The organism is Pseudomonas sp. TTU2014-080ASC, from assembly GCF_001446935.1.
Classification (GTDB): Bacteria; Pseudomonadota; Gammaproteobacteria; order Pseudomonadales; family Pseudomonadaceae; genus Aquipseudomonas.
Genome location: NZ_LKKK01000013.1, coordinates 1 through 57,671, shown reverse-complemented (window position 1 = coordinate 57,671; position 57,671 = coordinate 1). Strand labels below are relative to the sequence as shown.

Genomic DNA, 57,671 nt, shown 5'->3' with positions numbered 1-57,671 from the left:
CCACGGCCTTAACCGCCTCAGTAACAGCTTTGACGCAGTGCTGGCAGGTCATGCCTTCAACCTGAAAGGTGTGAACGGTTGCTGCTGACATGGGGAACTCCTAATGAGTAAACATAAGACGGCATGCAGTCTGCACCTTGCCATATGGTTAAGGTCAAGCCATTAATGGGCCTTGACCTTAACCTCGTGACAAGGTTGATCCTATCGATCACCTCACCAGGAGACGTGCCATGACCAGCCTCAGCACCTTCACCCTACCCGTCACCGGCATGACCTGCGCCAGCTGCGCCGGACGCGTGGAGCGCGCGCTCAATAAGCTGGCCGATGTCAGCCAGGTCAGCGTTAACCTGGCCAATGAACAGGCCCACATACAGGCCCCGCCCGGCAGCTTGCCAGCACTGGTCGAAACCATCAGCAAGGCTGGCTACAGCGTACCGACCGAAACACTCGAGTTACACATACAGGGCATGACCTGCTCCAGCTGTTCCGGGCGCGTTGAACGCGCCCTGAGCAAGCACCCGGCGGTACTGGAGGCCAGCGTCAATCTCGCCAGCGAGCACGCCTCCATCCGCCTGCTGGCGGGCACGGACAGCAACGAGCTGATCGCTGCCGTCAAAAAGGCCGGCTACGAAGCGAGCCTGATCAACCCTGCACAACCGGCACAACCTAGCGCAGAACGCAGCTTGCGCCGGGAACGCTGGATGCTCTTGCTGGCTATAGTGCTGACCGCGCCGCTGGTTGTGCCGATGCTGCTTGAGCCCTTCGGCCTGCACTGGATGCTGCCCGCATGGGCTCAGTTCGCGCTGGCCACTCCGGTGCAATTCATCTTCGGTGCACGCTTTTACCGCGCGGCCTGGAGCGCGCTGCGCAACGGTGCTGGCAACATGGACCAGTTGGTCGCCATCGGCACCAGCTCGGCTTATGGCCTGAGTTTGTATCAATGGGCCAATACCGCTCACGGTGACATGCCCCATCTGTATTTCGAAGCCTCGGCAGTGATTATCAGCCTGATCCTGCTCGGCAAATACCTCGAAAGCCGCGCCAAACGCCAGACCACCAGCGCCATTCGCGCCCTACAGGCGCTGCGGCCAGAGCGGGCGCTGCGCTTACACAATGGCATTGAGCGATGGGTCGCACTGAGCGAACTGAAGCTGGGTGACCAGTTGGTGGTTAAACCCGGTGAACGCTTCCCGGTGGACGGGCGTGTGCTCGACGGGCAAAGCCATGCGGATGAATCCCTGATCAGCGGCGAAAGCCTGCCCATCGCCAAACAGGCAGGTGACAGCATCACCGCAGGCGCGATTAACGGCGAGGGGCGCCTGATTATCGAAACCACTGCGCTGGGTGCTGAGACTGTGTTGTCGCGCATCATCCGTCTGGTTGAGGACGCTCAGGCGAAAAAGGCTCCGATCCAGAAACTGGTGGACAAAGTCAGCCAGATTTTCGTGCCCGCCGTGCTGCTGATCGCCCTGATCACACTGGCCACCTGGTTACTGCTTGGCGCAGGTCTTGAAACTTCGCTGCTCAACGCCATCGCCGTGCTGGTGATTGCCTGCCCGTGCGCATTGGGCCTGGCCACACCGACGGCGATCATGGCGGGCACCGGCGTGGCCGCCCGCCACGGCATTCTGATCAAGGATGCCGAAGCGCTGGAGGTGGCGCATTCAGTGACCGTGGTCGCCTTCGACAAAACCGGCACACTCACCTCCGGCGCGCCACGTATTGCCCACATGCGGGGGGTGGACGCTGATGATGAGCAACTGCTGAGACTGGCCGGTGCCTTGCAGCGCGGCAGCGAACATCCATTGGCCAAAGCGGTGTTGCAAGCCTGCACTGAGCGCGGACTGGCCCTACCTGAGCTGAGTAACAGCCAGATCCTGCCGGGGCGCGGCATCCGTGGCGAAGTCGACAAGCGCCAACTCGCTCTGGGCAACCGCCGTCTGCTGGATGAACTGGGGCTGACGCAGGCCGAACTGGCGGCTGACGCTCAGGCTTGGGAACGCGAAGGCCGAACCCTGTCCTGGCTGTTGCAGCTGGCTCCCACGGCACAGGTCATCGGCCTGTTCGCCTTTGGTGACACCCTCAAGGAAGGCGCAACTGAAGGCATCGCCGCACTGACTGCACAAGGCATCGCCAGCCATCTGATCAGCGGAGATAACCCGGGTAGTGTCAACGCCGTTTCCAGCGCACTGGGCATCAGCCACGCCCACGCCGAAGTCTTGCCTGCGAATAAAGCCGAGATCATTGGCAGCCTGCGCCAGTCCGGTGTGGTTGCCATGGTCGGCGACGGCATCAACGATGCTCCGGCACTGGCCGCCGCAGACGTGGGCATTGCCATGGGCAGCGGCACCGATGTAGCCATGCACGCTGCCGGGATCACCCTGATGCGCGGCGATCCACGTCTGGTGGCCGATGCTCTGGACATCAGTCGCCGTACCTACAGCAAAATCCGCCAGAACCTATTTTGGGCGTTTGTTTACAACATGGTCGGCATTCCGCTGGCTGCCGCCGGGCTACTCAACCCGATGCTGGCCGGAGCGGCTATGGCACTGAGCAGTGTCAGCGTGGTCAGTAATGCGCTGCTGCTGAAACTGTGGAAACCCCGGCATCACCAAGGGCAGAGGACCGCGCCATGAACATCGGCCAAGCCGCCAGGCGCTCAGGCCTGAGCGCCAAGATGATCCGCTATTACGAAAGCATCGACCTGCTGCCTGCCGCCCGCCGGACCGACAGCGGCTATCGGCTCTACACCGAGCAGGATTTGCATCGTCTGGCTTTTATCAAACGCTCGCGGGACCTGGGCTTCTCACTGGCGGATGTCGGCCAGCTGCTGGCGTTATGGGAAGACCGCCAACGCGCCAGTGCCGATGTGAAGGCGCTGGCGCAAGGGCATATTGACGAGCTGGAGCGCAAAATCAACGAACTCAGCAGCCTGCGAGATACGCTGAAAGATTTGATTCAGCACTGTCAGGGCAACGACCGCCCGGACTGCCCGATTCTCAAGGATTTGGAATCAGGCGGCTGTTGTCACTGAGGCTCACAGCGCCCGCTGCAGCGCCGCGCAATCCAATGCAAAGTGATCGGTCAGCTCCGGCCATGGGTTTTCCGCCAAATTTACCAGCACGCTGCGCGCCCCAGCCGCTCGCGCGCATTCCAGATCAAAGCGGTAATCCCCAACCATCACCAGCTCCGCGGGGCTGACTTGCCAGGCCGCTGCCAGCAGCAGCAACCCAGCCGGATCGGGCTTGGGCGCGGCTTCATCGCGACCAATCACATCCGCTTGCTCAAAGCAGTCAGCGACGCCAATGGCTTCAAGCGTCACCCAAGCCAGTTCGTAGGCGTTGCGCGTCAGAATCCCTAAACGGCAGCCCCGTGCATGCAGGCTGCGCACCAACTCAACCGCCCCCGGCGCAGCCACCGCGTTAACTGCCAGCTCACGCTCGTGCTCCATCAGCCAAGCATGTTTGGCAGCAGCCACATCTGCCGGTAAGGCAGCGAGGTGGCCGAGGATGTCTTCATTGAGAGGAATCTCCAGCGCCCGCTTGATGGCATCAAAATCATGCACGGCACGGGTCAGTGTGCCGTCCATATCGAATACCCAGTGGCGGGCAGCCGCGAGACTCACTTCCAGTCCTCACGCACGCGGGTCAGACCTTCCTGTGCAACCGAGGCCACCAGCTCGCCCTTGCGGTTGAAGATGCTGCCCCGGGAGAAACCACGGGCGTTGCCGGACCACGGGCTGTCCATGCTGTAGAGCAGCCAGTCATCCAGACGCAGGTTGCTGTGGAACCACAGGGAGTGATCCAGGCTCGCCACCTGCATAAATTTCTGGAACACCGACACGCCATGCGGCTGCATGGAGGTGGTCAGCAGGTTGAAGTCACTGGCGTAGGCCAACAGCAGCTTGTGCAGGTGCGGATTGTCCGGCAGATCACCGGCCGCCTTGAACCACACATGCTTGACCGGCTCGCACGGCTTGGGCGCAAAGGGGTTGATAAAGGTCGCCGGGCGGATTTCGATGGGCTTGTCGCTGATCGCCCGCTCGCGCATGCGCTCCGGAATCAGCTGCTGCACCATACGCGCCAGCTCGGTCTCCGACTTCAATTCTTCCGGACCGGGGACATCGGGCATGGTGTTTTGGTGGTGGAAGCCTTCCTCATCAATCTGAAACGAAGCGCTGCAGGTGAAGATCGGCTGGCCCTTCTGAATTGCCGTCACCCGGCGCGTACTGAAGGTACCGCCATCACGCACGCGATCCACCTGATACACCACCGGCAAGGTGGCATCCCCCGGACGCAGAAAGTAACCATGCATGGAGTGCACATGACGCTCAGGGGTGACAGTCTGGCTGGCTGCTGACACACACTGGCCCAACACCTGCCCACCGAACAGCTGGCGGAAGCCGAGGTCCTGGCTCACACCGCGAAAGAGGTTTTCTTCAATGGTTTCCAGAGTCAATAACGCGACCAACTCATCCAACACCTGACTCATGCATGCTCTCCGGTAACACTATTGAAGGAAGCGCAAATGTTAATGACTAAAGTCACACTTGTCGGCCATTACCGACGATTAAAGCAGACAATCTCCAAGCCATTACAGCCATCCCATGGCCGAATAATCCTCAGCACCAGTATCGAACCACCTGATACCCTGTTCACCCTCTGACAACCACCCGCCACGAGTCAGCTTGCATGGGATTACCGCTGGTCTATCACGACGACTACAGCCCGCCGTTTCCGGCCGGGCATCGTTTCCCCATGGAAAAATTCCGCCTGTTGCGTGATCACCTTGTCGGCAGCGGCCTGTGTAAAGACGAAGACCTGCATCGACCGCAGCCCTGCCCTGACGATGTTCTGGCCCTTGCTCACTGCCCGGATTACATCCAGCGCTACAACAGCGGCGCGCTGAGCCATGAAGAACAGCGCCGCCTCGGCCTGCCCTGGACACCTGAACTGGCCCTACGAACCGTGCGCGCCGTCGGCGGCTCATTGCTGGCCACCGAGCTGGCACTAAAGCACGGTCTGGCCTGTCACCTGGCAGGCGGAACTCACCATGCTCATTACGACCAGCCCGCCGGATTCTGCATCTTCAATGACTTGGCGGTGATCAGTCAGTACCTGCTGCAAAGTGGCAAAGCGCAACGGGTGCTGATCTACGACTGCGATGTCCATCAGGGGGATGGCACCGCACGGCTGTTGGAACACACTCCGGATGCGGTGACGGTGTCCCTGCACTGCGCCACCAACTACCCGGCGCGCAAAGCCAACAGTGACTGGGACATTGCCCTGCCCAAAGGCACGGGAGACGAACATTATCTGGGTGTGGTCAACGATAGCCTAAGCTATCTGCTGGCCCTGTATCAGCCGGATATCGTGCTGTATGACGCAGGCGTCGACGTTCATCAGAATGATGCCCTCGGTTATCTCAACCTGAGCGATGCGGGGATCGCCGCCCGCGACTACGCCGTTATGAGTCACTGTCTGGATCGGGACATTCCGGTGGTTGGCGTGATCGGCGGTGGCTATGACAAAGATCGCCACGCTCTGGCCCGCCGCCACGGCATTCTCCACCACAGCGCCGCGCGCATCTGGCAGGAGCGCGGACTGCGCTGACCACTTAACCAGGAAGCGCCAGCTCGACCGTCCGACCTTCAAGACAACTCGTACAACCGGCCTCGATCAGTTGCATCACCTGCAATGCCTGTTGAGCCGGCACCGGATTATCGCCGCCATGGCGAATTGCATCGAAGATGGCGCTGTAATAGCTGCGATAATTTCCCACCTCACCGGGAAGCAGACACTCATGCACAGTGTCGCCATCCCATAACGTCAGGCGTCCCTGCTGCGGATCGCGGCCCCAGTCGGTGTCCTCAGGACCGAGCCCCGCCCGAAGCGCGTCCTCCTGCACATCCAGACCAAATTTAATGAAGCTGCCATGAGTGCCGTGCACGGAAAATCGTGGTGCCGGACTGGCCGCCAAGGCACTGGCGTGCAGCACCACCCGCAACTGTGCATAACCCAACACAGCGTGAAACCAATCATCGGTCACCGCACCGTCCCGCAGTTTCTCCTGATCCAGCCAGATCGACTGCGGCAGGCCAAACAACTGCACGGCCTGATCCAGCAGATGCGGCCCGAGGTCGTACCACAAGCCACCACCGGCCACCGCCGTCTCACGCCAGCGCGAACGAACCTGCGGACGGAAGCGGTCAAAGCGCGATTCAACGTGCACCACACGCCCCAGCTCACCGCTGTCGAGTAGCGTTTTCAAGGTCACAAAGTCCGCATCCCAGCGCCGGTTATGGAACACTGAGAGCAAGCGCTGATACTGGTCCGCCAGACTGATCAGCTCTTTCGCCTCCGCCACTGTCACGGTGAATGGCTTATCCACCACCACATGCTTACCCGCTGTAAGCGCCTGTGCGGCAAGATCAAAATGCGTGTCGTTAGGCGTTGCAATCACAATCAGCTCAAGGTCATCCCTGGCGAGTAACGCAGCCGCTGAAGGCTCCGTAGAGACCTCCGAAAAATCCTCCCTAACCCTGGCCTCATTGCTGGAGGCAATAGCGGTGAGCTCAAGATCAGCCACCATGCTGATCAGCGGAGCATGAAAGGTTTTACCGGCGTAACCATAACCAATCAGACCCGTTTTCATCCTTGAGAACATGCGACACCCTCCATGGGGGCTAAACAAATGAATATGCCATCGCCACAAGGCCAAGTGGAGTCATAGACCGCAGGCTTACCCAGCCTTTTAAACCACTGAATCCTTATTACCGCTCCCAGTTTCAGACGGACGACACTCAGAGCAGGAGACTGGCCAGACAGGCCTGCCCACCCGAAAGAGCAGAGCGCAAATTTAAATCGGCCACTTTCGAATTAAGGCCAGCAACAAAACTATTAAACCGAACATTAAGTAAAACTTATAAAACAATAAGTACAAACTATTAATACAAAGACACCTTATTACTAAAAACCCACCAACAATTGAGAATTTTAATATTGACTAATTACGATTCACACTTAAAACCATGGCAAACATAGGAGTTTTCTGAACCCATTGCCAAAATTCGCCCTTATAATTGGCCGCACTTTCAACCAATACTAATTGCGCCAACCACGCTTATCGCAGCAACTTAGTCAAGTAATTACCTCCTTAGGATTCCGTCGGCCTGCACCTGTCTGGAGAGTTATTGTTCTGAACTGAGCACACCAGCGTCTCTGGTGCCTGCTTCCAGCAAGCCGACAACAACCAACCTCAAAACACACAATGTTCAGGAGTGAAACCTCTCCTAAGCCTTGGCGCTATTTCTACTCAGTCCCTTAAATTAAAAGACCCCGATATGGTTACACGACTAATCCAGCTTTTGCTTGCCTTGAGCATTTCCCTGACCTACGCAAACTGCGCGCTGGCCAATCATGCTCTCTCGCTATACAGCAACGCCCATATCGGTTACCAAGACATGCAGATAAGCATTGATGACTGGATTTGGCTGCGGCAAAAGCGCTCTCTCTACCTCGGAATCACCCGCGACGAGCAAGCTCCGCTTCACGTTCAATACGACAACGAGAACTACGAAGGCATATCCTCGGATGTGACCGGGATGATCTCGCAACTGCTTGGCGTGCAGATTGAAATTCAAGAATTTGCCACTCGCAAAGAGGCATACCAGGCACTGGAAGATGGCCAGATTGACCTGATCACCGGCCATAGCAGCGAGACAAAAAACAAGAACGTCCTGGTCAGTCAGCCCTACCTAAAAGAACGCCTTGTCATCTTCAAACGTGACGTTCAGACCCAACCCATTCCGGCTGATCTGAACGGACTCAATGCAGCGGTTGTGAAAGAGCACGCCAAGAGCTTAAAGCCCTTCTTCCCCAACACCACGTTCACCACCTACGACTCACACGACAGCGCCATCGCTGCCGTTTCGTTCGGCCACGCGGACGTGTATATCGACGACGTGGTCAACGCTTACTTCCGCATCAACCGCTCCTACTACAGCCTCGTCAAATACGAACGCCCGCTGGATGAAATCCCTGCTGGGGAATACACCTACATATTCCGCCATGACAACCAACACCTGCAGCTCCTGATCAACAGGGCACTGGACTCCATCGGCCATGAACGCCTGCACCGTGTCAGCAAGCGTTGGGTCGGAAGCGGCCTGATCCCCAACAATGAACCAGTTGCGCTGACCGCCAGTGAAGCGCACTGGATTTCACGCAAACCTACCGTACGTCTGGTCATCAACGATGGCCTGGCACCAGTGGCCTTCTTCACATCAGACGGGGTGTTCTCAGGCATCGCGGCCGACCTGTTTGACCTGATATCGCAACGCACCGGGCTGAAATTTGAAGTCACCTCACACATGGGCGGCTTCCCGGAAAAAGTATCCGCCCTGGAAAAAAACAAAGCCGACCTGGCCATCCTGATTTCTGATCAGGGTATTGGCGATCAGTTACGCCTGTCCCGGCCTATTCTCGCCAGCCCATATGTACTGGTGACGCGCCCTGATGAAGCGATTGGATCGCTTACACCTGAGCAGCTGGCAGGCGCAAAACTGGCAATTGCCGCCAACCATATTGATCCGACCAAGGTGCACCTCGCCTATCCGCAATCAACAGTGATAATGGCAACCACCGCGCTGGATGCCATGCACATGGTTCAGGAAGGCGAAGTCCGCGCCGCCATCATGAGCCTGCCCACTGCCCGCTATTACACGGCCCGCTGGTTTCACAACCAACTGGCGATTACCGACACTCTGCCTTTTGGCCTGAACACCACCCGTTTCGCCATCCGCACCAGCGACAGCGAACTGGAATCAATCATCAACAAAGTGCTGAGCGAAATACCGCCTGATGAGATGAATGCCATCGCCAGCCGCTGGCGCACACTCCCCAGCATGAGTGATCAAAGCTGGCGCAACTATGAGCAAATGATCCTCGAGATTGTCATTGCCGCCTCGCTGCTACTGATGATGAGTTTGATCTGGGTGTTCTACCTGAGACGGCAAATCCGCGCCCGTGAATCCGCAGAGAAAGCCCTCAAAGATCAACTGCAGTTTGTCGAAACCCTCACCGACAGCATGCCACCGCCGCTTTATGTCAGGGACGTTGAAGGCCGCATGCTGTCTTGCAACCGCAGCTACCTGGAGTGCTTCGGAGTCGAAGTAGAAGATGTCGTCAACAAAACTCTGATTGAGCTGCCCATTGACCACATAGAACGCAAGCCAGAGTTCCATCAGAGCTACATGGAGGCCATTCGTACCGAGCAGACCATAAAAGAGGTAATCAACGTTAACGTACGCGGTAAGAAACTGTGGATTGATCACTGGATTCGCCCTTTCAAAGACTCTACCGGCAAAGTCAAAGGCGTGATCTGTGGCTGGATGGACATTACCGAACACCAAAATCTGATCAGCCAGTTGGAAGTAGCGAAGAATCTTGCCGACGAAGCCAGCCGTGCCAAAACAACCTTCCTGGCCACTATGAGCCACGAAATTCGCACTCCGATGAACGCCGTCATCGGCATACTCGAACTGGTGCTAAAACGTACCGAACTGACCAGTTCAGACCGTACCAGCATTGAGATCGCCCACACTTCAGCCAAAAGTCTGCTGGACCTAATCGGAGACATCCTCGACATCGCCCGCATTGAGTCTGGCCGCCTTAGCCTGTCGCTAAAACGTGCCAACCTACGCGAGCTGGTTGAATCAGTTGCAAGAATTTTCGAAGGGCTGGCCCGGCAAAAGCACCTCACGCTGAACGTTGACATTGATACCAGCGTCAACTGTGACGTACTGATCGATGCCATGCGCTTCAAACAAATCCTCTCCAACCTAACCAGTAACGCGATCAAGTTCACCGAATCGGGCTCGGTGTGCATCCGCATCAGCGGCGACAAAATCGACGCCACCTGTATGCAGATTGCCCTGAGCGTGACCGATACCGGCATTGGTATTTCCAGCGAAGATTTAGAGCATTTGTTCCACCCTTTCTCACAGGTAAAACACAGCACCAACGTACGTGAAGGCGCTGGACTGGGCCTGGTGATCTGCCGTTCGCTGTGCAAGATGATGGGGGGCGCCATGGACATGACCAGTGAGCCCGGCCGTGGCACCCGTGTCGACGTCCGGCTGTGCCTACAAACCCTCACCCCGGTTGAGGTCGATGAACCCCAACCACTCACCCGCAACCACTCAGCCCGGTGCCTGCAAGTGCTGGTAGTGGACGACCATGCAGTTAACCGGGAAATACTGCACCAGCAATTGCTCTATCTGGGACATGAGGTTGTACAAGCCGAGAACGGTATTGAAGCGCTCAAAGAATGGCGGGCGCAGCCATTTGATGTGGTCATCACGGACTGCCGCATGCCCGGCATGGACGGCCATGACCTGACCCAAGCCATACGCGAGGAAGAAGCCGGAAAGAACGAGGAAAGCACCATCATTCTGGGCCTGACTGCAGATGCCCAACCCGATGAAATCCAACGCTGCATACAAGCAGGCATGGATGACTGCCTGATCAAACCTATTGGCCTGGACGTGCTGGAGAAGTTGCTCCATAAGGTCAACATCACAGATCACAGACCTGCCCAAACTGCCTCCAGCGGACTGAATGAGAAAGAACTCTTCGTCAGTTCGCTGAAGTCACTCTCGAGCAACAAGCCTCAGGTATTTGAGCGTCTCATCTACGAGCTGATCAAAAGCAACCGCGGGGACATGGAAGATATTCAAGCCAAATTCTCAGCGCAGGACTTCAAGGGTATTCAGGAAGTCGCTCACCGAATCAAAGGGGCCGCACAAGTGGTCGGCGCACAGACTATTTCTGCGACTTGCGAAAGCCTGGAGAGCGTCTGCCTCAAGGACCACGTCTCAGCAGAAGAAGTCGAGGCCTGCATAGAACATCTGCAAGTGGCGATTCAAAGCCAGAAGGAGATGCTACTGGATATTCTTGCCGAAAACATAGCAAACACTAAAAACCCTGCATAAATGTACAGACATACAACTAAAATATAAGTACCAATTAAATACTCACAAACTAATACCAATTCACTAATCGAAAGAAAATCACATATATATCAAGACACCAGTCCCAATAAAACAGGTGCATTTCGTACATTAACTAAAGACAATTCCCGAATCAGCGAATAACATTACCCATCTACTTTCTTACACCAAAGCCAATAGATAAAGGGTAAGCATTACCATGCCCAAAGTTCTGATTGTCGATGATCATCCGGCAATTCGCTTGGCTGTCCGGTCGCTGCTGGAAGATCATAATTCCGTAGTTATGGCCGAAGCCGATAACAGTGTAGATGCCCTCCGGCTGGCACAACTTTACAAACCCGAAATCGTTATCGTAGAGCCTGCGATCCCTAGACTTGACGTTTCAGCGCTGATTTCACGTTTTACAAATCTTGGACTCAATTGCAATACCATCATCCTAACCTCGCAACCCGCTGCAACTTACTGCAATCGCTATATAGAGTCCGGCGCTAATGCGTTTATTACCAAAGATGAAGACCTGACCCCACTGCTGAATGCGATTGATGCGGTCATGAATGGCTACTCGCTATTCCCCTGTGAGCCGTTACGCGGGCAGGGTCAGGTAATGCCCGAGCTTAGAAACGATCACCACCTGATTAATTCGCTCACTGATCGCGAACTGACAATCCTTAAACATTTGTCCCAGGGCTACTCCAACAAACAGATCGGTGAAATGCTGTTCCTCAGCAATAAGACTGTCAGCACTTACAAAACCCGGATTTATCAAAAGCTGGGACTTAAATCTGTTGTTGAAATGGCGAGTTTCTCCAAACGCAATCTGTTAATCCACTGACAACTGTGTCCAACGGATAGCGAGTACTCGCCCTCCTAGCTCCCCGCACCAGGCAACCCACACAAAGCCTTGAGTTCTCTTCTAAGCTGAAGGTTGCCAACACAAAACTGTGCAGGGAGCAGGCACGTATGATCCAACCCACGCGTTTTTTTCAGCACTACTGCAGAGCCGACCGAATCATGCTGGGCATCATCTGGCTGATGTTCGTGTTTTCTCTCGGACTCGCCTTTTGGTTTGACACATTCGTGCAGGCCATTGTGGTTGGGGGCAGCACAAGCCTCGTTCTGACGTTGCTTTACCGCCTGATTGGCGGGACACGCCTGATGCGTTGCCTACTTGGCGTTGGGCTGATGGTTATGGCAGCCCTGCATATCAACCAAGCCCATGGACTTATCGAAGTGCACTTCGGCATTTTCGCTTTGCTCGCGGTGCTGACGTTCTACCGTGACTGGCTGCCGATTCTGGTCGCGGCGCTCACCATTGCCGTGCATCACGTGGTTTTCCACTACCTGCAACACAAGGGCTTTCCGGTTTATGTCATGGGCCATCACGGCGGCTGGAACATGGTTTTTGTGCATGCTTTTTATGTGGTGATGGAAACACTCGTCCTGCTCTACCTTTCCCATCACAGCAACAAAGATGCAGTTGAATCACAGAACATGCTGGAAAAAATGCTCAGCGCCACATCACGTCTGACAGGTGAGCAGCATGGTGACGCAGGAACACACCGGCCGATCACCCTAACGGAGCGTTTTGATCAGTTTTTGACACAAATAACCCGCTTAATTGACGGCGTAGTCAGGGACGCCAACGGCCTCGGGGAACTGGGCCAGGAACTCTCCGCCACCAGCCAGACGCTTGAGGTCGGTGCGCAACGCCAACTTACCGAAATTGAGTTGATGACAGACTCCGTTCAGCATCTGGGAGCCGCGATTCACCAGATTGCCGATCAAGTCGATCGTGCAGTTGAGCATGCAGGTCTGGCCAGCTCCAGAGTTATCGATGTACAGAGCCGGGTTAATCGGGCTCAGACAGAAATTTTGCAGCTCTCAGAGCGGATTTCAGACACCAACGAAACCATCAACACCCTGGCAACTCAGGCCGAAAAAATCGGCAGCGTGCTTGAGGTGATCACCAGCATTGCAGAACAAACCAACCTCCTCGCACTGAACGCAGCCATTGAAGCTGCCAGGGCGGGTGAACAAGGACGCGGATTTGCTGTGGTGGCTGACGAAGTTCGCAGTCTGGCCCAGCGCACAGCGGTCTCAACCAAAGAAATCGGGGCAATCATCACCACCCTGCAGCAAGACAGCCGCAAAGCAGTTGAATCCATGCAACAAAGCCGCTCGGGTGTTGAACGCTGCGTGGAGGACAGCCAGCAGGCAGCTCAAATGCTGCAAACAGTCGGCAACGATATCGCCGAGATTGATGCCCTGAACAACTGCATCGCCACCACCACACGCGAGCAGTCGAACGCCAGCCAAGACATCGTCGAGCACCTGCAATCCGTGCAGGGAGTAGCCCAGCACACAGTTGCCGATGTCGAAACCCTGGGGCTCAGCAGTCAGCGCTTACTACCGATCGCGACTCGGCTGGACGCCCTGGGCCACACTTTTCATCAATAGAAGGCTTACCAACACGCCAGGTGCCATCCCCCACCGCCTACAAACAGGCGGTGGGTCAGGTTCAGTCGGCTGAGGAAGACATCGTCATGAGAAATAACCAACAGGGTACCCTGATAAGCACGCAGCATCTCTTCAAGCGCCTGCAGTGAAGGCAGATCAAGGTGATTGCTCGGCTCATCCAACAGAAGCAGTTGCGCAGGTGAGTCGGAATAAAAGGCGCATGCCAGTGCAGCCTTCAAACGCTCTCCACCGCTGAGCAAACGGCAAGCAACACCGACCTTCTGTGCATCCAAACCAAGCTGAGCCAACCGCATTCGCAACTCACCCTCTGTGGGCGTGTGATTAACTGAGCGCAATTGCTCTAATACCGAAACGTCTGCCTTCAAGGTAGCGAGATGCTGGTCCAGATAAGCACTTTCTACCTTCACATCGCAGTGGCCTGAGGCCAACTCCAGACGCCCCGCCAAGACATTCAACAACGTCGTTTTTCCGCAACCATTGCGACCGATAACGCCCACTCGCTGCCGGCCTGTCAGGGTCAGATCAATAGTGGCCGATTCGCCTGCGACATATGGCAAGCGCCCTTCAACCCGTGCGACTTGCCTGCTCACCGCTTGTTGCGACAACGACACGCCATGCACGATTACAGGTGCCTCTTCGTCCACTTGCTGCCTTGCCGTATTGATCTCCTGATCCCGTTGCTGCTTCTGCACGACCTGCTGTTGCTGTAAGCGTCCGCTTGAACGCTCACTTTGCCCTTTCTTTTGCCCTAGCAGGATTTTGGCCTGGTTCGACTCCTTCCCTTGGCGGCAACCTCGTGCATTGCGCCGCTCCTGCCGCTCCAGTTGCTTGCGCAGGCTCTGTTCTTCCCGCTTACGCTCATGCTTGAGATGCTCAAGCCGCTCGATTGCAGAGTGTTGTTGCTGCGCCTTGCTCTGGATGTAGAGGTCATAATTTCCGCCGTAACTACTCAAGCCCTGCACAGACAAATCAACAACCCGCTCAACGCTTCTTAGCAATTCACGGTCATGACTGACGACCAGCATTCCCCGTGGCCAGGCTATTAGTTGGTCGATTAAGCGCTTGCGATTGGGCCGATCGAGATGATTACTCGGCTCATCAAGGATCAAATAATCAGCCCCGGAAAGCTCCGCCCCAATCAACGCCACGCGCATAGCCTCCCCACCGCTGATCTTACTGGTGGGCATATCCAACTCCAGATGCGCCAGTCCATGTTGCACAAATGCCTGCTTCAACTGGGCGCGAATATCCCAACACTCGCCTACCGTATCGAAATCCGACGCCAAGACGCTGCCCGCCTCAATTCTCTGAAGTGCCGCCAAAATGTGCTGTTGGCCCGTAAGTGCGGCAACCGTAATACCGCCTCCCTGGCCTATTTCTTGCGACAGGTAATGGACGCTGCCGGCTCGCGTGCACCGCCCGAAAGACGGTTGAAGCAAGCCAGCAAGAATGCGGGCGAGAATGCTTTTGCCAATGCCATTGCGCCCAACCAGCCCGGTCAGGCGCTGGTCAAATTGAGCATTGAGATCAGTAAACAGCGTTCTGCCAGTCGGCAAAACATAAGACACGCTTTCCAGCGTCAGATACGTATAGGTCATGGTGCGTTCCACAGATGCCAAAGACTCCCCCAGCCTGGGGGTAGAAGGAGACTGGCCGTCAGTTAGACGGCGGCATCAATGACGCATCGGACCAATACCTCAAGAAAGTTGAAGAGTGCCCATCATAGTCAGTCAGGCGATAGCTGCAAGTCAGTGGCTTTTAGCGATCAACCACTCAGCCATCTGCCGAGCCGCCTGAATGGTTACATCTGCGGCTCCTCTAACCTGACTGGCCACAATCAGCCCTTCACCAAGCAGAAACAGCTGCTGAGCGACCTCTTGGGGGGAGTTCAGCTGTGCACGCTCGCAAATCTTCAGCAAATAGCTGATCACCCGCTCCTTGTGCTCTTTGGCCAGTACGTGGGGGGCATCCTGCTCTGCGCTGTATTCAGCAGCTGCGTTGATAAACAGGCAACCATGGAAGTCAGGTTCCCGCACCCAGTCTGCAATAAAGTCGATGTAAGCCGCAGGTCTGTCTTCAATCGCAACCGCCTCAGTCGCAGCCACCAGGCGCGCCATAAATTGCTCGTCACGCAGCTGGATTGAAGCGTCCACCAGATGCTCCTTACTGGGGAAATGCCGGTACAGCGTCTTTTTAGTGACGCCGGCCTCCTGACTCAACTGCTCCACGCCCGACGCATGGAAACCCTGCCGATAGAACAGCGCCAGCGCGGATTCGGTGATGGTACGGGATGTGCTCATACGCTCACTCCGGGATGAACAGGACGAAGGTATACCGATCGGTTTACACAAGGGAAACCGATCGGTATCCTCGATATCTTCCAAGCCTTTACGGAGCAATGCAATGCCAGTCAGCAAACTATTGCGATCCAGCGCGCCACCCGCACCGTCGCTGCAGTTCACTTTGATCTCATTTGTTGGCACCTTGCTGGCCATTGGCGCAACCGGCTGGCTCAGCCACGTGTCCGCAACGCCCTGGCTGATGGCCTCTTTCGGGGCAAGCTGCGTGCTGGCATTCGGCGTACCAGACTCTCCACTGGCGCAACCACGCAGCATTATTGGCGGACACCTGATATCCACAGCGGTGGGATTACTGATTCTGCATTCGCTGGGTAACGCCTGGTGGACCGGAGCCATTGCGGTCGGTCTGGCGCTAGCGGTAATGCAACAGACACGCACCCTGCACGCGCCTGCCGGAGCAAATCCACTGGTGGTCATCAGCGCAGGCGCATCGTTCAGCTTTTTACTGACACCGGTGTTGATTGGATCGCTGGTGATTGTGGCGACTGCGTGGGCAGTCAATAACGCCCGTACCCGCAATAGTTACCCAAAGTACTGGCTGTAGGACTCCGCTGAATGCCCGAGCATGGTGGGTAACCTGCTACGCAGGCTTACCACACCCTACAAAAGCCCAGCCCCCAACCAAACCGTAGCCTGGATTAGCCACGAACGTGGCGTAATCCGGGTTTCGCAACAGAGGATGGTTGCAAAACCCGGCGAGACAGGAAACGCTTCGGTTAACCCGCTAGCACCTTATCGAGCGCCTGCTCCAGGATGCCAACCGTGCGGTCGATATTGCCGAGCTTGTCTAAGCCAAACAGGCCGAGGCGGAAGGTCTGGAAGTCCGCTGGCTCGTCACATTGCAGCGGTACACCCGCAGCGATTTGCAGACCAAGCGGGATGAACTTGCTGCCGGTCTTGATGCCTTCGTCGGTGGTGTAACACACCACCACGCCCGGTGCTTCGAAGCCCTGCGCAGCCACACTCTTAAATCCTTTCTGCGCCAGCATCGCCCGCACGCGACTGCCTAACTCGACCTGCTGATTGCGTACAGTGCTGAAGCCTTTGGCTTTCGCCTCCAACATCGCATCGCGGAAACGCGCCAGCGCATCGCTCGGCATGGTGGCGTGATAGGCATGACCGCCTTGCTCATAGGCCTGCATGATTTGCAGCCACTTCTTCAGATCGCAGGCAAAGCTGGTGCTTTGGGTTGCTTCAACACGGGCCTTGCCCGCTTCGCTGAGCATCACCAGCGCGCAGCAAGGCGACGCACTCCAGCCCTTTTGTGGCGCACTGATTAGTACGTCGATGCCGCACGCCTGCATATCCACCCACAACGTGCCGGAAGCGATGCAGTCCAGTACAAACAGACCGCCCACCGCATGCACAGCATCAGCCACTGCGCGCAGATAACCATCTGGCAACACCATGCCGGATGAGGTTTCCACGTGCGGCGCGAACACCACCTGCGGTTTCTCCGCTGCGATGGTTTCCAGCACATCAGTGAGGGCTGGCGGGCTGAAGGGTGCCTGCGGTTCAGTGCTGACCGGACGCGCCTTAAGCACCAGCGCCTCGGAAGGGATCTGGCCCATTTCGAAGATCTGCGTCCAGCGATAGCTGAACCAACCGTTGCGGATCACCAGAGCCTTTTGCCCTGTTGCCAACTGACGCGCCACCGCCTCCATGCCATAGGTTCCGCTACCCGGCACAATCGCCACTGCATGGGCGTTGTAGACGTCCTTGAGGGTGCTGGAAATATCCCGCATTACGCCCTGGAACGACTTGGACATGTGGTTCAGGGAACGGTCGGTATACACCACCGAGTATTCAAGCAGGCCATCAGGATCAACACTCGGATACAGATCAGACATACGAAACTCCTGGCAGAAGGACTGCCTGCGACCCTGCCCTAAGCCACCCTAAATGACAAGTCCAAACGCCCGAATCATGGCAGCTGCGGGTAGAATGCAGCCCTGTCTTATCCAGTATTAACGCCATGCCCCACAGCAGCCCGAACTCCTCTCCGCGCGTCGCCATTATCGGTGGCGGCCCAGCCGGCCTTATGGCCGCAGAAACCCTGGCCCAAGCGGGTCTTGCCGTCGACTTGTACGACGCAATGCCCTCAGTGGGGCGTAAATTCCTGCTGGCCGGTGTGGGCGGTATGAACATCACCCACTCCGAAGCCAAGCCTGCGTTTATCAGCCGCTACGGCCAGCGTCAGGAAGAGATCGCCCGGCTGCTTGAAGACTTTGACGCCGATGCCCTGCGCCAGTGGATTCACGATCTGGGCATCGAAACCTTTGTCGGTACCTCCGGCCGCGTCTTCCCTACCGACATGAAAGCCGCGCCGCTGCTGCGCGCCTGGCTAAAACGGCTGCGCGAACTGGGTGTGCAGATTCACACCCGCCACCGCTGGCTGGGCTGGAATGAGCAAGGGGCTCTGCGTCTGCACAACAGCGAAGGCGAATTCACCCTTCAAGCCGACGCCACCCTGCTCGCCCTCGGCGGCGGCAGTTGGGCGAGACTCGGTTCAGATGGCGCATGGCTGCCGTGGCTGCAAGCCAAAGGCGTACAAGTCGCACCGCTGCAAGCGAGCAACTGCGGGTTTGATGTAACGGCATGGAGCGACTTTTTACGGGATAAATTCGCCGGCGCGCCATTGAAAAACGTCAGCCTGCGACTGGGCCACAACGAGCCGCGAATCGGTGAATTCGTCCTCACAAGTACAGGCATCGAAGGCAGCCTGGTGTACGCACTCTCTGCTGGGATTCGAGAAAGCATCAACCAGCAAGGCAGCGCCACGGTCTACCTCGACCTGCTGCCGCAAACGCCGCAAGCCAAGCTGGAAAAGGCTCTTAGCAAACCACGAGGCAGCCACTCCATGGCCAAGCACCTGCATCGTCAGGCCGGTATTGATGGTGTTAAGGCAGCTTTGCTGCGCGAGCTCAGCAGTGCAGAAACCTTCACCCAACCCTCACTACTGGCGGCTGCCATCAAAGCCCTGCCGATCCCCCTGCAGAAGCCTCGGCCGATTGATGAAGCCATCAGCACTGCCGGCGGCGTGACGTTCGAAGCGCTCAATGACGACCTGATGCTGACTCAACTGCCTGGCACCTTCTGCTCCGGCGAAATGCTCGATTGGGAAGCCCCAACCGGCGGCTATCTGCTCACAGCCTGCTTCGCCAGCGGCAAACGCGCGGCACACGGCATCATCAAATGGCTGCAAAAACGCACCAGATAGGCGATTTGCCATCATCTATGCTTGAATGCGGCAGAAAGACTTATTCCAACGCGCTAGCAGGTAAATCAACTTGATACCCATCGTGGTCTGCGACGACTCCAACATGGCACGCAAGCAGCTGATCCGGGCTCTGCCAGCGGATTGGCCGGTCAGCATTACCCAAGCTAGCAACGGTCAGGAAGCCTTACAGGCCCTCAGACAAGGGCTTGCCCAGATCATGCTGCTGGACCTGACCATGCCGGTGATGGATGGCTACCAGACCCTCGCTGCCATTCGCGCTGAAGGCCTAAGTTGCAAGGTCATCGTAGTCTCCGGTGATGTGCAGGACGAAGCGGTAAAACGGGTCCAAGAGCTCGGCGCGCTGGCGTTTATCCGCAAACCTGCAGCCCCGGACGAACTACGCAACACCTTGCACAGCCTTGGCCTGCTGACACCCGGTGGCAGCCCCGCCCAACCTGCGCCAGTGGCCGACATCAAGGTCAGCTTCCGCGATGCCCTGCGCGAAGTCAGCAACGTCGCCATGGGCCGCGCTGCAGCACTGCTGGCGAAAACCCTCGGCGTCTTCGTGCAATTGCCGGTGCCGCAGGTGAACATCTTCGAAGTCAGCGAATTGCACATGACCCTCGCTGATGCCATGCGCGGCGAGCGCCTGACCGCCCTGTGTCAGGGCTTTATCGGCGACGGCATTGCCGGTGAAGCGCTGCTGCTGTTCCACGATTCGGAAATCGCCGACATGGCGCGCCTGCTCGACTGGCAGCCGAAAGATGACAACGAAACCAGCGAGATGCTGCTGGACCTCGCCAGTATCCTCATTGGCGCGTGCTTAAGCGGCATCGCCCAGCAAATCGACGTGCGTTTCTCCCAGGGCCATCCGCAACTGTTGGGCCGACATGCTTCTATCGAACGGCTGATCCATCTCAATCAGCGTCGCTGGAAAAAGACCCTGGCGGTGGAGATCAGCTACAGCCTCGAAGCCCACAACATCCACTTCGACCTGCTCCTGCTGTTTACTGAAGACTCAATCAAACGCCTCACCCACAAGATCAACTACCTGATGAGCTAAGCCATGCCCGCCCAGATCGACATCAAAGAAGTGCATTGGCTGCTGGATATCGTCCAGTGCATCGACGTCGGCGTGATCGTCCTCGACCGCCACTATCAGGTGGAAGTGTGGAACAGCTTTATGGAAAACCACTCCGGTATGCAGCCGGACGAGGTGCAGGGTAAATCCCTGTTCAGCCTGTTCCCCGAGATCGACGAAAGCTGGCTGCGGCGCAAAGTGGACACCGTCGTCCAACTCGGCACCCGCGCCTTCAGCCTGTGGGAGCAGCGGCCGTATCTGGTGCACTTCAAAAACTACCAGCCCATCACCGGGCAGGAAGACTTTATGTACCAGAACGTCACCCTCCTGCCTCTGAGCGGCCCGACCGGTGTGGTCGAGCATATTTGTGTGGTGATCTACGACGTGACCGCGACTGCAACGTTGAAGAAGCAGCTAAATAAAGCGGATCAGGACACGACGCCTTAACTTCGCTGGCCCTAGGGTGGATGGACGTAGCCATCCACCAACAAACACCGCGCAATCTTCTGATGGATGAAAACAGCGTCATCCACCTTACCTGCGTCAACGACGCACCCTCCAAACCGTAGGGAGGAACCGCGCAGCGTTTCCGCCGTTGCGGTGGTGGCTATAACGACGTTCCCCCGGATTACGCCTACGGCTAATCCAGGCTACGGGCTGAGTTCAGGCTGACTGGCCGTTCGCAATCTTTTTACGCAGCTCCTGCAACTCAAGCTCCATCTTGGCGTGCTCAATATCGAGGCTTTTCATCTCCAACTTTTTACGCGCCCACTCCTCTCGCTTACTCCAGTAAAGGCTCAACAAAGAGAGAATCGTGGTTAAGGCTGAACCTAGAACGCCGAGGTTAGCTAAGAGCCCCTCCTCCTTCTTCCCCTCTTTGTCGGTGCCACTAACAGTCGACTTATCCATAGAAGTCGTGGCTACGGGAGTATTCGACTCTATCTGCGTGGGGTTCTGTTTTGGTGTCTCAGCAGTTATAGAAGGTTTGACTAAAAAATACACAAGTGCGGCCACAGATAAGCAGACCACTACAACCATGCTCAACCTGAATGTTTTCCCCACAAACCAGTCCATATAAAAGCCCTTCTAATTATTTTTTTGGTGAGACATCTTCACGCCAATAATGGCATAACGACACGAAAGTCCACATATCTTAGGGGACTGATTAAAGCCGCAGATCAATCAGAAAAGGAGTTTCTGCCCATGGGCAACGCGACCAAATACTGGTTCGACCAAGGCGGCCAAGCCTACGCACGCTTCAGACCGGAATACCCTGCCGAACTTGCCAGCTATCTCGCCTCACTGGTGCCTGACACAGCCCTCGCCGTCGATGTTGGCTGTGGTAATGGCCAGCTAACCCGCCTGCTCGCCGACCACTTCGACAACGCCATCGGCCTCGACCCAAGCGCTGATCAGATCAAACACGCAGAACCGCAAGAGCGCCTCAGCTATCAGTGTGCCCCAGCAGAAAACCTGCCTCTGGCGGATCACAGCACCAGCCTGATCACAGCCGCTCAAGCCGCGCATTGGTTTAACCTGCCCACTTTCTACAACGAGGTGCGCCGAGTCGCCGCGCCCAACGCGATTCTCGCGCTAATCAGCTACGGCGTATTGCGTCTGGACGGCGAACTCGGCGAGCGCTTTGCGCAGTTCTATTGGAATGAAATCGGCCCCTATTGGCCCACCGAGCGCAAATTGGTGGATAGCGGCTACGCCACCCTCGACTTTCCCTTCGCCGAACTGACACCGCCCGAGCTTGCCATTCACCGGACCTGGCTAGAAAGGGGACAGATTTATTTACTGGGAAAACTGCCCCCTTACCGTTAGCGGCCAGCGCGCCCGATCGTAAACCTGCGGGCTACTTCTTACTGCACATTACAACATCTGCCTGCGTTTTCAACTCTGTATCAATTCCCAAGCGATATCTGCAGTAATCGATAGTCCACTGACGCTCTTGCTCTGTCAGGTGTTCCAACAGCAAGATATCCCCATCATTGGCATGAATATTTCTAAACTCCACCTGAAAGGTAGGATGTTTCTTGATGAAGAAAACGTTCTTTATTTCTGCATCTTCAGTAGCAGGATAATAACCAATGTACAGCGCTGTTAAAAATGCAGACACGATCAAAAATATAAGCTTTTTCATCATTTCACCGCAGGAGGAGGAATCAGATCCGTCTTTTTTCTAATAACTCTAACTAACTCCATCCCAATATTCCCTGGACATATCTTTCCATCAGCCTTCTGCCCCGGATATTCTTTATGACCACCAAAGTGATTAATAATAAACACACTCTTTAGAGCGGCGACTAGATTTAATACTGCATCTACTTGAGCAGCAGGTATGGCGTTGGTAGTGCTAATTCCGACTTGATCCATAACTACGCGAACCTTAGCGACCAAGTCGCCCCCCTCTTCCGGTGTAGTAAGGTTCTCCAATAACACAATCCCGATTACGCCCGTGTTGAATAAGGAGACATGGGAACCCTTTAAGCGAATATCTCGACCTTCGAATATTTGGCCAGAGCAGTCGATACCATAGTGGTAGCCAACGCCACGAAACCCTTTGTTCATGTGCTCCTGATGAATATCGTACATCTGCTCAGATCCGGAGCCACAGCTTTCACTCCGCCCAGCGTGATGCAATGCAATCATGCTGTAGTCCCAGTCCTCCGCCATTAGTGGCGTCTCTTTAATCGCTCCCCAAGAAGAACGCTCAACAAACGTGGAGCCCAATGACCTCACCGTTCTTATGATCGCCTCGCGTGTAGCCGCTCGGTCATCCACAGCAATCGGGATCGGACACATGGTCTCTCCCGGCTTTATCTCTTGCGCAGTTGCATGGGTTTTAAATGCGTCGGTCATGATTGAATCTCCGACAGCTCATCCAGCATCCGCACAGGCGAGCGGAATTTAACGTGGATTGAGATCTGGGCGTCAGGTGTAGGGCTTTTGATGTGGGCAATGCCCTTGGCATCTGTAGTGCCTTGGACTTGAACGCCATTAACGGTGGCTACGTAGTCCCTGAAAGGCAGAGGCTGGCCAGACTTGTCGGTAATACTGAATGACTGACCATAGGTTTTCTGGAGGGCCAGTGGTGCTGGCGGGGTGAAAGGCGCAGGCATATGCGTATTACCGATGATCACGGTGCCTGAACCGCCAATAATGACGTTGCCGTGACTACCTAATGTGCCAACTACTGTCGCGGGTTTGTTATTGATCAGGACATTGGGTATGACGTTGGTGCTCAGGGCCGAGCCGCACGCTGTCGGGTCGCCTTGGCGAGCGGCGGGCATGCCGTCGAAGAGTACGTCAGGGGAGCCAGCAGCGATTGGGTTTACGCCGTGGCCGGGTAATGGACATGCAGTTGGGTCGCCCAAACGGGCGGCGGGTTTTCCACTCATCCTTAAGCCTCTGTGAAGTTCCATATTCAGGTGCACTGTCGAGCGGCTGAGCCGCTGAGGCACGCACTATAGGCAGCAGACTGTGGCGGCGCTGAGTCACAGTTCGCAATGCACCTAATGCTTCACAACAAAGAGGTTTTCCTACCGCCCGCCCTTCTTCGGCTTCCCCCCAAAACTCGGCACCTTGCGCACGACCTTAACCGCGGGCGCTGCCGGTTCATCGGCTTCCATCCAGCGGCCCAGGCTGCCGCCTTTACCGCCACCGACGACTTTGGGCTTTTTCGGTTTTTTGGGTTTCTTTACCACCTGGCCGCCGGGCAGGGTTTGGGGCACGCGGTGGTCGGGGATAAAGTCGGGCTCTTCGATGCGCTGAATGACCTGTTGGATCAAGGTTTCGATGGCGGACAGCAGTTGCACTTCGTCTGCACAGACCAGCGATACAGCCTGTCCGGTGGTGCCAGCGCGGCCGGTGCGGCCGATGCGGTGGACGTAGTCTTCGGCGACGATGGGCAGGTCGAAGTTGACCACCAGCGGCATGTCGTCGATGTCCAGACCGCGTGCGGCGACGTCGGTGGCGACCAGCACATTAACTTCGCCGTCTTTAAAGCGCTGTAAGGCGCGTTGGCGGGTGGCTTGCGGCTTGTCGCCGTGGATAGAGTCGGCGCTGATGCCGTTGCGTTGCAGTTCGGCTTCCAGCTCGTCCACCCCCTTACGGGTTTTGACGAAGACCAACGCCTGGCTCCAGCGCTTGCTCTGGTAGAGGTGCAGGAACAGTTCGGTCTTGCGCTTTTTATCCACCGGGATAAGCCATTGCTTAACGGTTTTGGCCGTGGTGTTACGCGGGCTGACTTCGATGGACAGCGGATCTTTCAGCATCAGCCGGGCCATGCCGCGAATAGCTTCGGAGAAGGTGGCGGAGAACAGCAAGGTCTGCCGCTTTTTCGGCAGGGTGACGAAGATGTCTTCCAGCTCGCGGGAGAAACCGAGGTCCAGCATGCGGTCGGCTTCGTCCAGCACCAGCGCCTGCACCTGATTGAATTTCACTGCGTTCTGCCGGTACAGGTCGAGCAGACGGCCCGGCGTTGCCACCAATACATCCACGCCTTTACGCAACTTCATCATCTGCGGGTTGATGCTGACGCCACCGTAGACCGCATAGCTGCGCAACGGCAGGTGCTGGCCGTAGGTGAGGAAGCTTTGCAGCACTTGCTCGGCCAGCTCGCGGGTCGGCACCAGCACCAGCGCCCGTACGGAGTTGCTGGCCACTTGCGGGCCTTCCATCATCAGGCGCTGCAGCAGCGGCAAGGCGAAGCCTGCGGTTTTGCCGGTGCCGGTCTGGGCGGCAGCCATGATGTCGCGGCCTTTGAGTACCGGGCCGATTGCCTGCGCCTGTACGGCAGTCGGGGTTTTGTAGTCGAGGCTGTCGAGGGTGCGCAGCAGTGGCTCAATCAGGCCGAGTTCAGCAAAGGTCATAAAGGTAACCGGGACATAAAGGTCGATGGCGCTAAGTTTAACGTGCCGCGAGCGATTCAGCCCAACGGCGTGTATATCCACCAGAAACGACAAAGCCCGGAGACCGGGCTTTGTGCGGGGCGCAATAAAGCCTGTTTGCGATCTCGCGAGCTAGAGCAGAACAAGGAATAAACCGCCGAAGAAGCGCAGTTTACGGGGTGTAAATGAGCATTCTGAGGCTGTTTATGACGCCGTTCTGCCGACGCGCAGCAGATCACAAATAGGCTTTAAGGCTTGTGCGGGCGCGCCAGGAACTCATGCGACTGCATTTCCAGAAGACGGCTCAGGGTGCGCTGGAACTCGAAGTTCAGGCGACCGCCGCTGTACAGGTCTTTCAGCTCCACCTCAGCGGAAATGATGAGTTTGACGTTGCGGTCGTAGAACTCGTCCACTAGGTTGATAAATCGGCGGGCCATGTCGTCTTTGGCCACGCTCATTTGCTCGACGTTGGCGAGGATCACGGCGTGGAACTGCTTGCCCAGTTCGATGTAGTCGTTCTGGCTGCGCGGGCCGTCGCACAGTTCGCGGAATTCGAACCAAGCCACGTCCTGACAGGCGCGCACGGCGTGGATCACGCGATTCTCGATGGTCAGCGCTTCGTTCTCGACAATCTGTGCGCCTTCCGGCAGCAAGCTGCAGAAGCTCTTGCGCAGACTTTCGTCAGCTTCTGCATCCAGCGGGCTGTGGAACAGTTCGGCTTGCTCCAGTGCACGCAGGCGGTAGTCCACGCCGCTGTCGACATTGACGACGATGGTGTGCTGCTTGAGCAGAGCAATGGCTGGCAGGAAGCGCGCACGCTGCAGGCCGTCTTTATACAGACCGTCCGGCACGATGTTGGAAGTGGCCACCAGGCTGACGCCGTTTTTAAACAGCTCTTCCATCAGGGTCGCGAGGATCATCGCGTCGGTAATGTCGGAGACGAAGAATTCGTCGAAGCAGATGACCCGCGCTTCATCGGAGAAGCGTTTAGCGATGATGGTCAGCGGGTTCTTTTCGCCCTTGAGGGTTTTCATTTCCTCGTGGACGCGCTTCATAAAGCGGTGGAAGTGAGTACGCATTTTCCGCTTGAACGGCAGCGCATCAAAGAAGGTGTCCACCAGATAGGTTTTGCCGCGGCCTACCCCACCCCAGAAGTACAGGCCCTTGACCGGCTCGTTGGACTTTTTGCCAAACAGCTTGCCAAGGAATCCGCCGGATTCGTTTTCCTTCGCGACCAGCTCTTCATACAGTCGCTGCAAGTGGCGAACTGCATTCTCTTGAGCGGCATCGTGAAAGAAATCGGGGCGTTTGAGATCAGCCTGATAGCGTTCTAACGGGGTCATCATTTGTTTTGCCGGGCAAAAAAACGGGGGCGCTACTTTAACGACGCCCCCGCTTCTTGGCAAACGGGTGGGCGCAATAACCGACAGAATCGGTGCGATTTGATCGGAGTTTGCAGCTCAAAGGCCGCTGGTGGATGAATAAAGCGTCATCCACCCTACGATTCACGGCCGTAGGGTGGATGGAAGAAGTCATCCACCCGTTCGCAGGTTACTCCTGCGGAGCCAGTGCCTCACGCAGACGTGCGATAGCAGCCTGGCACGCAGAGGCATCGGCAAAGGCCGGGCTATGAGCGACCGCTTCGCCATCCAGCCAAACGGCAAAACCACCGTCCTGCTCGCGTACGTCCAGCGCTTCACCGGACTGCAGGCGCTTGTTCACCTGGCCGGCAGATTTGCCGTCGGCGAAGGATTTGGACAGCAGCAGTTGCTCACCAGCCGCATCCAGCAGACGGAAACGGAAGCTACCATCGTCATCACGGAAGCTGACAAAGCGGGCCGATTTGCTGGCCTTTTTCTTCTCGCTGGTAGCCGCAGTTGCCTGAGTGCGGAACGAGCGCAGGCCAACCGCCTCACGCAGTTCACCGAGGAACGGCGTGGCGATTTTGCGGGCTTTGGCAGCGCCAGCCAGCAGGATATCTTCCAGATCGGCCGGTTTGCTGATCAGCGCGTTGTAACGCTCGCGGGCTTCGCTCAGTTCACCATCCAACAGCTCAAACAAACGCTGTTTGGCCTCCCCCCAGGCCAGACCGTCCAACAGTTCAGCGCGGAAAGCACCCTGCTGCTCAGCGCTGGAGAACGCCTGATACAGGGTAAACAAGTGCGAATTGTCCGGGTCTTTCGGCTCGCCCGGCAGTTTGGAGTCGGTGACGATACGGGCAATCGCGTTTTTCAACTCTTTGGCGGTACCAAACAGCGGGATGGTGTTGTCGTAGCTTTTGCTCATTTTGCGGCCATCGAGGCCCGGCAAGGTGGCTACGTCTTCTTCGATCACCGCTTCCGGCAGGACAAACAGCTCCTTGCCATTGCCGAACAGGTGGTTGAAGCGCTGGCCGATGTCGCGGGCCATTTCCACGTGCTGAATCTGGTCACGCCCGACCGGAACTTTGTGTGCGTTGAACATCAGGATGTCTGCCGCCATCAGCACTGGGTAGCTAAACAGGCCCATGGTCACGCCTGCATCCGGGTCTTCGCCCTGCTCGACGTTTTTATCCACAGAGGCTTTGTAGGCATGGGCGCGGTTAAGCAGGCCTTTACCGGCCACGCAGGTCAGTAACCAGCACAGCTCCGGAATTTCCGGGATGTCGGACTGGCGGTAGAACGTCGCCTTGTTCACATCCAGCCCCAGCGCCAGCCAGGTGGCAGCAATTTCCAGGCGGGAGCGCTGAATGCGCGCCGGGTCATCGCACTTGATCAGGGCGTGGTAGTCCGCCAGAAAGTAGAACGAGTCAGCATCAGCAGCGCGGCTGGCGACGATGGCTGGGCGGATGGCACCGGCGTAGTTGCCCAGGTGCGGCGTACCGGTGGTGGTAATGCCGGTCAGGATACGAGTGGTCATGGTCACACTTGCTTATTCTGAGCGGGCTGCCGGTTAGGCAGCGGCGCTGTTTATAGACGCGGAAGCAGCAGATCTTTCAGATCAGTCAACTTGCCATGAAAAAAGTGTCCGCATTCTGCCACTTTCAGCAGCTCATGGGCACGCCCCAAACCTGCTGACCAGTCATAGACCGCTTGTGGCTCAATCACCTCATCAACCTCGGGCTGAATAATAGTAAGCGGGCATTGCGATGCTGGAGGTGTTTCTGCAGTGAGGCGATGGACAGCCGGTGCGACCATAAACAGATTGTTCAACTGTACGCCCTGCGCTTCCAGACGTGCGCCCAGAGCCGCCGCGACGAAGCCCCCGAATGAGAAGCCAAGCAGGGTCAGCGGCAGGTTCGGGTACTTTTCCAACAGCCACTTGGCCACTGCTTCAGCATCATCCACCTCGCCGGTGCCCATATCATGGCTGCCTTCGCTGGCACCGACGCCGCGGTAATTGAAGCGCAACGTGGCCAGGCCACAATCGCGGGCAGAACGCTGCAACGTCGAGACAACCTTGTTGAGCATGGTGCCGCCCTGAACCGGGTTGGGATGGCAGATCAGCGCAACGCCACGGGCGTCAGCCGTATCCAGCCAAAGCGCTTCCAGTTGACCGCAAGGGCCGTCAAGGGTGATAGGGTTTTCACGAATCAACAACGGGGAACTCCGTGACCCGCTTCGGGGTCGGCACGTCTAGGTTCTTTACGAAAAGCCTGCGAGTAATACTCAGGCAAGGCAGAAGCGATGAGTAGGCACAGTTTACGAACGGTAAGCGGCCAATGCGAATCGGTTTTCAATGCGACATGAAAATGCGTGGACACTTTTCGTACAGAACCGAACAATCTGCCTGTCCATACACACGCGCTAATGCTTTGCAGTGTACAGAGCAGGTACAAGCCGCTAAGTTTAAGTAAAGCCGTTTAGAGAGGAAGGACTCGTGGAACAGACCCTCACCGCCTGGTTGCTACCCGTCGTAACTTTGGTTGCAGGTATTGCCATTGGCTTGCTCATTGCCCGCTTGGTGCCAAGTGCTGCTCCCGGCCGCACACAGCGTCAAATGGACGAAATGCAGGAGCGCTTTGATGCCTACCAGAGCGAAGTGGTCAGCCACTTCAATACCACTGCCAGCCTGGTCAAAAAACTCACTCAGAGCTATCAGGACGTGCAGGAGCACCTGTCTGATGGCGCTAACCGTCTGGCATTGGATGAAATCACCCGTCAACGCCTGCTCGCCGCTCTGCACAGCGATGAAGGCCCTGAAAAGCGCGAGCGTCTGACACCGCCGAAGAACTACGAAGCGCCGAAAGATTACGCGCCTAAAACCGCTGATGTACCCGGTATGCTGGACGAAACCTATGGCCTGAAAAAGCCACAGGCTCCGCTTTAAGCCTTACCGCTCATCTGGTTCAAAGCCCTGCCAGTGCAGGGCTTTTTTATTATTGCCCAGCAGGAAGCAGGTCTCACCTCACAGACACTGGATGTCTCAGGTTACCCCCGCCCGCAACTCCCTTTCCCTCTTCACGTAACGCAGTCGAGTCTGCGTTCTAAGGTTTTTTGTGATTGTGCTCATCATGTTCTGCCGCATACAGCCAGTAGGCCAATTCAGGCTTCCGACATGAGCCCGAATCTGACACGCCTCGGTCTGGACAAAGCCACCCTTATAGGCATGAGCGCCATCCTGATGTGGAGCTCCTCCATCGGGGTTTACCGCAACATTGCGGAAATTTTCGGCCCGGTGGGCGGCGCAGCGCTGACATTTACAGTGAGTGGCCTAGCCGCTGTGATCTACGCTGGACGCTCCGCGCTGCGGGGCCACTCGGTGAACTACCTGCTGCTGGGTGGATTCTTTTTTGTGGCCTATGAAGTCTGCCTGTCACTCGCCTTGGGTTTTGCCGACAACCGCAGCCAATCCATCGAGTTGGGGCTAATCAACTACCTGTGGCCCTGTCTGACGATTGTTCTGGCAGTGCTGTTGGGGGATCAGCGCGCCAATTTTGTGATTGTGCCGGGGGTGCTGCTGAGCCTGCTGGGTATTTTTTGGGTGACATCGGGGGGCGAATCGGTAGGGCTACAGCCGTTACTGGCGAATATTGGCAAAAACCCGGTTGCCTACGCCCTGGCGCTGGCGGCCGCCATCACCTGGCCGATCTACACGCTGGCAACGCGCCGTATGGCCAATGGACGCAATGCAGTGCCGCTGTTCCTGCTAGGCACCGCTGCCGTGCTGTGGATAAAGTTTTTCATGACCGAGCAACCACCGCTGCATTTCGAACTAGAGGGCGCGCTGTTAGTCGGTGGGTTTGGGGTGATTACCACCCTCGCCTATTCCGCGTGGAACCACGGCGTCATGCACGGCAACCTGACACTACTGGCCAGCGCCTCGTACTTCACCCCGGTGCTGTCCGTGCTGTTGTCCAGCCTGCTATTTCAGGTCATGCCATTGGCCAGCTTCTGGATAGGCGCCCTGATGGTAACGGGCGGCTCGTTGATGTGCTGGTGGGCAGTTCGCGCCAGTTCAAAATCTTGAAACAGGTTCGTCCGGCAGAGTAACCCCAGACAACTATCCTTCCTTGGAACCCCATTCAAGGAATAGATATGTCGCGTTGGCGTTGGGCTGCGGCCAAGATCAGTAAACAACTCTGGGCCCGAGCAACCTTCATAGGTCTGCTGGGCATCACCACCGCGATTCTTGCGGCCGTCGTGGAGCGCTTTATTCCATGGGAGCTGCCTACAACCATTGGCGCGGATGCTGTGGACAACATCCTCGGCATCATTGCTTCCAGCATGCTGGCTGTCACTACGTTCAGCCTGAGTGTGATGATTTCTGCTTACGGCTCGGCCACCAGCAACGTCACCCCCAGAGCCACAAAACTGCTGATTGAAGACAGCGTCAGCCAAACCGTACTGTCGACGTTTATTGGCTCATTTCTGTTCAGCATTGTCGGCATTATCGTGCTTAAGACAGGCATGTACGGCGAACGTGGGCGCTTCATCCTGTTTATTGTCACCATTGCAGTCATTGCACTGATCGTCGTTTCTCTGTTGCGCTGGATCGACCACCTCACCCGCTTGGGTCGGGTAGGTGAAACCACCCAACGGGTTGAAGATGCCACCCTTAATGCATTGCGAGCTTGGCGCGAGCAGCCCTATCTGGGAGGCAGCCCTATGCTGGTCGATGAGTCTTTCGATAGGGCCGTCGATATTCCTGCTGACGGCATCGGCTACGTTCAGTTTATCGACATGAATGCGTTGTCGAAGATTGCCGAACGCCTGCAAGGGGCGATCTACATTCACTCAGTACCCGGTGCATTTGTGTTCCCCCAGACCCGACTTGCGCAGTTTCTGCCAGATGAGGCTGGCGATCTCAACGTCGAAGAGCTGCAAGAAGAAATTCGCTATACCTTTGCTCTGGCCAGAGAGCGCAGCTTTGAGCAGGACCCACGCTTTGGCCTGGCGGTGATGAGCGAGATCGGCTCGCGGGCGTTGTCCTCAGCCATTAACGACCCAGGCACCGTCATTGACGTAATCGGCCGTATGGCCCGACTGCTGTGTGGCTGGTCACGGGGTTATGAAGAAAGCGAGCCACTCTACCCCCGCGTGCACGTTCCGCCGTTGTGCAATGAAGATATTTTTGACGACGCCTTTGCTTTGATCGCACGGGATGGCGCAGCGTTGGTCGAGGTGCAAATCCGCCTGCAAAAAACGCTTAAGGCATTAAGCACAATGGGCGACGAAACCTTCAGAGCAGCAGCCAAGCATCAAGCCGAACTCGCACTGGCCAGAGCCGAAGCAGCACTGACGCTGGAAGCGGACAAACAGCGTGTGCGTGAAATCGCAGGCTTAAGCTGATGCTTAAAGGCGAGGGACTTACGCCGAGTTCTGAACAGCGATAACAACCCCACTCCCACTGGTAATACTGTTTCTTTTGAAATTGCTGAAACTCATAAAGCGTGAGAACAACACTTGTGCCCACTCAGGAGGGTGACCAGGATTTTCGTGCAGGGGGTTGAGCGGCATGGATGCCGCGAAAGTCGCGATGGGCCATGGATGGCCCTTCGCGACGCACCTCCGGAACGATAATTCTGGGCACGAACCCTCAGCGAAGCGGAGGGCCGGATGACAGGGCAGCGGTTGGCTACTTTCTCCAAGAAGAAAGTAGCTCGCCCGAGAAGGGCGAAACCCTCCACAAAGTCGACATCGAAAACCCAGTAACGCCACTACCAGTCTTGAGTCAGTTTGTATGAACTATTTGGTAACCGAAACAAAAATGCCGTAGACCACGGTAGGTCTACGGCATTTCTTTAATACAACAGCATCTCGCTACTTGAGCGGGGCTTTTGCATTACCAGCGGTAATCAGATTGCACCGCGCTCACGCAGCAGCGCCAACACCTGCTTAACGCCCTCATCAACCGATACCGATTGAGTGTCGATCACCAGATCGGCATTCAGCGGCACATCGTACGGGAAGGATTCACCCGGAATGTTGTCGCCACCAGCGGCATACAGGCCCTGCGGATCACGCTCGGCGCAAACCTGCGGGGATGCCTGCACATACACAGTGATCAGACGATCATTGCCGATCAGGGTTTTCGCCTGTTCACGACCTTCCGCATCTGGTGCCACAAAGGCGGCCAGAGTGATGATGCCTGCTTCGTTGAACTGACGCGCCACATGGGCGGCGCGACGCCAGTTCTCGGTGCGACCAGCGCGATCTTGCGGCAGGCCTTTGTTCAGGTCGTGGCGCAGATTCTGGCCATCCAGCACGTATACAGCACGACCAGCATCGAACAGTTTGCGTTCAACCGCATAAGCCAAGGTGCTCTTACCTGCACCGGAAAGACCGCTGAACAACACAGTAGCCGGTTTCTGGCCAAAGCGGTTAGCGCGCTCTTCGGTAGACACGTGGGCGGCCTTGCCATGCTGGCTGCCACCTTGCGCTTGTGGCGCAGCGATGATCATGCCCGCACCTACGGTGCCGTTGGTCAAACGGTCGATAACGATAAACGAGCCGGTGGTGCGGTTTTGCTCGTAACCGTCCAACGCAATCGGCGCATCCAGTGCGATACGCACTTTGCCGATTTCGTTCAGTTGCAGGCTGCTGGCAGCGCCCTTCTCCAGGGTGTTCACGTCCACGCGGTGTTCAATCGAACCCACGGAACCCGGCACATAGCTGGTGGCGCGTTTGAAGTCGTATTTTTTGCCCGGCAGCATCGGCTCTTCCGACATCCACACCAGCATCGCTTCAAAGTTATCAGCGATCTGCGGACGGTTGTCAGCATGCACCAGCATGTCACCACGGGAGACGTCGATCTCATCTTCCAGGGTGATGGTGATAGCTTGGCCCGGACCGGCCTGCTCCAGCTCACCTTCATAGGTGACGATTGATTTGACCTTGCTGCCCTTGCCGGATGGCAGGGTTACAACTTCGTCGCCCTTACGCACGATACCGCTGGCCAGGGTGCCGGCGAAGCCACGGAAGTTCAGGTTCGGACGGTTAACGTACTGCACCGGGAAACGCATGTCAGTGAAGTTACGGTCGCCTGAAACCTCAACGGTTTCCAGAATTTCCATCAGCGACTGGCCATCGTACCAAGGCGAGCGTTCGCTCTTGTTCACGACGTTGTCGCCCTTCAGGGCAGACATTGGCACGAAGTACAGGGAAGTCGGCTTGAGCGAGATACCTTCGGCGAACTTCAGGTAATCGGCTTTGATCTGCTCGAAAACGCCCTGGTCAAAGTCTTTGAGGTCCATCTTGTTGACGGCCACAACGATGTGTTTGATCCCCAGCAGGCTGGCGATAAAGCTGTGGCGTTTGGTCTGAGTCTGCACGCCGTAACGGGCGTCGATCAGGATAATTGCCAAGTCACAGGTGGACGCACCAGTGGCCATGTTGCGGGTGTACTGCTCATGGCCGGGGGTGTCGGCGATGATGAATTTGCGCTTAGCGGTGCTGAAATAGCGGTACGCCACGTCGATGGTGATGCCCTGCTCGCGCTCGGCTTGCAGACCATCCACCAGCAGTGCCAAGTCGATATCGTCACCGGTGGTACCGACTTTTTTCGAGTCGCGGCTGATGGCTTCCAGATGGTCCTCATAGATCATCTTGGAGTCGTGCAGCAGGCGGCCAATCAGGGTGCTCTTGCCGTCATCGACGTTGCCGCAAGTGAGGAAACGCAGCAGTTCTTTACGCTCGTGTTGAGCCAGGTAAGCGAGGATGTCTTCGCTGATCAGTTCGGATTGGTGCGACATATTAGAAATACCCCTGACGTTTTTTCTCTTCCATGGAACCAGCCCCATCGTGGTCGATGACGCGGCCCTGGCGCTCGGAAGTCTTGGTCAGGAGCATTTCCTGAATGATTTCCGGCAAGGTGGCGGCGGTGGATTCCACTGCGCCTGTCAGCGGGTAGCAACCGAGTGTACGGAAGCGCACCATTTTCTTCTGAATACGGGATTTCTCTTCGTCGCTGAGGTGCTCGAGGATACGGTCGTCGTCGATCATCACCAGCGTGCCGTTGCGCTCAATCACTTCACGCTCAGCAGCGAAGTACAGCGGCACAATCGGAATTTGCTCAAGGTAGATATATTGCCAGATGTCCAGCTCGGTCCAGTTGGACAGCGGGAAGACGCGAATGGACTCGCCCTTCTTGACCTTACCGTTGTAGATATTCCACAGTTCCGGGCGCTGGTTTTTTGGGTCCCAGCGGTGGTTGCTGTCACGGAAAGAGTACACGCGCTCTTTGGCACGGGACTTTTCTTCGTCACGGCGTGCGCCACCAAAGGCGGCATCGAAGCCGTACTTGTTCAGCGCCTGTTTCAGCCCCTCGGTCTTCATGATGTCAGTGTGTTTTGCACTGCCATGGGTGAAGGGGTTGATGTTCTGAGCGATACCGTCCGGGTTGACGTGGGTAATCAGGTCCAGGCCCATCTCCGCCACCATCTTGTCACGGAAGGCGTACATCTCCTGAAACTTCCAGCGGGTATCGACGTGCATCACCGGGAACGGCAGCTTGCCTGGGAAAAAGGCTTTGCGCGCCAGATGCAGCATCACGGCGGAGTCTTTGCCGATGGAGTACAGCATTACCGGGTTGTCGAATTCGGCGGCCACTTCACGAATGATGTGGATACTCTCCGCCTCCAGCTGTTTCAGATGGGTCAATTTGTCGAGCATGGCTACTCACGGATTACGGTATTTTTCGGGGGCCGGCGGGCCGTGGACGAGCGCGCACTCTAGCACAGCGCCTACTTCTAATCAGGAGCGCACTTAGAACGAAACCATATATGCATATAGCCGTACAGCTGCGCTCAGCCGATTAAAAACAGCCAACCCAACACCCTGCCAGGTTGGCTCCTATCGATGGCAGCGATCAGATCGGATTAGGGCAATCAATAAAAATGTGCTCGATCGCAAAGCGCCGGGACAGGTAATCCCCCAGTGCCTGAACTCCGTAGCGCTCAGTGGCGTGATGGCCTGCCGCAATGAAGCTGATGCCGTTTTCACGGGCGCTGTGGAACGTCTGTTCAGAAGCCTCTCCGCTGAGATACAGATCAACGCCCGCTGCAATCGCCTGATCGATATAACCCTGACCGCCTCCGGTGCACCAGCCCACACGGCGGATCATGTCGGAGCCCTCTACCAGCAGCGGCTCGCGCCCGAGCACTTCACCCACATGACGGGCAAATGCCTGGGCTGACATGGCTTCGGCCAGTGAACCTATCAGGCCTACCGTGCGCGGGTTATCCGGTTCCAACGGGCCTTCGACGGTAATTCCCAGGCGCGCCGCAAGCTGAACGTTATTCCCCACATCAGGGTGCACATCCAGTGGCAAGTGGTAAGCCAGCAGGCTGACATCATTGCTCAGCAGCGCTTTCAGGCGACGCTGTTTCATCCCGGTCACGCAAGGGTTTTCACCCTTCCAGAAGTAGCCATGATGCACCAACAGCACATCCGCTTCGGCTTCAATGGCCGCTTCGACCAACTCCAGGCTAGCGGTCACACCACTGACAATTCGAGAAACCTGAGGCCGTCCTTCGATCTGCAAACCATTGGGGCAGTAATCACTGATGCGCGATACATTCAGATAACGGTTGGCTTCTTCAACCAGAGCTGTGAGCGAAATAGCCATATAAATTCCTTATACAAAAATTACGAAACACGTCTTTCTTAGTGTTCGCCTCTATAATGGCCAACCTTAAAGGGGGGGATGTGCCCCCGCAACCTTCAGGACTGAATCCATGCTTAAGGCCCTGCGCTTTTTAGGCTGGCCCCTTCTGGTCGGCGTGCTGCTTGCACTGCTGATCATGGCTTATTTTCCAAAATGGGTCGGACTACCCGAGAAAACTGCTCATATCACCATGGGTCCGTTTTATGGACGCATGCAACAAGGCCCGGTTTCATATACCGATGCGGTCAAGCTGGCCTCGCCTGCTGTAGCCAACCTGTACAGCACCAAAGTGGTGAGCAGGCCTATTCACCCGCTGTTTGAGGACCCCGAGTTCCGCAGCTTCTTCGGTGACAACCTGCCCCAACAGCGACGCATGGAGTCCAGCCTGGGGTCGGCAGTGATCATGAGTCCGGAAGGCTACCTGTTAACTAATAATCACGTGGTTGCTGGTTCCGAGCATTTGGTTGTGGCGCTCAAAGACGGCCGTGAAACCGTAGCCCGTATCATCGGCACCGACCCGGAAACTGATCTTGCGGTGTTGAAGATTGATCTGCCAAACATTCCAGCCATCACCATGGGCCGCTCTGACAAGATCAACATTGGTGATGTAACGCTGGCCATCGGTAACCCATTTGGGGTCGGTCAGACCGTGACCATGGGCATTATCAGTGCCACTGGGCGCAACCAGTTGGGCCTGAATACCTACGAAGACTTCATCCAGACCGATGCCGCGATCAACCCTGGCAACTCCGGTGGCGCACTGGTAGACGCCTACGGCAACTTGGTGGGCATCAATACCGCCATTTTCTCCAAGTCCGGCGGATCACAGGGCATTGGTTTCGCTATCCCGGCCAAGCTGGCTCTGGAGGTGATGCAGGCCATCATCGAACACGGCAAGGTCATCCGCGGTTGGCTGGGGATTGAAGTACAGCCCATGACGCCTGAGCTGGCAGAGTCGTTCGGACTTGATGGCCGCCCAGGCATCGTGGTTGCCGGTGTGTACCGCAACGGACCAGCACAGCGTGCAGGTTTGCAACCCGGAGATTTGATCCTAAAGATTGATGGTGCGGAGACTAATGATGGGCGCAGCGCCATGAACCAAGTCGCCCGAACCAGACCCGGACAAACCATCCAAATCACCATCCTGCGTGCAGGCAAAACCTTGAAACTGAACGCCGAAGTTGGGATTCGGCCAGCGGTAGAAGCCAAGCAAAACTAAGCACCAGAGCACTCCATCCGCCACAAACGGGACAGTGAATGCCCGTTTGTGGCCCTACACGGCAAGTCAGACTGCCCATGCGGGGTAATCGGTATAGCCTTCTGCCCCAGCGGTATACAGCGTCTTACGGTTAAGCGTGGCCAGCGGTCGTGCGTTACGCAAACGCTCAACCAGATCCGGATTGGCAACATAATGGCGCCCAAACGAAACGGCCTGACCATGTCCGTTGTCCAGTGAACGTTCAGCTGATTCCCCATCAAACCCATCATTGATGATCAGTTGTACGGTGCTGTGTTCTTCCACTAGCGCGAAGGCATCCAAACCTGTCACGGGTGAGCGCATGATGTGCAGGTAAGCAAGTGGTAAATCGGCAACCGCCTGCATCAGGGCAACGGCCGTGGCAACAGGGTCCTCATCAACGATGTCGTTGTAGGGATTGCCCGGGCACATGCGATAACCCACCCGCCCGGCACCAATGCTGTCGGCCATGGCGGCCAACACTTCTGCCGGGAAACGCACCCGATTTGCAACGCTGCCACCGTACTGATCGGTGCGCTGATTACTCCCGCTGGCCATAAACTGCATCGGCAAATAACCACTGGTGCAATGCAGTTCAACCCCATCAAAGCCTGCTTCCCGCGCCAGAATGGCTGCGCGGCGGTAGTCTTCCACCACTGCCTGCACTTCTTCTGTGGTCAAGGCATGGGGCTCGTCGGTATCCACCATTCCGGCGGCATCGCTGTAGAGCTGTACGTTGGCTCGTATGGCCGATGGAGCCACGGTGCGTGCCCCCTCAGGCTTGTTATAACGGCTGGCGGCACGTCCAACGTGCATCAGCTGAAGTACGATCAGGCCACCCTCTGCGTGCACGGCATCGGTGACTTTACGCCAGGCGCTAACCTGTAGTTCGTTAAAAATTCCGGGGGTGCGACAGTACCCTAAGCCATCGGCAGAAGGTGCAGTGCCTTCTGCAATTATCAGCCCTGCACTGGCACGCTGGCGGTAATACTCAACCATCAACTCAGTTGGCACAGCATTCTCGTCGGCCCGACTACGCGTCATAGGAGCCATAACAATACGGTTGGCTAGATTCAGCTCACCCAATTTAAGTGGTTGGAACAGTAAGTTCACAGATGCAATTCCTCATACGAGCAGCCATACGCGAAGGTGGCTCTCTCAGCTCAGCATTAAAAAGCCCTCCCACCTGCGACCAGGCACACTCAGGTAGAAGGGCAAAGGTTGAGCAGCTAGTTAACGCACACGAATCTTTGGATCACCCGCACCACGGCGCATGGTGGTGAGGAACTGCTCTAGCGGAGCAGGTTGGGCAATCTCTGGCAGCTCATCTTTGTTCGGGCGACTGGCCCAGAAGGCATCCCATGACGGGAACAGCTCATGGAAGCTGCCTGAATAGGGCTCACGGCCCGGCCAACGCATTTTCAGGCCGCCAATCGGCGGCTTGTTCAGGTCAGTGGCGTACCAGTAGCACGGCAAGCGACGGCGGAAGCACCAGCGCCCGTCGATGCGCTCGTAGTCATCCCAGTAGAGCATCTGCATGATGACCCACTCGGGGCCGGTCTCATGCTCGTTCTTGGAATAGACCACCCCTGTTGCGTGATCCGGGTCTTTGAACTCAATGATGTGCTGACCAAGGTGGTGCGATGTGCCATGAAACTGCAAGCGCATGGTGTCATCCAGCCAAGCCTTGAGATGCGCCCGTCCGACTTTATCTCGGCCGACACGCACATCCGGGGCGAAGCAATTAGCCATGGCGTCCAGATCACGCATATCCAACGACAATGCATATTTGCCCGCGAGCTGACGAATTTCGTCGAGCGACTCCAGGCGATCTATGCGTGCAAGCAAATCCTGATTCTCCATCGGGCCTTACTCCAGCACGGTATAGAGGTCAGAGCTGCGACCACCATCCACGTTGAGTGTGGCGCCGGTGACATAGGACGATTCATCACTGGCCATGAACAAAATGGCACTGGCCAGTTCTTCGGAGCGACCAACGCGCTTCATCGGGATCAATTTTTCAGTGTTGCTGCGAGCTTTAGGATCGCTGAGCATGCCAGCCATTGCCGGAGTCTCGACCACACCGGGAATAATCACGTTGCAGCGGATGTTATAGGCAGCACCTTCACTGGCGACCGCACGGCTGAAGTTGATCACAGCGGCTTTAGCAGCCGAATAACCGGTCATCCAGGCAGTACCGAACTGGCCACAGATAGAGGCGATGTTGACGATGGAGCCGCCACCGGAGTCTTTCATCAGGCGGACGGCGGTGCGCACACCCCAGAACGTGCCGTCTACGGTGGTCTGGAAGTTGGCGTGCCATTGCTCGGTGCTCATGCTGTCCACTGAGCCCCAGGTATAAGCCATGGCGTTGTTGACCAAAATATCCAAACGGCCATGACGCTGCGCAACACCTTCAATAGCCGCGACGATTTCAGCCTCAACACTGACATCTGCCACCGCCACTTCAGCCTTGCCACCGGCATTGATGATGGTTTGTTTGACTTGCTCCAGCGGCTCTGCACGACGGCCGCACAGCACAACCAGCGCACCTTCAGCCGCAAAGCGCAGCGCGGTGGCTTCACCGATACCGGAGCTGGCACCGGTTACAAAGGCAATTTTTCCCTGCAATTGATTGGACATGAGCTGACTCCGATTAGATGAAGGACATGCCGCCGTTAACGGCAACGTTTTGGCCAGTCATAAAGCTGGAGTCTTCGCAGGCCAGGAACACAGCCACAGCAGCGATTTCATCCACTTCACAGAGACGGCCCAGCGGCACGCCTTTGAGCAGGTCTTTCATCATTTCATCGGGGATACCGGCCATCATCGGCGTGTTGGTTGGGCCGGGCACCAGCGTGTTCACACGAATACCCTGGCTGGCCAACTCACGGGCGATACCACGGGTCAGGCCCATAACACCGGCCTTGGATGCGCAGTAATGGTTAGGACCTTCGCCGGTCAGCGCCGAGGTACTGGACAGGTTGATGATGCTGCCGCCCTGCCCGCCTTTGATCATCAGCTTGGCGCCTTCACGAGCGCAGAAGAATGTACCGGTCAGGTTAACGCCGATCACACGCTGCCAGCTTTCGTCCGGGGTTTCCAGGAAGCTGTCCAGGCCACCAACACCGGCGTTGTTGACGACGATATCAAGACGACCGAAATGTTGTTCAGTTGCTGCCATGGCCGCACTGACCGAAGCGCTGTCACCCACGTTGCACTCAACAGGGAGCACGCTGTCGCCCAGATCGGCCAGGCCGTCCTTGAGGCTGGCCAGGTTGATGTCAGCAGCTACCACCTTGGCACCTTCAGCAACAAAGCGACGGACGATTGCCTGGCCCATGCCTTGGCCTGCACCTGTTACAAAAGCAACTTTATTTTGCAATTTCATGCCGATTCTCCTGCCGGCTGTAAATGATGTGCCGCGCCGTTGCACGACTGTTTCGGCTTTCATCATTGAGCCGGTGGCGCTGATTCACATCGTCCGATGGGACTAAAGCAAGCGGCCTAGTGAGCGTGGTCTGAATGGACGATGCCCGAGCCTTCACGACAACCGACCATCGTGCGCAAGTCACGGCCTGTGAGCCGTCTCCATACCGGCTGAGGCTGCACAGCCTTCGCACGGGTGATCACCATCTGATTGGAAACAGAACCATGAGCCAGCAATCTGATCTGCCACTGCCCGTCGGCCACTATGTCACCCTGCCCAGCGGCCTGCGCCTGCACTACCTAGACGAAGGCCAAGGCCCGGTACTGCTGTGGATGCACGGCAGCGGCCCAGGGGCCAGCGGCTTTAGCAACTTCAAAGGTAACTACCCGCTATTCACTGCGGCCGGCTACCGCAATATCGTGCTCGACCTGCCGGGCTTCGGCCGCTCTGACAAGCCGGATGACGGCATGTACGACCTGGATTTCTTTGTCAGCACCTTGCAAGCCTTCACCCAGGCTGTCGGGATCAGCCGCTGCACCCTTATCGGCAACTCGCTGGGGGGCGCGATTGCCCTGGGCCTGACGCTGGCCAATCCAGAACTGGCAGAAAAACTGATTCTGTTGGCACCAGGCGGCGTGGAGGAGCGCGAAACCTACTTCAAAATGTCGGGCATCTTGCGCATGGTGTCGCTGTTTGGTGCGGGCCCGATTGGCATGGAAGAAATGCGCAGCATGATGAGCCTGCAGTTGTTCGACCCGTCGATCCTGCCGGAAGAGCTACTGGCCGAACGCGTCGCAGTCGCACAGCTGCAACCGAAGAACCTGTTCAGCACCATGATGATCCCCAACATGGAGTCACGCCTGGGTGAAATTCGCTGCCCGATCCTGACCTTCTGGGGCAGCAACGACAACTTCAACCCAGTCGGCGGTGCGCAGCGCATCATTGATGGAGCCAGCAATGCCCGCGCCCTGATCCTTAACCGTTGCGGTCACTGGGTCCAGGTCGAGCACCGTGATCTGTTCAACCGCACCTGCCTGGACTTCCTCCAGAACGGCTGATGGACAAAGCTTAGGGTGCCTCAGGTGCGCCCTAAACCTAATCAAAGACTCCTTAAAGCAGATAAAAAAACACCCTGAGCTCGGGAAGGACTCAGGGTGAAAACTTGGGCAACTCTTATGCGTTAGAGGCAGCGAGAAACGCGGGTGCTTCACCACCACCATGTAGCAGTAGGTTGCAGCCACTGGCATAACTGGCCAATGGCGAGGCGATGTACACACAGGCAGCGCCAATATCTTCTGGGTCAGCCAAACGGCCTGCCGGGATGGTCGCACTGACCGCCGCAATACCGTCTTCATCACCGTAGTGTTGGTGAGACTGCTCCGTTCTAACCAAGCCGGGGCTAACCGTGACCACGCGCACTTTGGGTGCCCACTCAACGGCCAACGAAGTGGCCAGCGACAAGATGCCTGCTTTAGCCGCGCCATAGGCCGCTGTCAGTGGCGAAGGTCGCAACGCACTGATACTGCCGATAAAGACGATCACCCCGCCCTGCTCTTGCTCCTGCATGATGCTGTTAGCCATTTGGGCGACGTTGAGCGGTGCAATAAGATTAAGGCGGATAATGCTTTCGCTGTAACGGGGCGATGCTGTAGCGGCCTCGGCGGACGGGCTGCCACCGGCATTGTTGATCACCGCATCGAGACGACCGAAGTCCTCTTTAATGCGGCTGAACATCTGGCCCAGAGACTCGAGGTCTTTAACATCTGCCGTGAGAAAAACAGCCTGCTTACCATCCACCGAGGGCAAGTCATCAGGCTGATTACGCCCACACACAATGACTTGGGCACCGACCTTAAGAAAGCTACGGGCAATACCAGCGCCAACACCTTTTGCCCCGCCGGTGATCAACACCACTTTGCCCTGATAATTCAGACCAGCTTGGATGTCCATTAGCGACTCCTGTATCACGTTTTACTGCACTCTAGGCACTGGGGTATGAGCGCTCTACGTCTAAATGGACGATGAGTGCGCAGCAGCGCAACTGGAATATCGTGACTCCAATTAGTGAGTGCATCCGCATGACTACTGAGCACGCCATCCTCCTTGTTGAACAGCCTGCCTCAGGCGTGGCGTTGCTGCGCCTGAACCGCCCGCACGTGAATAACGCCCTGAGCCCTGAGCTGCAAAGCCAGCTGGCGAAGCAATTTGCGCGACTGAGTGAAGACCCGACGGTGCGCTGCATTGTGCTGACAGGTGGCAATAAGGTGTTTGCCGCCGGAGGGGATATCAACAGCATGGCCGATGTGGGCGCCATTGATATCCATCTACGCCACACTGAACGCTTATGGGCGCCGATTCAGCACTGTCCTAAACCTGTGATTGCAGCGGTATGCGGCTACGCCTATGGCGGCGGCTGCGAACTGGCCATGCATGCCGACATTATTGTTGCCGGGCACAGCGCACGCTTTAGCCAGCCAGAGATTCGCATCGGCATCATGCCGGGCATTGGCGGAACTCAGCGTTTGGTACGGGCTGTGGGTAAGGCTAAGGCCATGCGTATGGCGCTTACCGGGGAAGCCATCAGCGCCCATGAAGCATGGGTAGCCGGGTTGATCAGCGATCTGGTGGAGGATGAACAGGTGCTAGCTAAAGCGCTGGAGCTGGCCACCCAGATTGCCGCCCTCGCGCCCCTGGCTGCGGAGCAAATTAAGGAGGTGATTCTGGCGGGCGTAGATGCCTCGCTGGAGACAGCGCTGGCATTAGAACGAAAGGCCAATGCGTTGCTGTTTGCCTCGCGCGATCAAAAAGAAGGCATGCAGGCCTTTTTGCAAAAGCGCCCCGCAGACTTTGAGGGGCGCTAGATCAGATCAACCGGCGGCGTATTGGCTATTAAGCTGCGCGTCGCCTGGTGCACCCAAGACGCATGATGTGCCGCCCGGTGAGTACATTGTCACCACGCAGCGATTGCAGGCCGTGCAGATGGAGTCCCGGCTGAGTCCCTGCTGCAGTTTATTGGGGTAATCCGGCTCAGCGATTAATACCCGGCCCATTGCCACCGCATCAAAGCCCTCACCGAGCACCTGCTCAAGCCCCGCCAGGCTCTTCGCTCCACCGATATAAGCCAATGGCAGGCCGACTGCCTGACGTACCTTGCGCGCATGCTCCAGCAGGTACAGCTCGCGAAAATCGACCTTGGGTTCCATCAGGCTCTTCAGAAACACCGCTGCCGTCACCAGCGGTTTACCGGTATCCACACGGTTTTCTTTGGAGAACGTGTTACCGAACATGGTCGGCATCGACTCCACATTCATCCCCGCACTGAGCACCAACATGTGCGCGCCTTCGCGCTCCAGACGCGCAGCAATCTGCGCCCCGTGTTCGGCGTTGTGGCCACGCCGCACACCTTCGGTGATGCTGAACTTGCACACCACGGCCAACTCTTTGCCCACCGCATCAAGCACCCGGCCCAATACCTCGGCTGGAAAGCGCAGGCGATTTTCCAGGGTACGGCCATAGTCATCACCCCGCTTGTTGTACAGCGGAGAAATAAACTGGCTGAGCAAATAGCCATGCCCCATATGCAGCTCCACTGCATTGAAACCAGCTTCACGGGCAAGACGTGCTGCACGCACAAAATCATCCGCCACCTGACGCATATCGGCCTGACTCATCGCCTGCTTTCGTAGCATGCCGCTGAGAATGCCGACCTTGTTAAATCCACCACTGGATGAAAGTGGAAAACGCGAATGCTGAGGTGGCAGGAAGGTGAAGCACCCTCCATGGGTAATTTGCGCAGAGGCAGCCGCACCTTGCGCCTGAACGGTCTCGGTGAGCACACGCAAATGCGGCACACACGCTTCATTGAGCAGCAACTGGCCGGGTAGCGTTCGTCCATCTTCATTAACCGCACAATAAGCCACCGTGGTCATACCAGCGCCGCCCGCGGCCACAGCTTCGTGGATGCGCACCAGATTCTTCGTCGGTAGGCCATCGCGCGATGAGCCTTCGTTGGTGGCCGCTTTAATAATGCGGTTACGCAATGTCAGCGGGCCGATGGTGAGCGGGGTAAAGAGCGCTGAGCGATGAACGTCTGCGGAAGTAGACATGCTGAATCCTCTTTATTGTTTTCAGGCTGCAACGGACACAAACAAATCGGCCCCACAGCAAACGCTGTGAGGCCGAGAGTTACCGGTGGATGCAACACCGGGCGTTTCATGTGATGACTCAGAAGGTGTACTTGGCGTTAAACGACACGTAATCACGGTCTGACATCAAACGGCTGTGTTCCAGGCTCGGTGAGCTGAGGAAGTCCACATAGGTCAGGCCCACTTGGAAGTTACCCAAGTACTTAAGGTCGCCACTGAGGGTCAGACGTTTTTCATCGCGTCCCAGACCTTGCAAGGCAGTGCCGTCGATGTTCTGCTGCCAGCTGATTTTGGTGACCAGATCCCAACCACTGAATACGCCTGGGTAATCCATCTGTGCACCTAGGCCCAGCAGCGTGGAGTCACGGGTCTGACCTTTGTGCTGGAAGGTGTCGTAGGTGCCAGCGTCATAACCACCTACGGTTACGTTCACCGAATCAACACCCTCAATGTACTGGTTCATGACCTCACCGAAGACGGTGGTCTGATGCGACAACCAGCTCGGGCCAATGATGTACATAGCATTAAGGTTGGTCTGCCACAGTTGGCCACGGGCCGGAGCACCGTTGTCCAGGTACACAGCAGCGCCATCGCGGTAGCTGATATCACCGGCAAACTGAACCGAATCCCCGAGCTTCGAGCTGAAGCTGACGCCGGTCAGCTCGACATCATCAAAGTAGGCCAGCTTGTAGGTACCGTCTTCGACCACGGTGTCGAAGCTGGAGTAAACGGTCTCAGGGCCCCAGCTGAACAGCAGCGCACCAATACGCTCATGGTAACGGGTGTGGTACAGGCCAACTTCGGTACTTTCAGTCAGACGATAACGAGCACCCACGCCCCACTGGCCGCTGTCGCGAGGCTCTTCTTCACCGGCATAACGCATGCCTGCGGTGCTGTATGGGGAATACAGCATCACTTCAGCGCTGGTGCCGAAAATATCACTGGTACTGAAGTAGTCGCCCACAGGGCTGAGCTGACTCTCTTCCCACTTGTACTGGTAGTAGCCCATCAGGGTCAGGTCATCATTGATCTGCCAGTTGGCAGAAACCTGGCCAACCGGCAGGTAAGCGTCTTTGGCTTCAGTACCGGGAACGTTGAATTTGGTGGCGTCGACTGCCGTCTGACCCTGGCTGATGTTGGCCCAGAACAAGCTCTCACCCCACGCGACCAGATGGCGGCCAGCCTTAAGCGCCAGATACTGATCACCGAATACATCGAAGTTGCCGTACACATAGGCATCCAGCAGACGTGCTTTACCACCGCTGTCGCGGCGGGTGTCGCTCAGGAAGCTGTTGTACGAGCCGCTTTTGTTGACGGTTCCCGGCCAGTCGTTGTCGTTGTTCTGATGATAGACATCATCGTAAAAGTAACTGCCACGCAATACAGCGCCCATATTTTCATGGTGCAGCATCACCTCGCCGAACAGGCTGACGCGGTTGGTCACCAGCGAGCCACGATCAAAGTTGCGGGTACCGTCGTCGCCGTTCACGTTGGAATCTACCAGGTACTCGTTGGCACGTTTGGCAGTACGCATAGACGCGGTGTAGTTCACCGTCAGACTGGATTCCAGAACGGTGTTATCCCCCAGATCAATGGTGGGGGCGGCAGCAGCAGTACCACTTGCCATTGCTACGGCAAGGCTCAGTACTGCAGGGGCAAAGCCAAACTTAATTTGGTGGTAACTCATCGCTATCTCCTTATTGTTGTTGTGTGCAATAGAGCGCTTGTTCCGGCGAACGATTTGAGGTCTATGCAGCGCAGATCCGACTTGCTGATCAGTCTGAAAACCTGACTGCAACACCACATCATCCATTTGAACTAGGCCGTTCTTCACCAGGGCATCAGCACCACACGAAAGGGCGTCTGGCTCAGGCCAGCGCTACCTTTTCACGCAGCGAAATTTTGTCGACTTTGTTGGAAGAGTTGAGCGGCAAGGCCTCGAAGAAGCGCACATAGCGCGGCACCTTGTAGTTGGCCATTTGCTCGCGGCTCCAGCTGATCAGCTGTGCCTCATCAAGGCGTTGCCCCTTGTGCAGCACAACGCAGGCACAGCCCACCTCGCCCATGCGCTCATCCGGCACACCGATGACTGCAACTTGGGCAATGCCCGGATGCACCAGCAGCGCAGCTTCGATCTCCGCTGGGTAGCAGTTGAAACCGCCAACAATAAACATGTCTTTCAGGCGATCAGTAATGCGCAGGTTGCCGTGCTCATCGAGGCAGCCCACATCGCCGGTATGCAACCAACCCTCGCTGTCGATGGTTTGCGCAGTCGCCTCGGGGTTGTCGAAATACCCCTGCATGACGTGGAAACCGCGCAGACAGATTTCGCCCACCTCACCTTGCGCCAGCGGCTGATTGTCGCTGCCACGGATGCTGACTTCGGTTCCCGGCAATGGCTTACCACTGGTGGATGCAATGATTTCTGCCGAGTCAGCAGGATCACAAATGGTTGCCAAGCCACCGCACTCAGTCAGGCCATAGGCAGTGGTGACCACCTTAAAGCCCAGCTCTCGACGCATGCGTTCAATGAGCACCGAAGGAATAGTCGATGCACCCGTCGAGGCCGCGCGCAAGGAAGACAGATCTGTTTCACGCAAACGAGGGTGAGCCAGCATCGACAAATACAACGCAGGTGGCCCCGGCAGCACCGTCACCCGCTCGCGGGCGATCCGCTCGAAAACGGCCTCGGCATCAAACACCGCATGCGGCAGAATCGTCACCCCGGCCAGCAGGCAACTCATAAAGCCTGCCTTGTAACCAAAGGCATGGAAGAACGGATTGACGATCAGGTAGCGGTCACCCGGCACCAGCCCCAAGATGTTGCCAAACTCACGGAAAGCCCGTAGCAACGGCCCGTGTGCACTCATCACGCCCTTCGGCTTACCTGTGGTACCGGAGGTAAACAGCAAATCGCAAATCGCATTGCTGGTTACCGCATCAGCTCGTTGGCGCGCATCGGCTTCAGACACCGCTTCTCCTTGCAGGAGAAACGCATCCCAGCTTTGGTCTTGCCCGGCAGGCTCCTTAGTGCTGTTGATCACCACCTGTTTTTCAAGGCTGGACGGGCGATGCGGTTGCAGCATTGCCGGGTAATCCACGCCGAGGAATTGCTCCTGCACAAACAACACGCGAGTGCCGCTACGCTCCAAAATATCGGCAGCCTCCGGCCCTTTCATACGGGTGTTAATCGGAACCAATGTGGCGCCAGCGCAATGAATACCCAGCGCAGCGATGATCCAGTCACGGCAATTGGGTGCCCAGACCGCCACCCGATCCCCATGCTGAATACCGCTGGCCATCAGGGCCCGCGTCACTTGCAGGGCCAGAGCGGGTAAATCGGCGTAATCAGTTGCTACGCCGTCTTCTTCGATAGCCGCCCGACCTGCATGCAGCCGTCCTGCCTCAAAAAGCATGGCCGGTATGGTTGCAGGTGACGCAGCGCAGGTTTGCTCCGCTGTAGTTGCAATCTGGATCATCGCTAGGCTCGAATTTCGAATCATTCAGGGAAACGGATTTGGAGGGTGTCGCTGGTGGGCACTGCCTGGCAGCACAGAATCCAGCCTTCAGCCAGCTCATCTGCATCCAGTGCATCGTTGATCAACAGGTCGACACTGCCTTTATCCAAGGTGCACATGCAGGATGCGCAGCCACCCACGCGGCAGGCGTTCGGCGGATTCAAACCTGCGCGTTCCATGGCCATCAGCAGCGTTTCATCACTCTTGCAGTCCAACTCATAGTGCTCACCGTCCAGGGTGACGCTGACCTGAGCCGCGACGGCTGATTCACTGCTGACCGGAACCGCTTCTTCGCCCTCACCCGGCAGCGAAACAAAGCGCTCAACGTGGATGCGCGGTGACGGCATGCCGAGCGCCTTCAAGGCACTGAAGGCGGAGTCCATAAAGGGCCCTGGGCCACAGATAAAGGCTTCAGCCGCTGCATGGGGCCGAGCCAGTTCAGTGAGTTGTTCAACGCTTGGAATGCCCTGTACCGAATCAAGCCAGTGGATAACCTGAAGGCGGCTCGGGTGGGATTGCGCCAGTGCCTTGAGTTCATCACGGAAGATCACGGAAGACTCATCACGGTTGGCGTAAATCAGCACCACACGGCCTGAACCTTTGAGCAGCGCCGATCGCAGGATCGAAAGCACAGGCGTAACGCCGCTACCGCCACCGAACAGCAGCAAGTCGCCATTCAGGTCCTTCGGCACAAACACTCCCGCCGGACGCATGACTTGCAGGCAGCTACCCGCTTGCACCTGATCGCACAGCCAGTTGGAAGCACGCCCATCCGCAACCCGCTTGATCGTCACCCGCAGCGGCTCATCGACGAATGGTGTACTCGACAATGAATAGCAACGAGGCAACCAGTCATCACCGTAGGGCACACGCAACGTCAGGAATTGTCCTGGCTGATAACGGAATGCCTCAGCCAACTCGCGCGGCACATCAAATACCAGCGAGCAAGCATCCGCTGTTTCTTCAACTACTTGCGCTACGCGCAGTTCCAGATAATTGCTCATTGTTGAACACTCACTCACAACAGACTTCAACCGCTGCCACGTGGCAACGACACAATTCGTACTAACTAAGGTCTGCGGCAGCCGCCTGAGCAGCCCGGCGGCCCGAGAACACGCAGTCGGCCAGCGACAAACCACTCACATACAGGTGCGAAGGGATACCAACGGCTGCGCGACCAGCTGCATAGAGCCCGGCAATAGGCTGACCTTGGGCGTTGAGCACAGCGCCGCTGTCTTCATCGACCTTTAGGCCGCCCAACGTCAGGCCGCTCATGGGGAACACAGCGTTACCCACCGAGATATCGCAGGCGTAGAACGGCCCCTGATCGAGCACCTGACAGTTGCCTGCCGACTTACCAAATGGCTCTGCGGCCTTGCCCCGTGCCGCTAAGTTGTAGCGCGACACCTCAGCCTCGAGCTGCTCTGGGTCCATACCCGTGGCGGCGGCCAACTCACTCAGCGTCCGCCCTTTACGGGCCTGCCACATCAGCATCAGAGCCGGTACGGTCTGGAACCACCAGTAGCCACCTTTAAGGGTTTCCCACAGGGCTTGGCGACGCAGCTTGCGATCCAGAATCAACCAGCCTTCGCCGCCGTGGTCTTCGCACATGGCGGCCCCCAGCGTTGCGCCGTAGACTTCTTCATTGCAGAAGCGCTGGCCTTGTTTGTTGACCACAATGCCCTTGGGCCAGCACATCGGTGGATTGAGAAAACGCCAGGCAGAAATCTTATCCATCTGCCCCACAGCAGCACCGACAGTGCCCCCCAAGCGCACCGCCGACCCATCGCAACCGGTGGCGCCCAGTTTGAAATTGCGCAGGTATTTGCTGCCGTGCTGGCTCATCATCTGCGGGTTGAACACAAAGCCACCGGTGCTCAACACCAAACCACGCTTAGCTCTGACCAAACGCGGGCGCGCATGCTCACGCTCAAGACGCCCCAGCTGTTCGCGAAGGGTGTCGCAATAGTCCGGGCGAAAGTTCTGCAAACGCTCAGCCTTGGCCGCCAACTTGGCGTGCTTAGCCGCGACCGGGCTGCCCGCAGGCAGGCTGTAGACCTCAGCCCCGACAACCCGCCCGGACGAGTCAACCACCAGCCGCCTGACAGCGGACTGCAACAGGCTGCGAATGCCTAAGCGCTGGCAGGACTGCTGCAGCGCCTCATACAAAACACGCCCACTCTGCCCTTTGCCCACCGTGCGGTGACCACGGGGCGCTGGCGGTTGTGTTCCGGCATAGGCTTCAACGGCTTCGTTACCGGAGTAATACAGGTAGTAACCGTCAGCTGGGTACGACGTTTTGCCACCGCCCGGCGGCATGCTGAAGTCATAACGCGCGCCATGACTTTCCAGCCATTGCAGGTTGCTCACACTGTTTTCACAGAAGCGCCGTAAGGTGGCATCAGTGACAACGCCCTGGGTCTCATGACGCAGGTACTCAAACATGGCCTCGGGGGTATCCTTGAAGCCCGCCATTTGCTGCTGTCGGGTTCCCCCCCCGGCATACACAATGCCGCCGCTCTTAATGCTGGCACCGCCACCTTTAAAGCGATCAACAATCAGTACATCCAGCCCCTGCGCCTGCCCCTCCAAGGCCGCACACGCACCGGCAGCCCCCCAGCCCACAACCAGCAGCTCACACTGCTCATCCCATGCGTGCTGTTCGGCATCGTCGATATACAACGGCTGCAAAATTTCACTCACACTTAGCTGGCTCATGCGGGCTACTCAACGCTGTTCGGCAAGGTGGCGTGCGGCGATATAGCCGAAGGTCATGGCTGGCCCCAAGGTGCCACCAGCACCCGGATAGGTCGTACCCAGTACCGATGAGCTGGTATTACCAATGGCATACAAGCCCTCAATCGGCTGGCCGCTTTCATGCAGCACTTGTGCGTGAGCGTTGGTCAGCAACCCGCCTTTGGTGCCGATATCCCCGGCATCAATGCGCATGGCATAAAACGGTGCTTTAAGCAGAGGCGCCAGACACGGGTTGGGTTTGACGTTAACGTCACCGTAGTAACGGTCGAAGACATTGCCGCCGCGCCCAAACTCAACGTCATCACCGGTTTTGGCGTATTCGTTGAGGCGCTTAACACTGTCGACCAAGCCTTGCGCATCCACACCAATCTGCCCGGCCAGTTGCTCAAGGCTGTCGGCTTTGAAGTACATGGTATTCAGCCACTCGGCCGGCAACTTGCTGTCGGGCATGATCTGCCCCGGCATCAACGGACCCATGGCGTAGTTGAAACGGAAGTGGGCATCAATAATCACCCACACACTCAGGTTGTCATCACCACGGGCACGCTGATCGCGGTACATGGCATCGACAAACTCCAGATACGGCGCTGCCTCATTGACGAAACGCTTGCCCTGGCAATTCACCACGATGGACCCGGGGAATGCCCGCTCAGCAAAGATCGGCCGAGGCTTTTCTTCACCCGGTACCGCAATCGTCGGTGCCCACCAGCCCCAATCCAGCAGATCAGTGGCTGCGCCGATGGATTGCGCAGCTTCCAGGGCCGCGCCAGTGTTGTTACCCGGCGGCGTGGCGCTCCAAGCACGCTCGGTGGGTTTAGGCAGGTAGCGCTCGCGCAATTGTTGGTTTTGCTCAAACCCACCGCTGGCCAAAATCACGCCGTGGCGGGCCGACAACTCCAGCATTTGACCTTCACGCTCAACGCGCACACCGCTGACGCGGCCATTCTCCGTCAACAACTCACGGAAATCGGTGTTCAGCCAGAGCGGTACCTTGCGGTCCATCAGCGAGCGACGCAGCGATGCCACCAACGAGGCACCCAGTGCAGTGCGGCGGTCCATATCGGTTTTGCGCCGCCATTTGAAATCCAGCTTGTAGCGCAAGATCAGCCAGATCAGCATCAACCGCCAACCGAAACTACGCGACATAGCCTTATGCGCCTGCCGGGCTGTCCAGGCAATTTTGCCCATCAGCAAGGTGGTCGCAGAGGCCGGGCGCATGTTGTCGAACTCATCCTCCAACACGCTGGCATCAAAAATTTCAGGGTCCAGCGAACGGCCACCCGGCAGTGAGCCCTCTAGGTGCGGGTAATAATCCGGGTATTTTTCAGCAACAGCGAAACGCACACGGCTGCAGGCTTCCAGCTCAGCCACCATCTTCGGTGCTGCATCCAGATAAGCCCGCAAACGCTGCTCATCGACACGATCACCTACCGCGTTTTGCAGGTAAGTCCAAGCTTTTTCGGGGCTGTCGTTACCATTTTTGGCAATGAAGTGGTGGTTATTGGGAATCCAGATGCCACCGCCCGATATGGCCGATGTACCGCCAAACTGCGCACTTTTTTCCACCACCAAAACTGAAAGGCCACGCTCAGCAGCAAATACAGCTGCTGTCATCGCTCCAGCACCGGATCCCACCACAATTACATCGTAAGCAGTCTGAGTCTGTGTTTTCGCTGTCATTGTTCTTATGCCTTAACCGGATCGACAGGTGCCGCAGCACACTGGCCACGGCCCAACTGAGCTGGCTTTAAGCCAGCTCATCAGTCATCACACAAACGGATCAGGGTTTGGCAGCCCCAGCTGCACCGCGCCATAGCTACGGCCGTAAGCCATGTAGTTATTGGCGATGTGACCACGGGCCTGGTGCAGGTCACGGAAAATCCGCGCCACTGGGTTGGTGTCGTAAAGCCCAGAAGCCGCCATGCAGCGCAGCAGCTCATTCACTTTTTCAGCACAGATGTTGGTGACATAGGACGACTGGAAGCGGTACAGCAGACGCGTTTCAACATCCGGGTACTCACCGGCAGCGGCCAAACGCAGCAGCTCGCCGTAGTTACGCTCCAACACCAGCTTCAGGCCATCGACGGTGATGATCGCGTCCGCCACAGCGTTTTGCGCGCCTGGATCTTCCGCTGTCTTGGCACCGTGTTTGCCGATGTGCTGAGCGGCGTTGCTGCAGAATTCGTTGATCGCGCCTTGCAACGCGCCAATCGCGGAAGTCGATACGGCGCGGGCAAAAATCTGCGCAAACGGAATGGCATAGATCGGGTTGGTGTGAACCAGACGGCCCGGCGTGGCTTCCAGTGTCCAGTTATTGGTGCGCTGTACGCGGTGTGCTGGGACAAACACATCCTCAACCACGATGTCATGGCTGCCGGTGCCGCGCAGGCCCAGTACATCCCAGTTGTGTTCGATGCGATAGTCGCTGATCGGCAGCAAGAACGTGCCGTGCTCTGCTGGGTAATCATCCTGCGGAGGAATGATCCCGCCCAAAAAACACCACGAGCAATGCTCGCTGCCGCTGGAAAATCCCCAACGTCCGCTGATGCGATAGCCACCCTCAACCGGGGTCACTTTAGCCGCAGGCATATAAGTCGAGGAGATCAGTACATTGTGATCTTCGCCCCACACTTCACGCTGCGTTTCGATCGGGTAACGGGCCAGCTGCCATGGGTGAACACCCATCACGCCGTAGATCCACGCGGTGGACATGCAGCCTTCGGCCAATGTCATCTGAATTTCAAAGAAGGTGCGCGGGTCAACTTCATAACCACCAAAGAGCTTGGGTTGCAGCGCACGCAGCAAACCGGATGCCTTCAGCTCAGCAACAGTCTCTACCGGAACTTTGCCGTCACGCTCTGCTTGGGCCGCACGTTCTTTAAGAACTGGCACCAAACCACGAGCGATCTCAATCAGTTCACGCTCTTGTTGAGTTTTTTCTCGCATGCCTGTCATCCGTTTGTTCTCCATTCTTATTTTTTCTCGATGGCGCACTGCGCAGTCGGGAATGGATCATCGGATTGAGCGGCCTCGCCTTCATCGTCAAAGCGGACTAGTCAGCTCCGGCGCTTGCACGGCAAGTGAAATACACACGCATTAAGACGCACCACAGGGTGCCAACAGCTCACCATGAATATGGCTGAAACCCTTTCAGTTACTGGCCCGCAGCGTTAGTCCATTAAGACGATGCCCAGCCTCTGGGGCCAACCGATACTGCGAGCATGTGATTCCAGCCCGGTGAGCCAGACATGAACGCGCACATCAGTTTCGACCCTCAAGCCTTCCGCAATGCCCTTGGTTCTTTCACCACAGGCGTCACCATCATCACGTGCCGTGGTGACAACGGCGAAGCCATCGGCATTACTGCCAACAGCTTCAATTCGGTGTCCCTGAATCCACCGATGGTGCTGTGGAGCCTGGCCAAAAACGCCCGCAGCCTTCCGGCCTTTAGCCAAAGCAAACACTGGAACGTGCACGTACTAAGTGCAGAGCAAGAGGAGCTGTCCGGCCGTTTTGCCCGCCAAGGCGAAGACAAATTCTCAGGGCTGGAGCTGGACACTGGCCTGAGTGACGCACCGCTGCTCAAAGACTGCACCGCCCGTTTCCAGTGCCGCACGGCATTCCAATATGAAGGTGGCGACCACGTCATTTTCGTCGGCGAGGTGCTCAACTTTGATCACAGCAACCTGGCACCTCTGGCCTTCCACAGCGGCAAGTACGCACTCACTGCCAGTAAGCCCCGTGGCGAGCTGCGCCTGAGCGAGTCAACGCCGCTCGAATGCAGCTACACCGAGGATATGTTTGGTTATCTGCTGGGCCGTGCCCACTACCAACAACTGCACGCCCTGCACCGCCTGCTCAACCGCCAGCAGCTGAGCCAGAACGCCTTCTACGTCTTATCCGTCCTGTGCATCCGCGATGGCCTGACTGTTGATGAGCTCAACAGCTTCATCTCTTACACCGGCCATATCGTCACTGAAGAGGCCATGCAGGCATTGGAGGCTCAAGGCATGGTGGCCCGCGATAAAAAAGGCGCAAACACCATCTGGGTTCTCACCGCGCTTGGCCGTGAAACCTCCCTTGAAGAAATCGCCCTGGCCAAATCACTGGATCAGGACATTACCGATAAGTTGGGCAGTAGCGACGCAAAAACCTTCAAGGTTCTGCTCAAGCGCCTGATCTCCTGCACAGATCCTGGCCTACCTGATATGTGGGGACCGCGCGGCTGATTCCTGGACCAGCGCAGCCCACATCACCTACGCCCTACTGATTAACGGAGCCGATTTATCTATGGATGATCAACTGATCGAACAACTCGGCGATGAGCTGTTCACCGCCTTACAACAAGGCATCACCCTTGAGCCGTTCAGCAATCGCTACAGCGATATTCAGCTTGAGGATGCCTATCGCATTTCTCTGCGCTTTCTGGCCCGCCGTGTAGCCATGGGCGAAGTGGTGATTGGTAAGAAAATCGGCGTCACCAGCAAAGCCGTGCAGGACATGCTCAACGTCCACCAGCCCGACTTCGGCTTTCTCACCGACACAATGCAAGTGGCCGATGGCAGCGATGTGAGCTTCGCCTCTCACCGACTGATTCAGCCCCGCGCTGAAGGTGAAATTGCTTTTGTCCTGCGTGATGACTTGAACGGCCCAGGCGTTACCGCCGAAGACGTTCTGGCCGCCACTGACTATGTGGTGCCGTGCTTTGAAATTGTCGACTCACGCATCCACAACTGGCAGATCAAGATTCAAGACACAGTGGCTGACAACGCCTCCTGTGGCGTGTTCACCCTGGGTCAGCAACGCATTAACCCGCGTGAAACTGACTTGTCCCAGCTCGAACTGGTGATGCTGAAAAACGGCCAGGAAGTGGGTCGTGGTTTTGGCAGCGCCGTCCAAGGGCATCCCGCTGAAGCGGTCGCCTGGCTGGCTAACACCTTGGGCGAGTTCGGCATTCCGTTCCGTAAGGGCGAAATCATCCTCTCCGGCGCACTCGCGCCCCTGATCCCGGTTGTACCGGGTGATGCCATCAGCCTGAGCCTCAGCGGCCTTGGTGAATCCAGCCTGCGCTTCGTTGAGTAACAGCGCATTGAATAGGGAGAACAACATGAGCAAGAAAATTAAATGCGCCCTGATCGGGCCGGGCAATATCGGCACCGATCTGCTGTATAAACTCAAACGCAGCGAATTCCTTGACCCTGTGTGGATGGTGGGTATCGACCCCACCAGCGAAGGCCTGACCCGCGCCCGCGAAATGGGTCTGAAGACCACCAGCGACGGCGTTGACGGCCTGCTGCCACACGTCAAAGCTGACGACATCCGCATCGCTTTCGATGCCACCAGCGCGTACGTTCACGCCGAAAACAGCCGCAAGCTCAATGAGCTGGGTGTGCTGATGATCGACCTGACGCCAGCCGCGATTGGCCCGTACTGCGTACCGCCGGTCAACCTTAAAGCCAACCTGGCCAGCGGCGCGATGAACGTCAATATGGTCACGTGTGGCGGTCAGGCCACCATTCCGCTGGTGGCTGCAGTATCCAGCGTTCAGCCTGTTCAGTATGCCGAGATCATTGCCACAGCAGCCTCCAAATCTGTAGGCCCTGGCACCCGCAAAAACATTGATGAGTTCACCCGCACCACCTCCAGCGCCATCGTTAAAGTCGGCGGCGCCAAAGAAGGTAAAGCCATCATCATCATTAACCCGGCTGAGCCACCACTGATCATGCGTGACACCGTGCACTGCCTGACCGAGGGCGAGCCGGATCAGGACGCCATCACCGCTGCCATCCACGCCATGATCAAAGAAGTGCAGAAGTACGTGCCGGGTTACACCTTGGTTAACGGCCCTGTATTTGACGGCAACCGCGTGTCGATCTTCATGGAGGTCGAAGGCCTGGGTGACTACCTACCGAAATACGCAGGCAACCTCGACATCATGACTGCCGCTGCTGCACGCACGGCTGAAATGTTTGCCGAAACCCTGCTCAGCAAAACCACTGAAACCGCCACCTCATAAGGAGTGCAGCATGGATCTTCGCGGCAAGAAAATCACCGTCCACGATATGTGCCTGCGCGACGGTATGCACCCTAAACGCCACCAGATCAGCCTTGAGCAAATGCGCTCAATCGCCACTGGCCTGGATGAAGCCGGAATACCGCTGATTGAAGTCACCCATGGCGACGGCCTGGGCGGACGCTCAGTGAACTATGGCTTCCCGGCTCACACCGACGAGGAATACCTCTCGGCGGTGATCCCGCTGATGAAAAAGGCCAAAGTATCGGCCCTGCTGCTGCCCGGCATCGGCACAGTCGATCACCTGAAAATGGCTCACGATCTGGGGGTTAACACCATCCGTGTTGCCACGCATTGCACCGAAGCGGATGTGTCTGAACAGCACATCACCTTCGCCCGCAAGCTGGGCATGGATACTGTCGGATTTCTGATGATGGCGCA

The 57,671-nt window shown here is 57.0% G+C and carries 50 protein-coding genes and 1 pseudogene (1 of these 51 running past the window's edge); 21 read left to right on the top strand and 30 right to left on the bottom strand.

Annotated features, from left to right (window positions below; all coding sequences use genetic code 11):
* Window positions 1–91, bottom strand: partial view of a heavy-metal-associated domain-containing protein gene (locus tag AO726_RS16820; RefSeq protein WP_058069265.1) — the 5' end (the start) only. The gene continues 122 nt to the left of window position 1, outside the view; only the first 91 of its 213 coding nucleotides appear in the window; its start codon is at window positions 89–91; its stop codon lies off the left edge, out of view.
* Window positions 92–230: 139 nt separating this feature from the next.
* Between AO726_RS16820 and AO726_RS16815 the strand changes: the two genes are divergently transcribed.
* On the top strand, window positions 231–2,636 hold the full coding sequence (locus AO726_RS16815) for a heavy metal translocating P-type ATPase (RefSeq protein WP_058069264.1): 2,406 nt from the start codon (window positions 231–233) through the stop codon (window positions 2,634–2,636).
* Window positions 2,633–3,034 (top strand): Cu(I)-responsive transcriptional regulator, encoded by a 402-nt coding sequence (gene cueR / locus AO726_RS16810; protein WP_058069263.1) that lies wholly within the window; start codon window positions 2,633–2,635, stop codon window positions 3,032–3,034. Before AO726_RS16815 ends, cueR begins: the two co-directional genes overlap by 4 nt.
* Window positions 3,035–3,037: 3 nt before the next feature.
* On the opposite strand, the gene AO726_RS16805 is transcribed toward cueR, so the two are convergent.
* Both AO726_RS16805 and tesB read right to left on the bottom strand, forming a co-directional pair.
* Window positions 3,038–3,625, bottom strand: a complete 588-nt coding sequence (locus AO726_RS16805; RefSeq protein ID WP_058069262.1) for an HAD family hydrolase — start codon at window positions 3,623–3,625, stop codon at window positions 3,038–3,040.
* A complete protein-coding gene (gene tesB, locus AO726_RS16800) occupies window positions 3,622–4,491 on the bottom strand; it encodes an acyl-CoA thioesterase II (protein WP_058069261.1) in 870 nt (289 codons plus the stop codon). Before tesB ends, AO726_RS16805 begins: the two co-directional genes overlap by 4 nt.
* A gap of 200 nt (window positions 4,492–4,691) precedes the next feature.
* Here tesB and AO726_RS16795 point away from each other — a divergent pair, with 200 nt between their 5' ends.
* Window positions 4,692–5,612: a histone deacetylase family protein gene (locus AO726_RS16795; protein WP_058069260.1), complete on the top strand. Its 921-nt coding sequence runs from the start codon at window positions 4,692–4,694 to the stop codon at window positions 5,610–5,612.
* Window positions 5,613–5,616: 4 nt separating this feature from the next.
* Here the strand turns inward: AO726_RS16795 and AO726_RS16790 are convergent, their stop codons facing one another.
* Entirely contained in the window at window positions 5,617–6,666 is a 1,050-nt protein-coding gene (locus AO726_RS16790; RefSeq protein ID WP_058069259.1) for an oxidoreductase, read from the bottom strand.
* Between the two features lie 676 nt (window positions 6,667–7,342).
* Here AO726_RS16790 and AO726_RS16785 point away from each other — a divergent pair.
* From AO726_RS16785 to AO726_RS16775, 3 genes are all read left to right on the top strand, one after another.
* Window positions 7,343–10,993: a transporter substrate-binding domain-containing protein gene (locus tag AO726_RS16785; RefSeq protein ID WP_058069258.1), complete on the top strand. Its 3,651-nt coding sequence runs from the start codon at window positions 7,343–7,345 to the stop codon at window positions 10,991–10,993.
* A gap of 217 nt (window positions 10,994–11,210) precedes the next feature.
* Complete coding sequence (locus AO726_RS16780) at window positions 11,211–11,843, top strand: response regulator transcription factor (protein ID WP_058069257.1); 633 nt, start codon at window positions 11,211–11,213, stop codon at window positions 11,841–11,843.
* Window positions 11,844–11,971: 128 nt separating this feature from the next.
* Complete coding sequence (locus tag AO726_RS16775) at window positions 11,972–13,468, top strand: methyl-accepting chemotaxis protein (RefSeq protein WP_058069256.1); 1,497 nt, start codon at window positions 11,972–11,974, stop codon at window positions 13,466–13,468.
* Window positions 13,469–13,473: 5 nt separating this feature from the next.
* On the opposite strand, the gene AO726_RS16770 is transcribed toward AO726_RS16775, so the two are convergent.
* Complete coding sequence (locus AO726_RS16770; RefSeq protein WP_058069255.1) at window positions 13,474–15,087, bottom strand: ABC-F family ATP-binding cassette domain-containing protein; 1,614 nt, start codon at window positions 15,085–15,087, stop codon at window positions 13,474–13,476.
* Between the two features lie 150 nt (window positions 15,088–15,237).
* Entirely contained in the window at window positions 15,238–15,789 is a 552-nt protein-coding gene (locus tag AO726_RS16765; RefSeq protein ID WP_058069254.1) for a TetR/AcrR family transcriptional regulator, read from the bottom strand.
* A gap of 103 nt (window positions 15,790–15,892) precedes the next feature.
* Here AO726_RS16765 and AO726_RS16760 point away from each other — a divergent pair, with 103 nt between their 5' ends.
* Complete coding sequence (locus AO726_RS16760) at window positions 15,893–16,393, top strand: HPP family protein (RefSeq protein WP_058069253.1); 501 nt, start codon at window positions 15,893–15,895, stop codon at window positions 16,391–16,393.
* A gap of 172 nt (window positions 16,394–16,565) precedes the next feature.
* On the opposite strand, the gene AO726_RS16755 is transcribed toward AO726_RS16760, so the two are convergent.
* The gene (locus tag AO726_RS16755; protein WP_058069252.1) at window positions 16,566–17,699 is read right to left on the bottom strand and encodes an aminotransferase class V-fold PLP-dependent enzyme; all 1,134 of its coding nucleotides are present in this window, start codon (window positions 17,697–17,699) and stop codon (window positions 16,566–16,568) included.
* 125 nt (window positions 17,700–17,824) lie between these two features.
* Between AO726_RS16755 and AO726_RS16750 the strand changes: the two genes are divergently transcribed.
* The 3 genes from AO726_RS16750 (at window position 17,825) to AO726_RS16740 (ending at window position 20,597) form a co-directional block, all read left to right on the top strand.
* Complete coding sequence (locus AO726_RS16750) at window positions 17,825–19,069, top strand: TIGR03862 family flavoprotein (RefSeq protein WP_058069251.1); 1,245 nt, start codon at window positions 17,825–17,827, stop codon at window positions 19,067–19,069.
* 70 nt (window positions 19,070–19,139) lie between these two features.
* Window positions 19,140–20,132 (top strand): response regulator, encoded by a 993-nt coding sequence (locus AO726_RS16745; protein ID WP_058069250.1) that lies wholly within the window; start codon window positions 19,140–19,142, stop codon window positions 20,130–20,132.
* A gap of 3 nt (window positions 20,133–20,135) precedes the next feature.
* Window positions 20,136–20,597, top strand: coding sequence for a PAS domain-containing protein (locus tag AO726_RS16740; protein WP_058069249.1), 462 nt, complete (start codon window positions 20,136–20,138; stop codon window positions 20,595–20,597).
* 216 nt (window positions 20,598–20,813) lie between these two features.
* Here AO726_RS16740 and AO726_RS16735 read toward each other — a convergent pair whose 3' ends face one another.
* The gene (locus AO726_RS16735; RefSeq protein WP_058069248.1) at window positions 20,814–21,224 is read right to left on the bottom strand and encodes a hypothetical protein; all 411 of its coding nucleotides are present in this window, start codon (window positions 21,222–21,224) and stop codon (window positions 20,814–20,816) included.
* A 129-nt stretch (window positions 21,225–21,353) separates the two neighbouring features.
* Here AO726_RS16735 and AO726_RS16730 point away from each other — a divergent pair, with 129 nt between their 5' ends.
* Complete coding sequence (locus AO726_RS16730) at window positions 21,354–21,977, top strand: class I SAM-dependent methyltransferase (protein ID WP_082629172.1); 624 nt, start codon at window positions 21,354–21,356, stop codon at window positions 21,975–21,977.
* Window positions 21,978–22,008: 31 nt separating this feature from the next.
* On the opposite strand, the gene AO726_RS16725 is transcribed toward AO726_RS16730, so the two are convergent.
* The 7 genes from AO726_RS16725 to AO726_RS16695 all read right to left on the bottom strand — a co-directional run bounded on the left by AO726_RS16725 (window position 22,009) and on the right by AO726_RS16695 (window position 28,623).
* Window positions 22,009–22,296, bottom strand: a complete 288-nt coding sequence (locus AO726_RS16725; RefSeq protein ID WP_058069433.1) for a hypothetical protein — start codon at window positions 22,294–22,296, stop codon at window positions 22,009–22,011.
* The gene (locus tag AO726_RS16720; protein WP_058069247.1) at window positions 22,296–23,015 is read right to left on the bottom strand and encodes a peptidoglycan recognition protein family protein; all 720 of its coding nucleotides are present in this window, start codon (window positions 23,013–23,015) and stop codon (window positions 22,296–22,298) included. The genes AO726_RS16725 and AO726_RS16720 overlap by 1 nt, the downstream gene beginning before the upstream one ends.
* The gene (locus AO726_RS16715; protein ID WP_058069246.1) at window positions 23,012–23,554 is read right to left on the bottom strand and encodes a PAAR domain-containing protein; all 543 of its coding nucleotides are present in this window, start codon (window positions 23,552–23,554) and stop codon (window positions 23,012–23,014) included. Before AO726_RS16715 ends, AO726_RS16720 begins: the two co-directional genes overlap by 4 nt.
* A gap of 141 nt (window positions 23,555–23,695) precedes the next feature.
* Window positions 23,696–25,027 (bottom strand): DEAD/DEAH box helicase, encoded by a 1,332-nt coding sequence (locus AO726_RS16710; protein ID WP_058069245.1) that lies wholly within the window; start codon window positions 25,025–25,027, stop codon window positions 23,696–23,698.
* Window positions 25,028–25,293: 266 nt separating this feature from the next.
* A complete protein-coding gene (gene zapE, locus AO726_RS16705; protein WP_058069432.1) occupies window positions 25,294–26,388 on the bottom strand; it encodes a cell division protein ZapE in 1,095 nt (364 codons plus the stop codon).
* A 208-nt stretch (window positions 26,389–26,596) separates the two neighbouring features.
* Window positions 26,597–27,943: a tryptophan--tRNA ligase gene (locus tag AO726_RS16700; RefSeq protein ID WP_058069244.1), complete on the bottom strand. Its 1,347-nt coding sequence runs from the start codon at window positions 27,941–27,943 to the stop codon at window positions 26,597–26,599.
* Window positions 27,944–27,993: 50 nt separating this feature from the next.
* Window positions 27,994–28,623: an alpha/beta hydrolase gene (locus AO726_RS16695; protein ID WP_058069243.1), complete on the bottom strand. Its 630-nt coding sequence runs from the start codon at window positions 28,621–28,623 to the stop codon at window positions 27,994–27,996.
* Between the two features lie 280 nt (window positions 28,624–28,903).
* Between AO726_RS16695 and AO726_RS16690 the strand changes: the two genes are divergently transcribed.
* From AO726_RS16690 to AO726_RS16680, 3 genes are all read left to right on the top strand, one after another.
* On the top strand, window positions 28,904–29,353 hold the full coding sequence (locus AO726_RS16690) for a YhcB family protein (RefSeq protein ID WP_058069242.1): 450 nt from the start codon (window positions 28,904–28,906) through the stop codon (window positions 29,351–29,353).
* Window positions 29,354–29,581: 228 nt separating this feature from the next.
* Complete coding sequence (gene yddG, locus AO726_RS16685) at window positions 29,582–30,493, top strand: aromatic amino acid DMT transporter YddG (RefSeq protein WP_058069241.1); 912 nt, start codon at window positions 29,582–29,584, stop codon at window positions 30,491–30,493.
* A 68-nt stretch (window positions 30,494–30,561) separates the two neighbouring features.
* Window positions 30,562–31,815, top strand: a complete 1,254-nt coding sequence (locus AO726_RS16680) for a DUF2254 domain-containing protein (protein WP_058069240.1) — start codon at window positions 30,562–30,564, stop codon at window positions 31,813–31,815.
* Between the two features lie 506 nt (window positions 31,816–32,321).
* On the opposite strand, the gene cysN is transcribed toward AO726_RS16680, so the two are convergent.
* The 3 genes from cysN to AO726_RS16665 form a co-directional block, all read right to left on the bottom strand.
* On the bottom strand, window positions 32,322–34,217 hold the full coding sequence (cysN, locus tag AO726_RS16675; protein ID WP_058069239.1) for a sulfate adenylyltransferase subunit CysN: 1,896 nt from the start codon (window positions 34,215–34,217) through the stop codon (window positions 32,322–32,324).
* Window position 34,218: 1 nt separating this feature from the next.
* Window positions 34,219–35,136, bottom strand: coding sequence for a sulfate adenylyltransferase subunit CysD (cysD, locus tag AO726_RS16670; protein WP_058069238.1), 918 nt, complete (start codon window positions 35,134–35,136; stop codon window positions 34,219–34,221).
* 196 nt (window positions 35,137–35,332) lie between these two features.
* On the bottom strand, window positions 35,333–36,091 hold the full coding sequence (locus AO726_RS16665; RefSeq protein ID WP_058069237.1) for a Nif3-like dinuclear metal center hexameric protein: 759 nt from the start codon (window positions 36,089–36,091) through the stop codon (window positions 35,333–35,335).
* 109 nt (window positions 36,092–36,200) lie between these two features.
* On the opposite strand from AO726_RS16665, the gene algW reads away from it, so the two are divergent.
* The gene (algW, locus tag AO726_RS16660; protein WP_058069236.1) at window positions 36,201–37,349 is read left to right on the top strand and encodes a Do family serine endopeptidase AlgW; all 1,149 of its coding nucleotides are present in this window, start codon (window positions 36,201–36,203) and stop codon (window positions 37,347–37,349) included.
* A gap of 66 nt (window positions 37,350–37,415) precedes the next feature.
* Here the strand turns inward: algW and AO726_RS16655 are convergent, their stop codons facing one another.
* The 4 genes from AO726_RS16655 to AO726_RS16640 form a co-directional block, all read right to left on the bottom strand.
* Entirely contained in the window at window positions 37,416–38,480 is a 1,065-nt protein-coding gene (locus AO726_RS16655) for an alkene reductase (protein ID WP_177330565.1), read from the bottom strand.
* 120 nt (window positions 38,481–38,600) lie between these two features.
* Window positions 38,601–39,230: a nuclear transport factor 2 family protein gene (locus tag AO726_RS16650; protein ID WP_058069234.1), complete on the bottom strand. Its 630-nt coding sequence runs from the start codon at window positions 39,228–39,230 to the stop codon at window positions 38,601–38,603.
* A 6-nt stretch (window positions 39,231–39,236) separates the two neighbouring features.
* Window positions 39,237–40,010: an SDR family NAD(P)-dependent oxidoreductase gene (locus AO726_RS16645; protein WP_058069233.1), complete on the bottom strand. Its 774-nt coding sequence runs from the start codon at window positions 40,008–40,010 to the stop codon at window positions 39,237–39,239.
* Window positions 40,011–40,023: 13 nt separating this feature from the next.
* Window positions 40,024–40,758: an SDR family NAD(P)-dependent oxidoreductase gene (locus AO726_RS16640; protein WP_058069232.1), complete on the bottom strand. Its 735-nt coding sequence runs from the start codon at window positions 40,756–40,758 to the stop codon at window positions 40,024–40,026.
* Window positions 40,759–41,021: 263 nt separating this feature from the next.
* Here AO726_RS16640 and AO726_RS16635 point away from each other — a divergent pair, with 263 nt between their 5' ends.
* Window positions 41,022–41,855 carry an alpha/beta fold hydrolase gene (locus tag AO726_RS16635; RefSeq protein ID WP_058069231.1) on the top strand — a complete coding sequence of 278 codons (834 nt, stop codon included), beginning with the start codon at window positions 41,022–41,024 and terminating at the stop codon, window positions 41,853–41,855.
* A gap of 115 nt (window positions 41,856–41,970) precedes the next feature.
* Here the strand turns inward: AO726_RS16635 and AO726_RS16630 are convergent, their stop codons facing one another.
* A complete protein-coding gene (locus AO726_RS16630; protein WP_058069230.1) occupies window positions 41,971–42,747 on the bottom strand; it encodes an SDR family oxidoreductase in 777 nt (258 codons plus the stop codon).
* A gap of 128 nt (window positions 42,748–42,875) precedes the next feature.
* Between AO726_RS16630 and AO726_RS16625 the strand changes: the two genes are divergently transcribed.
* Window positions 42,876–43,658 carry an enoyl-CoA hydratase gene (locus AO726_RS16625; RefSeq protein ID WP_058069431.1) on the top strand — a complete coding sequence of 261 codons (783 nt, stop codon included), beginning with the start codon at window positions 42,876–42,878 and terminating at the stop codon, window positions 43,656–43,658.
* 6 nt (window positions 43,659–43,664) lie between these two features.
* Here AO726_RS16625 and AO726_RS16620 read toward each other — a convergent pair whose 3' ends face one another.
* From AO726_RS16620 to AO726_RS16590, 7 genes are all read right to left on the bottom strand, one after another.
* Window positions 43,665–44,903: an NADH:flavin oxidoreductase gene (locus AO726_RS16620; protein WP_058069229.1), complete on the bottom strand. Its 1,239-nt coding sequence runs from the start codon at window positions 44,901–44,903 to the stop codon at window positions 43,665–43,667.
* Between the two features lie 118 nt (window positions 44,904–45,021).
* Window positions 45,022–46,629 carry a DUF1302 domain-containing protein gene (locus AO726_RS16615; protein ID WP_082629171.1) on the bottom strand — a complete coding sequence of 536 codons (1,608 nt, stop codon included), beginning with the start codon at window positions 46,627–46,629 and terminating at the stop codon, window positions 45,022–45,024.
* Window positions 46,630–46,810: 181 nt separating this feature from the next.
* Window positions 46,811–48,421, bottom strand: a complete 1,611-nt coding sequence (locus AO726_RS16610; protein ID WP_058069228.1) for a FadD3 family acyl-CoA ligase — start codon at window positions 48,419–48,421, stop codon at window positions 46,811–46,813.
* Between the two features lie 20 nt (window positions 48,422–48,441).
* Complete coding sequence (locus tag AO726_RS16605; RefSeq protein WP_058069227.1) at window positions 48,442–49,464, bottom strand: ferredoxin--NADP reductase; 1,023 nt, start codon at window positions 49,462–49,464, stop codon at window positions 48,442–48,444.
* Window positions 49,465–49,525: 61 nt separating this feature from the next.
* Complete coding sequence (locus tag AO726_RS16600) at window positions 49,526–51,178, bottom strand: FAD-binding protein (RefSeq protein ID WP_058069226.1); 1,653 nt, start codon at window positions 51,176–51,178, stop codon at window positions 49,526–49,528.
* Window positions 51,179–51,187: 9 nt separating this feature from the next.
* The gene (locus AO726_RS16595) at window positions 51,188–52,897 is read right to left on the bottom strand and encodes an FAD-dependent oxidoreductase (protein ID WP_058069225.1); all 1,710 of its coding nucleotides are present in this window, start codon (window positions 52,895–52,897) and stop codon (window positions 51,188–51,190) included.
* Window positions 52,898–52,984: 87 nt separating this feature from the next.
* Entirely contained in the window at window positions 52,985–54,172 is a 1,188-nt protein-coding gene (locus AO726_RS16590; RefSeq protein WP_058069224.1) for an acyl-CoA dehydrogenase family protein, read from the bottom strand.
* 293 nt (window positions 54,173–54,465) lie between these two features.
* On the opposite strand from AO726_RS16590, the gene AO726_RS16585 reads away from it, so the two are divergent.
* The 4 genes and pseudogenes from AO726_RS16585 to AO726_RS16570 form a co-directional block, all read left to right on the top strand.
* On the top strand, window positions 54,466–55,446 hold the full coding sequence (locus AO726_RS16585; RefSeq protein ID WP_058069223.1) for a flavin reductase: 981 nt from the start codon (window positions 54,466–54,468) through the stop codon (window positions 55,444–55,446).
* A 61-nt stretch (window positions 55,447–55,507) separates the two neighbouring features.
* Entirely contained in the window at window positions 55,508–56,299 is a 792-nt protein-coding gene (locus AO726_RS16580) for a fumarylacetoacetate hydrolase family protein (protein WP_058069222.1), read from the top strand.
* 25 nt (window positions 56,300–56,324) lie between these two features.
* Window positions 56,325–57,233 (top strand): acetaldehyde dehydrogenase (acetylating), encoded by a 909-nt coding sequence (locus AO726_RS16575; RefSeq protein ID WP_058069221.1) that lies wholly within the window; start codon window positions 56,325–56,327, stop codon window positions 57,231–57,233.
* A 10-nt stretch (window positions 57,234–57,243) separates the two neighbouring features.
* Window positions 57,244–57,671 (top strand): annotated as a pseudogene (locus AO726_RS16570) (4-hydroxy-2-oxovalerate aldolase); the annotation flags it as partial.

Bases quoted from the DNA above. Each gene is read 5' to 3' on its own strand.
- AO726_RS16815 (WP_058069264.1), top strand. From the start codon at position 231: ATGACCAGCCTCAGCACCTTCACCCTACCCGTCACCGGCATGACCTGC.
- cueR (WP_058069263.1), top strand. From the start codon at position 2,633: ATGAACATCGGCCAAGCCGCCAGGCGCTCAGGCCTGAGCGCCAAGATG.
- tesB (WP_058069261.1), bottom strand. From the start codon at position 4,491: ATGAGTCAGGTGTTGGATGAGTTGGTCGCGTTATTGACTCTGGAAACC.
- AO726_RS16795 (WP_058069260.1), top strand. From the start codon at position 4,692: ATGGGATTACCGCTGGTCTATCACGACGACTACAGCCCGCCGTTTCCG.
- AO726_RS16790 (WP_058069259.1), bottom strand. From the start codon at position 6,666: ATGTTCTCAAGGATGAAAACGGGTCTGATTGGTTATGGTTACGCCGGT.
- AO726_RS16785 (WP_058069258.1), top strand. From the start codon at position 7,343: ATGGTTACACGACTAATCCAGCTTTTGCTTGCCTTGAGCATTTCCCTG.
- AO726_RS16780 (WP_058069257.1), top strand. From the start codon at position 11,211: ATGCCCAAAGTTCTGATTGTCGATGATCATCCGGCAATTCGCTTGGCT.
- AO726_RS16775 (WP_058069256.1), top strand. From the start codon at position 11,972: ATGATCCAACCCACGCGTTTTTTTCAGCACTACTGCAGAGCCGACCGA.
- AO726_RS16770 (WP_058069255.1), bottom strand. From the start codon at position 15,087: ATGACCTATACGTATCTGACGCTGGAAAGCGTGTCTTATGTTTTGCCG.
- AO726_RS16765 (WP_058069254.1), bottom strand. From the start codon at position 15,789: ATGAGCACATCCCGTACCATCACCGAATCCGCGCTGGCGCTGTTCTAT.
- AO726_RS16760 (WP_058069253.1), top strand. From the start codon at position 15,893: ATGCCAGTCAGCAAACTATTGCGATCCAGCGCGCCACCCGCACCGTCG.
- AO726_RS16755 (WP_058069252.1), bottom strand. From the start codon at position 17,699: ATGTCTGATCTGTATCCGAGTGTTGATCCTGATGGCCTGCTTGAATAC.
- AO726_RS16750 (WP_058069251.1), top strand. From the start codon at position 17,825: ATGCCCCACAGCAGCCCGAACTCCTCTCCGCGCGTCGCCATTATCGGT.
- AO726_RS16740 (WP_058069249.1), top strand. From the start codon at position 20,136: ATGCCCGCCCAGATCGACATCAAAGAAGTGCATTGGCTGCTGGATATC.
- AO726_RS16735 (WP_058069248.1), bottom strand. From the start codon at position 21,224: ATGGACTGGTTTGTGGGGAAAACATTCAGGTTGAGCATGGTTGTAGTG.
- AO726_RS16730 (WP_082629172.1), top strand. From the start codon at position 21,354: ATGGGCAACGCGACCAAATACTGGTTCGACCAAGGCGGCCAAGCCTAC.
- AO726_RS16725 (WP_058069433.1), bottom strand. From the start codon at position 22,296: ATGAAAAAGCTTATATTTTTGATCGTGTCTGCATTTTTAACAGCGCTG.
- AO726_RS16720 (WP_058069247.1), bottom strand. From the start codon at position 23,015: ATGACCGACGCATTTAAAACCCATGCAACTGCGCAAGAGATAAAGCCG.
- AO726_RS16715 (WP_058069246.1), bottom strand. From the start codon at position 23,554: ATGAGTGGAAAACCCGCCGCCCGTTTGGGCGACCCAACTGCATGTCCA.
- AO726_RS16710 (WP_058069245.1), bottom strand. From the start codon at position 25,027: ATGACCTTTGCTGAACTCGGCCTGATTGAGCCACTGCTGCGCACCCTC.
- zapE (WP_058069432.1), bottom strand. From the start codon at position 26,388: ATGACCCCGTTAGAACGCTATCAGGCTGATCTCAAACGCCCCGATTTC.
- AO726_RS16700 (WP_058069244.1), bottom strand. From the start codon at position 27,943: ATGACCACTCGTATCCTGACCGGCATTACCACCACCGGTACGCCGCAC.
- yddG (WP_058069241.1), top strand. From the start codon at position 29,582: ATGAGCCCGAATCTGACACGCCTCGGTCTGGACAAAGCCACCCTTATA.
- AO726_RS16680 (WP_058069240.1), top strand. From the start codon at position 30,562: ATGTCGCGTTGGCGTTGGGCTGCGGCCAAGATCAGTAAACAACTCTGG.
- cysN (WP_058069239.1), bottom strand. From the start codon at position 34,217: ATGTCGCACCAATCCGAACTGATCAGCGAAGACATCCTCGCTTACCTG.
- cysD (WP_058069238.1), bottom strand. From the start codon at position 35,136: ATGCTCGACAAATTGACCCATCTGAAACAGCTGGAGGCGGAGAGTATC.
- AO726_RS16665 (WP_058069237.1), bottom strand. From the start codon at position 36,091: ATGGCTATTTCGCTCACAGCTCTGGTTGAAGAAGCCAACCGTTATCTG.
- algW (WP_058069236.1), top strand. From the start codon at position 36,201: ATGCTTAAGGCCCTGCGCTTTTTAGGCTGGCCCCTTCTGGTCGGCGTG.
- AO726_RS16650 (WP_058069234.1), bottom strand. From the start codon at position 39,230: ATGGAGAATCAGGATTTGCTTGCACGCATAGATCGCCTGGAGTCGCTC.
- AO726_RS16645 (WP_058069233.1), bottom strand. From the start codon at position 40,010: ATGTCCAATCAATTGCAGGGAAAAATTGCCTTTGTAACCGGTGCCAGC.
- AO726_RS16640 (WP_058069232.1), bottom strand. From the start codon at position 40,758: ATGAAATTGCAAAATAAAGTTGCTTTTGTAACAGGTGCAGGCCAAGGC.
- AO726_RS16635 (WP_058069231.1), top strand. From the start codon at position 41,022: ATGAGCCAGCAATCTGATCTGCCACTGCCCGTCGGCCACTATGTCACC.
- AO726_RS16630 (WP_058069230.1), bottom strand. From the start codon at position 42,747: ATGGACATCCAAGCTGGTCTGAATTATCAGGGCAAAGTGGTGTTGATC.
- AO726_RS16625 (WP_058069431.1), top strand. From the start codon at position 42,876: ATGACTACTGAGCACGCCATCCTCCTTGTTGAACAGCCTGCCTCAGGC.
- AO726_RS16620 (WP_058069229.1), bottom strand. From the start codon at position 44,903: ATGTCTACTTCCGCAGACGTTCATCGCTCAGCGCTCTTTACCCCGCTC.
- AO726_RS16615 (WP_082629171.1), bottom strand. From the start codon at position 46,629: ATGAGTTACCACCAAATTAAGTTTGGCTTTGCCCCTGCAGTACTGAGC.
- AO726_RS16610 (WP_058069228.1), bottom strand. From the start codon at position 48,421: ATGATCCAGATTGCAACTACAGCGGAGCAAACCTGCGCTGCGTCACCT.
- AO726_RS16605 (WP_058069227.1), bottom strand. From the start codon at position 49,464: ATGAGCAATTATCTGGAACTGCGCGTAGCGCAAGTAGTTGAAGAAACA.
- AO726_RS16600 (WP_058069226.1), bottom strand. From the start codon at position 51,178: ATGAGCCAGCTAAGTGTGAGTGAAATTTTGCAGCCGTTGTATATCGAC.
- AO726_RS16595 (WP_058069225.1), bottom strand. From the start codon at position 52,897: ATGACAGCGAAAACACAGACTCAGACTGCTTACGATGTAATTGTGGTG.
- AO726_RS16590 (WP_058069224.1), bottom strand. From the start codon at position 54,172: ATGACAGGCATGCGAGAAAAAACTCAACAAGAGCGTGAACTGATTGAG.
- AO726_RS16585 (WP_058069223.1), top strand. From the start codon at position 54,466: ATGAACGCGCACATCAGTTTCGACCCTCAAGCCTTCCGCAATGCCCTT.
- AO726_RS16580 (WP_058069222.1), top strand. From the start codon at position 55,508: ATGGATGATCAACTGATCGAACAACTCGGCGATGAGCTGTTCACCGCC.
- AO726_RS16575 (WP_058069221.1), top strand. From the start codon at position 56,325: ATGAGCAAGAAAATTAAATGCGCCCTGATCGGGCCGGGCAATATCGGC.